This is a genomic window from Kaistella sp. SH40-3 (assembly GCF_030686865.1).
In the GTDB taxonomy this organism is placed as follows: Bacteria; Bacteroidota; Bacteroidia; order Flavobacteriales; family Weeksellaceae; genus Kaistella.
In genome coordinates this window covers 1-57,671 of the sequence record NZ_JAQYUS010000009.1, presented here as the reverse complement: position 1 = coordinate 57,671, position 57,671 = coordinate 1, and the positions used below count along the sequence as shown (strand labels likewise).

The following is a 57,671-nucleotide window of genomic DNA, read 5'->3' as shown; positions in this document are numbered from 1 at the left end:
CAATCCTGTACCGGGAGAACAACTATGAACTACAATAAAACCTCGCGGAACCCAGGTTGCCGTCTGTGAGTTGGAAATAATTGGTCGCGTACCTGTTCGTACAACTTCAGCGTGAACGCGTTCTTTTCCTGCTACTCCTAATTCATGATTCACGTTCCAAAAACCACCTTCTACATCAGGTGCAACACCAGAATAGTAAGGACTCGATTCATAAATCACGGGAAGTTTTAATCCTTCCGTTTCGGTTTGATAAGGTCGGGTTACCGCGACATACATGCGGTCTTTTTTACCATCGCCGTCCGTATCAAAATTAATTTCAACCCAAAGATCAGTTCTGATCCATTTGTCAGCATCTTTGAATTCGGGAACAATTTGCGCTTGTCCATTTTCAAAAACAGGCAGGGCTTTTTTAACGGTTTGCGCATCGACAAAATGGAATGCAGCGAGCATGAATAAAAGGAAACTTGACTGGAGGAATTTTTTCATGGTATTTTTGGTCATTTAAATTTTTTAAATTTGGCAGTGTTCTGCTGATTACTACCGGTGTGCAGTGAGGCAGTTTTTAATTAAGGCTAAAGATATCATTTCTTCCGAAAAGGCAAAATTGATTAGAGGAGAAAATATTTTTCGGTTTAAAGTTACCCTAGTGTAAATAAAATACAAAAGCCTCCAGCATTAAATATTCTGAAGGCTTTTTATTGAAGTTTTAAACTGTTTTAGTTTATTCTGTCGTGCGAATCGGTGCTGATAAACATTTCATTTCTTTCTTCCGATACGATGTCTAAGAAGCGGTCGTAATGTTTTAAGACATCGGAAATTAATTCATTTTTGGTGAAATACTGCACGTCGTAACCTTCCCGCGTATCCCCAAAATAGGACTTGGGATAGAAGGCGCCTTTTTCCTGAACTTCCGGAAAATTTTCTTCCGACACCAAAAAGCCAGATACTTTTTTTGAGGTCGTTTCTACGCCATAAACGAAATTATTAATCAGGTCATATTTGATTTCTATTTCGATCTTTTTAGGATTAGAATGGTGATTGATGTTTGCCGAAATCCCATTTTCTGCAAATTCCGCTTGAAGTTCGGTAAAGGCTTCTTTTACAACCGTATCGATAAAATGATTAATGGATTGGCGGTCTTTGGTCGCCACAATTTGTTTTAATCGGTCTTTCCATAATTTACCGGACCACGGAACGGTTGCTTTTGAAAAGGTACGGTCATAATAGGCTTGGTCAATGGTGAGTGCTTTAATTAAACTCACAATAAATAAAATTAAAATAATAGAAAACGGCAGGGCGGTAATGAGCGTCATGCTTTGAAGGGCTTTTAAACCACCGGCATTAAGAAGAAGCAAAGATAATCCGGCCAGTAAAATCCCCCACAAAACGGTTTGCCATTTCGGAGATTTTAAAGCGTTTTTGGTGGCGATATTGTTCATTACAAAAATACCTGAATCTGCAGAGGTCACAAAAAAGATGATGACAATGAGGATGGTCATAAAACTGGCGATGGTAGAAAAAGGGAGATATTCTAAAAACCGAAACATCAAAGCATCAGGATTTCCAGCCACGGCACTGAGTGCGCCATGTCCAATATATTCATCAAACCAAATGGCACTGTTTCCAAAAACGGTCATCCAGATAAAATTGAATAAAGAAGGGAGCAGCAATACGGCGACAATAAATTCGCTGATTGTTCTTCCTTTCGATATTTTTGCGATGAATAAACCAACGTAAGGAGACCAGGAAATCCACCACGCCCAATAGAGAATGGTCCAGTCATAAAACCACGGCAATTGTTCTTCATCATAAACGTGGGTGGCAAAAGTGAGATTGAAAAAGTTGCTGATGTAATTTCCCAGCCCTTCGGTAAAACTGCCGATTAAATAAACGGTAGGTCCCATGATGAGAACAAATAACAGCAAGGCAACGACCATGGTTACATTGATGTTGCTTAATATTTTGATTCCTTTATCAACCCCTGTCAGTGCTGAAATTACAGCCAATGAAACCAATACGCCCACGATGAGGATTTGATATACAAAACTGGTATCCGGAACAATATTTAAATGCTGTAATCCCGAATTAATCTGAACGACTCCAAAACCCAAAGTAGTTGTAATTCCAAAAAAGGTACTGCACAATGCAAATAGATCAATGGCATTTCCCCAACTTCCATCAGTCCTGTTTTTTAATAAGGGATAAAAGCAACTTCTTAATGACAGGGGAAGTTTAAGTCGGTACGTGAAATAGGAAAGTGATAATCCTACGAGTCCATAAATGGCCCAGGCATGAATTCCCCAATGAAAAAAACTGTAGAGTTGGGCGTTTTTTGCCTTATCAACATATTCCTGAACGCCGAAAACTTCCGACGTATAATGTTGCATGGGTTCAGCGACACCAAAATACATCAATCCAATTCCCATTCCCGCGGAAAATAACATGGCAACCCAGGAGAAAAAAGAATGTTCAGGACGGCTGTCATTATCACCCAAGCGAATTTTTCCGTATTTGCTGAACAATAAATAAATCAGGAAAATTACAAAACACGTAACAGACCAAACATACACCCAATTCAGGTTGACGAAAATAAAGTTTTTAACCGTATTCAAGATTTGATCAGCCATTGCCGGATAGAGGATCGAAACCACAGAAACCAGCAATATAAATAGAATACTGGGGATAAATATTCCTTTGTTAAGAGTAGATTTAAACATATCAAGTAGTTTGTTTTTATTTGAAGGTACTTCTTTCAAAAAAATAAAATACCTCTTCTAATTTTGTTAAAAGCATTATAGAATCTTATAAGCAGACCATAGAAATGGCAGAAGCATTTTTTTAAAATACGAATGATTCCTAAAAAATGTTTAACTAATGTACTAAAAATTATTTTTGCAGCATTAAATATTGGTCGTTCTGACCCCTATTTTCTGTCAGTTAAATGCTTTTTGAGCGTAATAGAGTAGAACCACAAATAAGGTTTATCCTCATTTAATTCCATTTAATTAAGCGAAATTTTATCAAAAAGAAAAATAAGTAGTGGGTCAAAATACTGTGTTTAATTTTAAGTTGATGATTAACAGATTGTTAATCTCTAGTGTTTCGTAAAAAAGATGATTATTTCAGTTTTACGGGCAAAAGTTTCCTAAAGTCGCTAAAAGGGCAAGGTCTGTGCTATTGTGGAAAACTTTTACTGCTAAAGTATTGTCTTTTAACAGTTTGTCACAAAAACTCTCTTCTTTTATCAGTATCTTTATATTTAAATGTATTGCAAAAAGTTTAAAAATAGCAATCAAACTAGTTTTAAAGTTCTTAAAATAAGAGACTTATAAAATTAGTAAGGATTTTAGGTTCAAAAGCCATGCGTACAACATGTAGAATTAGTGCATTCAACTATGAACGAACGGAATAAAAAAGAAAACCGACCCTCCTTTAGAAAAAAACCGGAGCAAAAGTCCACTGGCAGACAAGCCGTCGAAAAAAAGTTTTATGACAATGCCGATATGATGCAGTTGTTTAATGTGACTTCCAGAACGTTGCAGCGTTGGCGTGCCGAGGGCATTGTTCCTTACAAAAAGTTGGGTGGCAAAATTTACTATCTCGCTCATAAAGTAGATGATTTAATGGAAGATGATGAGCAGAGTAGCGATTAAAGCAGAGTTTTAAAAAAAATAAAGACCGCAGGAACAGTTGATTCCAGCGATCTTTTTCAGTGGTGACTGTTTGTTATTTCCTACTGTACCACCACCATACCCAGATAAAGCGAGTTGCACGCCGCATCCTGTTCCATCGTCTGTAAAAAGGCGTACACATGCACCGTTTTACCCGCCCACAATTCCGGCAGTACCACCGAAGCGGTTCCTGCCATCCGTGTTTAGGGGCCTTCCTGGATTTCAAAGTCACCCGATTCCTCCTCATAAACCGCTGTACAGAAAATGTCTGTGGCTTTGGCGAGCATCTGGTTGCTGTTGTCGGTCCAGGTGAAGTTGAGGGTTTGTGCTGCAGCCTCTGTTACGGCAAGGTTCTGAAAGCCGGTGAGCAAACCTTTCGTTATGATGACTTTTTCCATCCGCAGGACCGCCTGATCATTCACGTAATCCACTACCTCACGCAGCAGGTAACTTGCGGCGAGATTCACCCTCGATTTCACACCCGCATTTTCGCCATACAGGCGGCTTTGCATGGAGCGCAAAGAGTTTTGAAATTTAATCGCCAGGGCAAACTTTGCCCGCTGCATGAGTTGCAGGGGAGTCGGTTTACCTCCTGACGATTTTGGACGGCTTCTGATGACATCCATTCCGCGCCAATTGGCGCCTACTACCGTTCCTACGGTTCCGCTGAATCCTCCCAGGATTCCTTTTTTAATTGTTCCCATTTTTAAAGAAATTAAATTATTAAAGACAAATATAGATCAACAAACAATACGATGCAAGTATTTGATAATCAATAACTTGTATTTGCTTTCAATTGCTTTTATTCTCTTTGAATCTCCTTCTATTTCACCTTATTTCCGTCAGAAACATTTGCTTTCCCTCGTTGTGTTTGGCTTGCTTTTCTTTGCTTCAGATTACTGCGATTGCCCGCCACTTTCCGACTGCTTCCTGACAAGTCGGTCCTTGACTTTGAATATCTTATGATAGCCGTGAATTACTCTAAAAGGAATTTATTGTTGCTCCATGTCACTCTTTGTCCGGTAATGTCTTTTTAAAAAACGCTTTGGTTCGGAATCCTTGCCGAGCGGTTGCTGAACGTTCCCGAAAAAGGGTGTTTTTGGAAAGGACTCCCGAAGGAAACTGCAGGGAGGACATATAGAAAATAGAAAGATGAATAATGGCAGAAGTCCCACAATTGGAGTTTTTTGTTTCCATCAGTGATGTAAAGTATTTAAAGAGAACTCCTTAATCAAAACATGAGAAATGAAGAAGTGTCTATTAAATCATGGTTGCTCCCAAAAAACGCTCAGCAGTGCAGAAGTTCTTTCTTTCTGAATTTTAAAAAAAGTATTTTTACAAACTTTAAAATCATAAAACGAAATATGAAAATGATCTTTTCGGATTACAAACTCTACCGTGTCTTATTTATAGTGCTCTTAAGTATTTCCTTATCTTCCTGTTCCGCCAACAGAGGAAACGCTATCTCTTACTATCAATCGACGACGGTTTCTAATTACGCCAACAAGTTTAATGGTAAAAAAACAGCCAGCGGAGAAGTTTACAAACATTCTAAAATGACGGCTGCCCACAAAACCTTGTCTTTCGGCACCGAAGTGGAAATAATCAATCCCGAAAATTCAAAAAAAGTAATTGTAACCGTGAATGACAGAGGTCCATTAAAAGCGGGGAGGGCGTTTGATCTTAGTCAGGGGGCTTTTAAAAAATTAGGGAGTATGAAAGATGGAGTTCTAAAGGTGAAGTATAAAATACTCAGGTAATGGTCAGATTTTAACGAGAATGCAACAGCTCTTTTCTCGAGTTAATCGCCCTTTTTGAAAGTTAAACTCTGCTTTTGAAGTGGAGTTTTTTTATAGGAAAGTATCAGGATTTTAAAGGGATCTACTCTGACCAATAGTAACCAAATAATAGTAAATGTTTAAAAAATTCTAGAAAAGAATTCAATATTTAGAATTATTCATATTTTCAATTTATTTACCTATTTTTGATAGCCGCTGAAAAAACTAAGTGAAACGAAAATTATTGCATACTAAATGACCGAAAATATCAATCAAAATCCGGAACAGATAGCACGTGACAAAATTGATCAAATGCTGCGAGAAGCGGATTGGATAGTACAGTCTAAAACCGAAGTGGATTTATCTGCCGGAAGAGGAGTTGCACTTCGTGAAACCAATACGGTAAGCGGTTCTGCCGATTATAAGTTATTCGTTGATAGGGTTCCGGTTGGTGTGATTGAAGCCAAGAAAGAAGACGAAGGTCACCGGCTGACGGTTGTTGAAGAACAATCAAAAAGATATGCAACCGAACCAATTAAAATCGGTGCGTTTACTCTGGAAAATGACAAGCCTTTTGTGTATGAAAGCACCGGAACCATTACCAGATTTACCGATTACAGAGATCCAAAACCAAGAAGCAGAACTGTTTTCAGCTTTCATAAACCTGAAACCATTGCCGAATGGTTGAAAAAAGGGAAAAGCGTACGGGAACGATTATTAGCGCTTCCACCATTGGATCCAACCGGACTTAGACCTGCGCAGATTATCGCAATTAATAATCTGGAGCATTCTTTCAAAAAAAATAAACCCAAAGCCTTAATCCAAATGGCGACAGGAGCGGGGAAAACCTTTACTGCTGCCACCTTTGTTTATCGTCTGTTGAAGCATGCTGATGCCAAACGAATTTTGTTTTTGGTAGATACCAAGAATTTGGGTGAACAGGCAGAACAGGAGTTCATGACCTTTAAACCTAATGATGACAATAGAAAATTTACGGAATTGTACAATGTCCAAAGGTTATCATCAAGTTATATTGCTTCCGATAGTCAGGTTTGTATTTCTACCATTCAAAGATTGTATGCAATTTTGAAAGGTGAGGAATTAGATGAAGGAGCAGAAGAAGATAATCCAAATGAAAACTCATGGCTTCAAAAAAAAATTGCCGAGAAAAAAGCAGTTCCGGTAGAATATACTCCAAGAGTTCCTATTGAACAATTTGATTTCATTGTAATTGATGAAGCCCACCGTTCCATTTATAATTTATGGAAACAGGTGCTTGATTATTTCGATGCGTTCCTGATTGGTTTAACAGCAACACCAGACAAAAGAACTTTCGGTTTCTTTAACGAAAACGTGGTAAGCCAATATACGTATGAAGAATCAGTAACCGATGGGGTGAACGTTCCTTACGATGTTTATACCATCGAAACAGAAATTTCTAAAAATGGGGAAACCATCAAAGCAGGTTGGTTTGTGGACAGACGTGATAAACTGACGCGTAAAAAGCGCTGGCTGCAGGAAGATGAAGATACGGAGTACAAAAGCAATGATTTAGATAAAAAGGTGGTCAATCCAAGTCAAATCAGGAACATTATTAAAGAATATAAAAAGGCTTTACAAGCGACCATTTTTCCAAACCGGATTGATGAAAATGGCGACTATGAAGTTCCTAAAACTTTGGTCTTTGCAAAAACCGATAGCCATGCCGATGATATTATTCAAATAATTCGCGAAGAGTTTGATGAAGGAAATGACTTCTGCAAAAAGGTAACTTATAAAGCCGAAGAAGATCCCAAATCAGTTTTAAACCGTTTTCGGAATTCCTATTATCCACGAATTGCCGTGACCGTAGATATGATTGCTACCGGAACAGATGTAAAACCTTTAGAAGTTTTACTTTTTATGCGGGATGTAAGAAGCGTGAATTATTTTGAGCAGATGAAAGGTCGTGGAACCAGAACCATTAACAGTGACACTTTACAATTGGTTTCAAAAACGGCAAAAACCAAGACCCACTTTGTGATTGTTGATGCAGTTGGCGTTACCAAATCTAAAAAGACAGACAGCCGACCTTTGGAACGGAAACCCACTGTTCCCATGACGGATTTACTCGGAGCCATAACAATGGGTGTTGCCGAGGAAGATTTGTTTTTGTCCTTAGCCAACCGTTTGATCCGTTTAGAAAAGCAGATTACCGATAAAGAAAAAGACAGATTAGTGGAGTTATCTGGTGGTAAAAACCTGAAACAGATCACCAAGGAATTATTGGTCGCTTATGATTTTGATGAAATTGAAACCAAAGCCCAGATTGAAATCGATAAAATACCTGTTGCTGATAGAACACCCGCTTTAATTGAAGAAGCGAAAAAGAATGCCCAACAAAAATTGATCCTCGAGGCCAGTAAAACATTTACCGGACAACTGAACACTTATCTGGAAAATGTAAGGAAAGAGCATGAGCAGATTATTGACAGTCATAATATCGATACCGTTACTAAAAGTGAATGGGAAACCACTTCAGTAGATAAAGCAATAGAAATAGTAAAAGACTTCACCGCTTATTTAGAAGCCAACAAAGATGAAATAAAAGCCTTGAGTATTTTCTATAACCAACCTTACAACCGCAGAGAAATCACCTTTAAAATGATTAAGGAAGTGATGATGAAACTTCGTATGGAAAAACCTCTTTTAGCACCGGATTATGTTTGGGAGGCCTATGCAACATTAGATGCATCGACAGGCTCGGCATCCGTAAACAAACAGCCAAAAGATGAACTCACCGCTTTGGTTTCTTTGATTAGAAAAGCGTGCGGAAAAGACCAAAAACTCACTCCTTATGATAAAACCATTGATGATAATTTTAATAAATGGATTTTTAAACAACATACCGGACAACACAACCGTTTCTCCGCTGAACAATTAGATTGGTTGCGCATGATCAAAGAACATGTGGTTAGCAGTTACCATATTGAAATTGATGATTTGGATTATACGCCGTTTGATGCGAAAGGAGGAAAAGGAAAAATGCACCAGTTATTTGGCAATGAGATGAATGAAATTATTGAAGAATTAAATGAAGTATTAGCAGCGTAATGAAAGATTGGGTAGAGTGTAGTTTAGGTGAAATTTTCAAAACAGTTACAGGAAATACACCATCAAAAAGTGAAAAGGATAATTATGGTTCCGAAATTCCATTTGTCAAACCGCCACAAATTGACAACAATTATCTTAGAGATTCATTGGAATTTTTGAGTCCAAAAGGAAAGGCAAAGGCAAGAATATTACCTATTAACTCTGTTCTTGTTACCTGCATTGGAAATTTAGGAAGAATTGGTCTGAATAAAAAGGAAGTAGCATTTAACCAACAAATAAATGCAATTGAACCATTAAATGGGATTGAACCTAAATTTACTTTCTATCAAGCGCAATCCACTAATTTTAGAAATCAATTAGAAAGATTAAGTACATCAACTACCGTTGCATTAGTAAATAAATCGAGTTTCAATTCGGTAAAGTTTAAAGTTGCACCAACGCCCATTCAAAAAGCCATTGTTAAAAAAATAGAAGAACTCTTCAGCAGTTTAGACAGCGGTATTGCCGACCTGAAAAAAGCACAGGAACAATTGGTGATTTACAAACAGGCGGTTTTAAAGAAAGCGTTTGAAGGGGAATTAACGAAAGATTGGAGAGCACAACAAATCGATTTACCTTCTGCTGCGAAATTATTGGATCAAATAAAAGAGGAACGTGGAAAATGGATAGAATCTGAAATTGAAAATGGTAATAGCGAAGCGAAAAGAATTAAAATCAAGTTAAAAAAATTGGTCTTTTCAAGCTCTGATGAAAAGTTGCCAAAGTCGTGGAGATGGACAAATTTCATCTCAGCTTGTGTATTTGTAATCGACTGTCATAATAAAACAGCACCGTATAAAGAAGAAGGAATTTATTTAATTAGAACCACTAACATCAGAAATGGTAAATTAAATTTAATCGATAAAATTAAATACGTTTCAGAAGAAACATATAACTTTTGGTCTAAGAGGGTTTATCCCAAATCAGGAGATATAGTCTTTACAAGAGAAGCACCAATGGGTGAAGCTGCAATCATACCCAAAAATATAAAAGTTTGCTTGGGGCAGAGAACAATGATACTACGAACTTCGCAAGATTTGCTTGAAAATAAATATTTACTTTATAACATTTTAAGTGAAGTTTTTCAGCAGAAATTGCGAGAAAATGCTATAGGTACTGGTGTGAAGCATTTAAGAGTTGGCGATGTTGAAACATTATCCTTTCCATTATGTTGCAAACAAGAACAACATCAGATTGTCAACGAGATAGAATCCCGCTTATCCGTTTGCGATAAAGTAGAAGAAAGCCTGAAAGAAAGTTTAGAAAAAGCAAAAGCCCTGCGCCAAAGTATTCTAAAAAAAGCCTTTGAAGGGAAATTGTTAAGTGCAGAAGAACTCGCTAAGTGCAAAGCAGATCAAGATTATGAGCCAGCGAGTGTGTTGCTGGAGAAGATAAAAAAAGAGAAGAAATAATTCTTTACAATGACTTACAGTAATCATAAAAAAAAATTTCCAAATGATGTTTTAGTATACATTGAGGAATTTGATAAAATAAATAGAACAGTTTTGTTTGATTTTTATGATTCAAATGAATATACCATGTTTTCTGAATATTCAAGTTCTTCTTCAAGCATTGATAAACCAACAATGATTTTACTTCTAAATTATAATGGTAAAAATCTTCAGGAAAATACATATTATGGGATTAAAAGTGAAACAATCAGCAGTTGGTCAAAAAACGGTTTAATGGCTGAAAATGGGAATTCGCTACTAATATCATATTCAATTAATTTAGTAAATTTTTATTTTACAGAAGAAATTTTCACTCAATCAGTATCTGTTCATAAGGATTTTGGATCAAGCAATTTAATTTATGGTAAAAGAAATATTGAGGATTTAATATTTGATCTAAAAGGTCATATTAAAGTTAATGTTCGCAATGTTGGACAAGGAAATTGGAATGAAATTATTAAAGATGAGACTTACATTTTTATTTATGATTGCGGAACTGACTTCCGTGCAGATCGTTCTGAAGTTCGAAATTTAATTGATGAAAGAATTACCAATTATGAAGATGATAAGCCGGTTTTTGTATTGTCACATTGGGATAAGGATCATTATCACTGTCTATTAGGAATGACTGACGATGAATTATCATATTTTTCTAAATATATTTTTAGAAATGAAGTACCAAATTTAACTTGTAAAAAATTATACAGTAGAATACGATCTGTTAAAGATTCGGAAGACATTTATGCTATTATTGCTGAAGAAAGAATTCCAAAACTTCGGCTAATAAGTCTACGACCAATTACTGCAACTACTGACCAAATAGTTTTCTATAATTCTCAATATCATAAAGATAGAAACATTTCAGGTTTGGTTTTATCATTGAAAACTGAGAAGTCCAGTGTTATATTTTCTGGTGATTGTCAGTATATTCAGTTATCCGAATGTGTACTACCACACCTAAATTATGATCATGAACATTACTTAATCGTTCCGCATCATGGTGGTAAATGCGGTAAATTTATTTACAGTAACCCAGGGCATATTAAATTTAAAGAAGCAATAATTTCTGTAGGCAAGAATACTTACAAACATCCAAATAAGGATTATCTTGCTCATTTGGCTTCAAATTTTAAAAACACTACAATAACACTGAAAACTAAAAATGATATCTTAATAAATTTAAAATGACAGATTCAACCATAATATCAAAAATCTGGAATCTTGCCAACGTCCTTCGTGATGATGGAGTAGGTTACGGAGATTACTTAGAACAAATTACTTATTTGCTATTCTTAAAGATGGCAGATGAACTTAATAAACCTCCTTACAGCAAAGGTTTGGTTTTTCCAAAACTGAAAGATGTAGAAGGTAAAGAAATTCCGGACAGCGAAACTTGCAATTGGGAAACCTTATCTGGAAAACGTGGAGCAGAATTAGAATCTTTTTACAGCCAATTGTTGCGAACGCTATCCACTGAAAAAGGAACACTTGGACAAATTTTCACCAAGAGCCAAAACAAAATCCAGGATCCTGCAAAACTATCAAAAGTCATCAACTTGATTGACAAAGAAAATTGGGCAATGATGGGTGCTGACATAAAAGGGAAAATCTACGAAGGTCTTTTGGAGAAAAATGCAGAAGATACCAAAAGTGGTGCTGGGCAATACTTTACGCCGAGAGCATTGATAAAAACCATTGTCGCTTGTGTTCAGCCGAAACCCATGAAAACGATTTCAGATCCGGCTTGTGGAACTGGTGGTTTCTTTTTAGCGGCTTATGATTGGATTGTAGAAAATAACAAACTGGATCGGGACGAAAAAGAGTTTCTGAAAAACAAAACCTTCCATGGTAATGAAATTGTTGCCAATACCCGCAGAATGTGTCTGATGAATATGTATCTGCACAATATTGGTGAAATAGATGGTGAATCTTTTATAAATCCTAATGATGCCTTAATCGCTGATGACGGAAGCAGATATGATTATGTTTTAGCCAATCCGCCTTTCGGTAAGAAAAGCAGCATGACTTCTACCAATGAACAGGGAGAAATAGAGAAAGAGGATTTAAGTTATAACCGTCAGGATTTCTGGGAAACAAGTTCTAATAAACAATTGAACTTTTTACAGCACATCAAAACACAGTTGAAAATTAGTGGTGAAGCGGCCGTGGTTCTTCCTGATAATGTTTTGTTTGAAGGTGGTGCCGGCGAAGAAGTGAGAAAGCAGTTATTAAAAACGACAGAATTACACACCATCTTAAGATTGCCAACAGGGATTTTTTATGCACAGGGAGTGAAAGCGAATGTATTATTCTTCAATAATAAACCTGCGAGCAAAGATCCCTGGACGAAAGAAATTTGGTTTTATGATTACAGAACCAATGTTCATCATACGCCAAAGAAGAATCCAATGCGTCAGGAGAATCTTGCGGAATTTATTGAACTGTATAAAGGAAACAATATCAACAAGCGCGAAGAAACTTGGAGCGCAGAAAATGAAGACGGAAGATGGAGAAAATATACTTATGACGACGTGATCGCCAGAGACAAAACCAGTTTGGATATTTTTTGGTTGAAGGATAAAAGTCTAACTGATTTGGACAATCTTCCGGATCCTGATATTTTAGCCGGTGAGATTATAGAAAATATAGAATCCGGTCTAAACAGTTTTAGAGAAATCATGGAGACGATTAATGGCGAGATAGCGGAATAAATTTAATTTAATAATTGGTTAAAACGAAATCTTATTGTCTCTTGCGAATTTAACCAATCCTTCTAGCAACCAAAAGTATTATAAAAAAAATTAAGATATCATTATGGATACACATTTAGCCGACAAATTAGTTAATGAAATTTCAGAGAAACTTAAGACTGTTTCCTCAGGTAAAACTAGTATGAAAGCCAGTTCAATATTTAAGAAATTGGGATTTTACGCTAGGAGAAAAAGTGACCTAATCGATTATTTAGAACAAAATCTATATGCAGCCCAAATTGCAGTTAACAATATAGAAAACCTAAAAAGCATCACTAGAAATGGGGATCAAATTATAACTTTCTATAATCAGGTTGATAATGTTTTTGCAGGACAAATTGAAATATCGAAAGAGCATAACACAGGTTTTGGGCCAGAAGAACATCAGGTTGCAGCCATTAATAATTTAAATCAATATAAAGATGTCGACGATTTTGCAACAATCCTTGTGTTGCCAACAGGAGGTGGAAAAACTTTTACAGCATCGTATTGGCTAGGTAAAAACGTTTTGGATAAAGGAGGTAAAGTTCTGTGGATCGCGCATCGCCATTCCTTGATTGATCAGGCGATGGAAGGCTTTAAAAAAGTAGCCAACAAATCTGTTTATTCACATATTGATAAGGTGAAATTTAGACAAATTTCCGGGCTACATGATAAATCTGTTAAAATACAGCAAGATGATCAATTGGTTATTGCAGGAATTCAATCGCTCAATTACGCATTGCCAAGCATTGAAAAATGGATTGAGAAAAACGATGTAACTCTGGTAATTGATGAAGCGCACCATTCTATTGCATCAAGTTATTTGAAAATAATTCAGGCCATTAAAAAACATAATAATGGAAAAATAAAATTAATTGGTTTGACTGCGACCCCTACTCGGATTAACGACGAAGAGGAAGCGAAATTGTGGACTCTATATAAGAACAAAAAAGCATACGAAATTGGTCTTGACGAATTAATAAATAAAGGTTTTTTGGCAAAACCTAATTTCATTCCTATTAAAACAAAAATTGATTTTATATCCGAATTGGAATTATCTGATGAGCAAGTGCAGTCTATTATTGAAAAAGATGATATTGCTAAAGGTTTAGGAAAAGATATCGTAAAAAAGATTTCTGAGAACTCTAAAAGAAATGATTTTATTGTCAATCATTATCTGCAACATAAAGAAGAGTATGGAAAGACTTTGGTTTTTGCGATTGACGTGTTGAATGCAATTGCGCTGGCAAAACTTTTTAATGCCAAAGGTGTTTCTTCCGATTTCGTGATTTCATCAACTGCAGATTTTCAAGGTAATAATCAATCTTCTTCCGAGAATAAAGCCAAGATTGAAAAATTTGAAAAAGGGGAGATTGAGGTTTTAGTTAACGTGCAGATTATGACAGAAGGAACTGATATCCCTTCTATTCAAACCATCTTCTTAACCAGACCAACCAATTCAAAAACATTGATGACGCAAATGATTGGTCGAGGTTTACGAGGTACAAAAGCGGGCGGAACCAAAGAAGCAAATATTGTAAGTTTTATTGATGACTGGCAAGATAAAATATATTGGGGAAATGCAGAAGAAATTCTGATTTCTGCCAATTTGGATTTGGATGTGAAAAGTCCAGCGTACAAAAAAATGGTAAAACAATTAGTTTCAGTCGATTTGTTGGAACAGTTTATTTTAAGTCAGTCACAGGAGTTGGAAGATTTTTTTGATCATACTGATTTTAGTTATTTTTTACCTTTAGGTTTCTATCATTTTGATGTGATGTATGAAGGAGAAAATGAGGCGAATATAACTAAGAATGTCTCTATTTTGGTTTATGACAGTATGCAAATGAGTTATGAAAGATTAATGGCTGATTTGGAAAAGGTTGTTAAATATACGAAGGGTAAACCTTCACAGGAAGTTTTTGACTATGTCATAAGCAACTACTTCAATAATATACCGCAACTACCGACGGTAAAAAAGGAGAATATTATCGATTTGCTTCATTATTTTTCGGAAACAAGTAAAAAACCAAGTTTTATCACCTTTGAAGATCGTGAGAAATATGATTTAGATGTAATTGCGGAACCATTAGCAAATATCGACAGCGATAAAGAACGTAGAGCAGCGATTAACAAACTCTTCGATGAAAATGAAACGATTCGAGAATTTTACAAAGACCGTGGAGTTTTCAAAAAATTAATTGATAAAGTTGTATTGAAACTTAATGATCCAGAAACTTATTCTTATACGCCTGAAGTTAATGTTGATTATGAAAAAGTAGATTTAGGAGATAAAAGTTTGCAGGAGATAAAATCAGAGAATTATCAATACTATACTTACCTGCGTGAAACAACATTTCTAAAAAGTTTAAAAGATTTCGATGGTGACAAATTATTTACCTGCCAAGGAAAAAATTGTAAGGTTCATAGTAAAAGAAAGGGGATGTTTCAGATCGATCACATTGTTTCAAGACATAAAAATGGAAAAACAACGCTCGAAAACTTACAGGTTTTATGCGTGAATTGCAATAGAAAAAAATCTGCTTAAATATTTTTTCATCTAGATATATCCAATATTTACATGCACCAAAACTACCGCCTCGCCCTCTTGGAAGACAATACCAAACAACTGGAGAAATTAGAATCTTACCTCAGTAAAATTCCGAATGTTGAAATTGTTTTAAAAAGCAAAACTTCGGATCATTTTTTTGAGGAGGTTCAGCATGCACATCCCGACCTATTAGTTGCAGATCTGGATTTAGGCAACGACAGCATGACGGGAATGGAAGCGGCGCAGGAACTAAAAATTCCTGTCTTTTTTGCCAGCGTCAATACGGCGGATTATGTTGAAAATATGGAAGTTTTAAAACGGGAGGCTGAGATTTGCGTTGATCATATTACCAAACCTTTTACTGAATTAGAATTTATAAAAAGTTTTAAAAGGTTTCTTCAGGAAGTTGCGTTTTTTAATTCTCTGCAATATGTGTATCTCGACTTTAACAAAACCAAAAAAAATGCAATCCCTATTCAGGATATTGTCTATCTCTGCGCGGACAAAAAGGCGGGCTCAGAATCCAACAACAAACAGATTCATTTTATCAACCGTCCGCCTGAAAACCTGATCGATTTTTCCTTTTCAAAAATGGAAGAAAAGGGGTTTTCGAAAAGTCAGTTCTTAACCATTCATAAATCGTTTCGGGTGAACAGGAAATATATTAAATGCTACCACAAAAAAACGGAAACTATCGAAATTACCATTTATGATGGGAGTGGAAAAACAAAAAGTCACCATTTACCGGTGTCCGAAAATTACCAATCTGGCATTAAAAAAGAATTGAGTTAGCCGTTCTTATTCCTCTTAAAAAACCTTTCATTCCTGCGCCTCCGATGTTATTCCCGGAAGCGCATTTTTTTTGTTCTCTGGATTTTGTTTTGCTGAAGGTAGGTTGTAACAAAAATACTTTAAACAAACTATGAAAGCACTCTTTGAAGGAATAATTCCTTCTGTTAATTATCATCTTTGGGAACCTTGTAATATGCGATGCAAATTTTGTTTTGCGCCATTCTATGACGCTAAAAAATTGCTTCCTAAAGGGCATTTACCTAAAGAAAAATCTTTAGAACTGATACAGAGAATCGCAGATTTTGGGTTTCAGAAAATCACTTTTGCTGGCGGAGAGCCCACTTTATGTCCTTGGATTTCTGAACTGATCGCTTTCGCTAAAGAAAAAGGATTAACAACGATGCTTGTAACCAACGGTACAAGGTTGACGGAGGAGTTTTTAAACAGCAACAAAAATCATTTAGATTGGATTATTCTAAGTATTGACAGCGCAGATGATGAAACCAATATCAATTCGGGAAGAGCGGTAACTGGAAAAACACCTGTCAGTTTACAATCGTATAAAATATTTATTGATGCTATTAAAAAGCATCGGTATCGACTTAAAATTAATACCGTAGTTCACCGTCTTAATTATAAAGAGTTATTGTTGGAACTCATTAATTATGCGCAACCAGAACGCTGGAAAGTATTTCAGGTTTTACCCATAAAAGGGGAAAATGATTTACACATCACCGATTTTATCATTAATGATTTTGAATTTAACCACTTCATATCCAATCATCGACAACTTAAAGAAGAGGGAATATTAATTAGTGAAGATAATTCTGAAATGAAAAACAGTTATGTGATGATTGATCCAGCCGGAAGATTTTATACCAATAAAAAAGGAATGCAGGAATACAGCAGTCCAATATTAGAAACAGGAATAAAAGCGGCGTATGATCAAATGGAATATAGTTTTATGAATTTCAAAAAGAGAGGAGGTTTATATGCATGGAAAAAAGCAATTTAAATGAAAACTTGCTGGTGGTTGCGCCAGTCGCGGTGCCTTCGACAGGCTCAGGCACTATTAAAGGCTCAGGCACCAGGAAATATTGCTATTTGTGTGATATAACATCCTCTTAGGTGGTTGAGCCTGTCGAAACCACTTACGACAGGATAATAACTACCTATTCTTCAAAAAAATTATCTTTCGTATCCTCATTTCGTCGTACTTTGGAATAATACATATCGCGCGATTTTCTTTCTTTTTCAAACATATCTTTGATGCCTGATTCATTCTTTTCGAAGATCAAAGTATTGGAAATGGAAAGGTTTAAGGCGATTTTATCCACATCATGATCAGTTCCAATATAGGTAAACGTCCATTTCTCATCTTTCAGTTTTTCTATCAGTTCTTTAATTTGTTTTCCGGAATATTCGCGGGAGGCATTTTCTTCACCATCTGTCATAATGGTCACCAGCACATTGCTGTTTGGTTGATTTTTTACGACTTGGTGTAATTTGGTGACCGCAAATCCAATGGCATCAAAAAGTGGAGTAGCAGCATTTGGTTGGTATTTTTCTGCATCAATCTCGTTGAGTTTTTCTACGGGATCTATGAAATGCAGAAGTTTGTTATCAAGATCATTAAAACTCACCACTGAAATAAAATGTTCCTGCTCCGGGAACTTTTTTTGTGAACCTTTAATGGATTGTACGGTTTCATTAAACCCTGAAATAATCTGAGCTTTAATACTTTCCATTGAACCACTTTCGTCTAAAATAATGAGGTTGTGAACGATTTGCTTTTCCATAATGTGCGTCTGTTTTTTAATTTAATTTGATGTTTTGTTTTTCGGACCTTTAAAAATAGTAATTTTTTGAGATTTAAAAAAGTAAAGCGTGAATATGATAGAGGTATTATACTTCCGTCTTAAAAGATAAAAAGAGGAAACACTCTTCAAATAAATGCATTGGCAAAATATTCATTAAATTTACTTTATGCAAATCTACTCAGACACCTTCGGCCGCGTCATCTACCTGACCATCAGTCCACAATCCATTCGACTCGATCTTCAGGATTTAAGTCCAGACTACGAATACGAGCGTTGTGCTACTGTTACGGATGTCGCTGCGGTGTGTAAAGCATTGAACTGTAATTATAGTGATATCGAAGCACGATTTTTGCTAATGTTAGAAAATCAGATGACGGCATTCGATCTGTTCACCGAGTTTTTAGACAATCATCAAATTTACTTTGATTATTACTCTGGTTGAGGTGTAAAAGATTGCTACGAACATTTATAATAAACAATGGAACACCATAAAGCCCTCCTCGCTGTAATCACCAATCTTCAAATTGACGATCATAACCAAGAGAAATCAGGCACGGAACAATTTGAACTTTTAGCCGACTTCATTGATGATTTAATTCGAAATGATTTCAACCGCTTGTTGAGCATTCTTTATCGCATTGATATTTCGGAAGAGAAACTAAAGAGAAAGTTGGTGGAGAATAAAGATACTAAGGTGCGTTCCGCAGAAATAATTGCACGACTTTTAATTGATAGAGAAGAGGAAAAGATAATATCGCGCGCAAAATATAGGCAAGGGTAGTAGAAAATAAATTGTCAATGCCTCAATTTGAAATTCTAATCTATTAAATTTTCTGAATCATGAAAACTCTTCTTCTTATAACCGTCGTTATTATCGTTTTATTCTTGATCTCTCAAATTTATTTTATCATGGCAAAAACTGAAACACAACCTTATCAGGTTCTTAAAAAAGAAAAAGATTTTGAGATTCGAAAATATCCACCCGCCACGATGGCCACTATTTCAATGGATGCAAAATCATATAAAGAATTATCTTCAACTGGTTTTCGAACTTTAGCCTCTTTTATCTTTGGCGGAAACCAGTCTAAAAAGAATATCGCCATGACCTCGCCAGTTCATATGGATATCAATAGTTCGCAATCGTCCATGAGTTTTGTAATGCCGTCGGAATATACCAAAGATAATCTGCCAAAACCGGATAATTCTGAAATCAAAATTGAGACGACGCCAGAGGAATACGTGGCCGCAGTTCAGTTTGGTGGCTATGCGAATGATGAGGAAATTAAAAAGTACGCAGCACAATTAGAAACCGCCTTAAAGTCGAAGGGAATTGAGTATTTCGGCAACTTTCGATTTTTAGGGTACAATGTGCCTTACCAAGTCCTGGATCGGAGGAATGAAATTATCGTGAGCATTCGCTGGAAAGAATAAGATTAGATAGAGGCCTCCTGGTTTTGGATTATGGATGAGGCACTTTGTATAAAATAAAAAAAGCTTCGAGAAGAAGCTTTTTTTATTGTAATGATTTACTTAACCACTTTGATGTCAATCGCAGATAGACCTTTTGGAGATCTTTCTATTTCAAAGGAAACACGGTTTCCTTTTTTAATTTGTTCGGTACAATTATTTTCGTGGAAGAAAATATTTTCTTTGCTTTTTTCTTCGGTAATAAAGCCATAGCCTTTTTCACTTAAAAAAGTTACGGTACCTGTTTTCACAACTTCTTCTGCTTCGATTGGTGCCGCGCCGAGTTGAATATGACTTAAGTCCATATCCTCATCATCATTGTCTGTATTTCTCTTTTCGGGAGGTGTAGTGGTAAACTGACCGTTTGCATCTACGTACATGATCATGTCGTCTAAACTTTTACCTTTGTCATTACTCTCTTTACGCTCCTCACGTCGCAACGCTTTTTCTTTTTGCTTTTGAAGTTTTTTCTTAAAGTTTTCTTTTTTGGAGAAAGAATCCGCCATATAATTTTTGTTGTTTTTTGATTATGTGATAAGGTACAAAATTAATATATATAAACCAAATAAATGCCTTAAATTTTGTGAATTTTCAAATCAATATCTTTTTGAAATTAGTGCTCCACTTTCTAAGGACCTCTATTTTAACCTTAAAAAAGTTCCTTAGAAAGTTTGAAATCGTTCTACTTCATTTTTTCAAAGAGATACAGTTTTCCGCCAGAGAATGCATAAGTCTGGAGAAGGTTTCCTTCTAACACCATGGTTTTACTCGTTACATCAATAATTGATATATAGTTGCTGGAATTGTATTTCAAGTAATTTTCTTTGTTTTTGGTTTGTGGATTTTTACCAAACTCGAATTTGTATTTCACCCAATCTTCTTTTTCTGATTGACAGTGAATAGGTTGGAATTTACCCTTCTTAGATTTGAATTCAATAACCTCAACACCCTCCGCACATTCGCTTTTGAAATTGTTGGCCGGATCACTGTCTTGGGTGAACTGCTCATAAGTTCCGTTGTAGATTCCAACTACTTTCCAGGTTCCATTAAGACGGTCTTCATCAATTTTCCCCTCCGCTTTTTTCACTGCCCAGCCAACGCCTTTTACGGTTCCTTTCACGGCAGAAATTCCAATTTTTGCAGTGGTGGTTACTATTTTTGCTGCAGTAGAAACTACACAGGAACTTAATGTAAAACTGATAAGGAGCAGTAAGATCATTTTATTAATCTTCATGGTCTAGTTATTTAATGGACAATTTACGGTAAAATATAATGATACTATAATATCTCTTTTTACCGCAAAAGGTAAACAAAAGGTTTGATACGGTAAGTGATTCAAAGGTTCGCAAAAGGTAAATGTAATTTGCGCAATATATTATGCACCCTACTGAAAATTTCTATTTTTCATGGGTCTTTTGCGGTTAAAAGATTAATATTATTAGGGGCGAAAGTTTAATCCTTAAGAGTGGAGAAGGAGCTTAGGAGAGCAATTGGACAGGCACTTATATTCTTAACAGAAAGACCTACCATTGCGGTTCTTTTAAAATCTTTCTTTTAACTAAAGAAAAAAATGCGGTACCTCAATTTTTAGGTGCCGCATTTTAAATGGTATTAAGCGATAAAACGCCAAATCTGAGCAACAGTAAAACAAACGACCAAGCCGTAAACAATCGGAAGTACGGTGGCCACGAAAGTCCATTTTCTACTGTTGGTTTCTTTGTAGATGGTATAAATCGTCGTGCTGCATGGATTATGGAGCAAACTGAAAAGCATCAGGTTTACGGCAGTGAGCGTTGTCCAACCTCCGGCTTTTAAAAGGAGGGCAATTTCAGAAGTACTTCCTTCAAACATGACTCCGGCACCTGAACCTAAAGCGGTGTTGCCTATGGTTAAAGTGGTTAACATTAAAATTGTAGGAATTACAATCTCGTTGGCTGGAATGGCTACGATGTAGGCCAATAAAATCACGCCATTTAAACCGAGAAAGATTCCAAACGGATCTAAGCCATTAATCACCCACAAAGCAATACTTTGGTTCCCGATCATGATATTGGAGATGAGCCAAATGATTGCTCCGGCCGGTGCTGCAAATACAATTGCGCGCCATAATACAATTAAGGTTCTATCAATTAATGAGGTGTAAACCGTTTGTAAAACATTGGGTGGTCGGTAAGGCGGAAGTTCTAAAGTAAAGAAAGAAGATTCCCCTTTTAATAATGTTTTGGATAATAACCAAGACGTGAAAAAGGTAAAGGCAATTCCTAAAATGGCAATGAAAATAACGGCTAACATAGAAACCGTTCCAGACCATCGGCTCGGCACCAGAACACCGAGGAAAATGGTTGCAATAATAATTTGAGTGGGCCATCTTCCATTACATAAAGAGAAATTATTGGTAATAATTGCAATCAGTTTCTCTCTCGGACTATTGATGATTCTGGTCGCTACAACTCCGGCTGCATTACACCCAAAACCCATACTCATGGTTAAAGCCTGTTTGCCATGCGCTCCTGATTTTTTAAAAATACGGTCCAGATTAAAGGCAACTCGGGGCAAATAACCAAAGTCTTCTAACAAAGTAAATAATGGAAAGAAAATCGCCATTGGTGGCAACATTACGGCGACAACCCAAGCGGTACCAAGATAAACTCCATCTACCAAAAAGCCACTAAGCCACCACGGAAAGTTTAAACTCACGGCGCCATTATTCAAAAGTGGATGAATGGTATCTAAAAGTAAAGAGGCCAGCATTTGAGAAGGGTAGTTAGAGCCAACAATGGTAATCCAAAGGACAGCGCCTAAAAGCAAAAACATAATGGGAAATCCCCAAATTCTGTGCGTCACAATATTGTCGATGGCCCTGTCCAGACGAAATGATCTTTGCGTTTTATCAGAAGAAACTGAATCCTTTACCAGCTTAGCAGATTTTGCATAAATGCTTTCTACCAAATCATTGCGGTACTCATCTCCTAAGTTTTCACGATATTTCTTTGCCTGTTTCAGAATTTCCAGAAGATTGGTCTGATTTATTTCTGAGGAAAGTCGCCCTTCCTGTAAAGCCGTAATAATGCTTTCATCTTCTTCAATCAAGCGAATGGCGAGCCAGTTTGTATTTGATAGATTAGGATCAAGATTCTTTAATAATGTTTCGATTTCAGCAATTGCTTTTCCACTTTTATCGGACAATTGAAAAGAATTACGCTGCGTCGTTTGAAAAGTTCCCTCGCCAACTTGTTTAATGGCTGCCAGTAATTCAGGGATTCCTTCTTTTGAACGGGCACTCGTTTCGATGACTGGAATTCCCAAGTCCCGCGATAAAGTTCTTACATCGATCGATATATGATGACGCCGTGCTTCATCCATTAAATTAAGACAAAGAACCACCTTATTGGTAATCTCTAAAATCTGTAAAACCAGACTTAAATTTCTTTGCAAACGGCTGGCATCAACCACCGCGACAGTAACATCAGGTTTACCGAAAAGTACAAAATCCCGCGCAACTTCTTCATCTTCAGAAGTTGATAAGAGGGAATACGTGCCGGGAAGATCGACGATTTTATATTTTTGATTTTGATAAGAAAAACTTCCTTCTGCACGAACTACGGTTTTTCCTGGCCAATTACCAGTATGTTGTTTTAGACCTGTTAATGCATTAAAAACGGTGCTTTTTCCTGTATTTGGATTTCCGGCTAAAGCAATGGTAAAATCTGAATCGCCAGAGGAGATTCCCATTTTCTTCAGTTCTGCCGAAGGATTTAATTCGCAGGTATCACATGCTGTTTTCATATTTTATTCTTTTACTTTAATTAAAACTTTTGCAGCATCTTCATTTCGGAGAGAAATTAAAGTATCATGAATGTTATATGCAATCGGATTTTTGAGCGGACTGATATTTTGCACGCTAATTTCTGAGCCGCGAACAAATCCCAAATCCAGTAACCGTTGGCGAACTTCGCGATTACACTCGGGTGAAAGTCCTTTGATAATCGCAGTTTGACCTTTTTGTAATTGTGCTAAATTGTAATTTAATTCCATAAAACTCATTTAAAACCATTCATTTGTGAGCTGTAAAAGTAATGAATTAGATTAACCTAACAATAGGTATACCATAATCTAACAATTTATGAATAGTTCTAAAAAGAAATCAATTTTACCATCAAAGAGAAATCGAAAAAAGCAAAGAAGGCTGATAATCATTAAGAAAGAAACATAGTAGAATGCTACTTTTCCAGCATTACCTTATAAGTAGGATCTTCTTGGATGTTAACATCGATGACGGCTTCGGCATTTTTTAAAATTTTGCGACAATCTTCGCTCAAATGACGAAGATGCAACGTTTTGCCAACTTTTAAATATCTCTTTGACAATTTATCTAAAGCATCAATGGCACTCATATCCACCACACGACTTTCTTTAAAATCAACAACCACTTCCTGAGGATCCTCAGAAGGATCGAACTTTTCCAGAAAAGCAGTTGCCGAACCAAAAAACAAAGGTCCGAAGATTTCATAATGTTTTACACCATGTTCATCAATATGTTTTCTGGCTCTAATTCTAATTGCACTGTCCCAGGCAAAAACCAGAGCCGAAATTACAACTCCGACTAAAACCGCAAGAGCCAGATTATGAAGGATTATGGTGATTAATGCAACTGCAACTCCCACAAAAATATCGGACTTTGGCATTTTATTCACAATCCTAACAGAAACCCATTGAAAGGTAGAAATGGCAACAACCATCATTACGCCAACCAAAGCGGCCATTGGGATTTTCTCAATAAAAGGGGCACCAAAAAGAATGATTATTAAAATAGTGATTGCTGCAACAATTCCAGAAAGTCGGGCTCTGGAACCTGCATTAATGTTCACCAATGTTTGGGCAACCATTGCACAACCACCCATTCCACCAAAAAAACCATTGGTCATATTGGCGATTCCCTGTGCGACAGATTCTTTATTGGCGCTGCCTTTAGACTCGGTAATTTCATCGACCATTGATAATGTCAGGAGCGATTCGATTAATCCCACACCAGCCATAACGAGCGCATAGGGAAAAATAATCTGAAGAGTTTCCAGGGAAAAAGGAATATTTGGGAGTTGAAAAGTAGGCAAACTTCCGCTGATGTGTGCAATATCGCCTACGGTTTTTGTATTGATATTGAATCCTAACACCATTCCAAAAACAGCAACAATTGCTACTAAGGAAGCAGGAATTACTTTGGTGATCTTCGGGAAGAAATAGACAATTGCTATTGTTAAAGCCGTTAATCCGATCATCATATACAACGCTGAACCTTGCAGCCAAGAGGAAATTCCGCTTTCGTTTAAAAACTTAAACTGCTCGATTTGAGCCATGAATATGATAACGGCTAAACCATTAAGAAAACCATACATCACAGGTTGAGGAATCAATCTTACAAATTTGCCTAATTTGAAAACACCGACGAGCAATTGAAAAACGCCAGCCAAAACCACGGCAGCAAACAGATAATCTAAACCATGAAAATGAATCAGTGCAATCATCACTACAATTGTTGCACCCGCGCCACCAGAAACCATTCCGGGACGGCCGCCTAAAACAGCCGTCACCAAACCCATCATAAAAGCAGCATACAAGCCAATCAGGGGAGAAAGTCCCGCCAGAATTGCAAAAGCCAATGATTCTGGAATCATGGTCATTGCCACAGTAAGACCGGCTAAAATCTCTGTTTTGTAATTAATGTTTTTGGGTATGGTAAGAAATCCTGAAATAGTTTGCATTAATTGAATTGGAAGTTTAAGTGTTTTTTCTATTTAAAAAAGAGCGCAAAATTAGTGAAATTAAATTTTTACATCATTGGAGTAGGATCAGGTTAGAATATAGGTCTAATTAAAAGAAGGGATACTTCCTTTTTTTTCCTCTTCCCAAAAACTGCAAACGATTAATTTTTTGCACATGTGTCAATTTTTAAGTGTAAAAAAAATCAGATCAATATTTTTAAACGTTAGTTTTTGTAAATAGTGAAAAATATCATAGGGTGTTTTAACGGTATTTGTTTTTAAATAATTAATTTAGCTGCCCCCTAATGATCAGGGCTTTTAAAGAAATGATTATTTAAGAGGTTTTAAAACTAATTTTTAATGGCCAATCAAGGACAAATTGTAGAAATACCCGGTAATTCTCCGCTTTATGCGAGAGAGGCTCCACCATTTTTATCCAAAAAAGAAATGCTTTCCTGGGAATCCGAGAAAATGCCTTATTCTTTGTTTGATGGTTTTTTAGTCGGAGGTCATTCTGGAGTTGAACATTTTAAAATTGGTCAAAGAAGAGGAATTAACGTAGGTGGAAAAAAAGAACCTCTTTATGTCATTCATATTGATCAAAAAGAGAATCGTCTTTTTGTGGGAGCAGGAGAAAGACATCCTGGTCTTTGGACCAAAGTTATTTCGTTTGATGCTAAGAAACTTCACTGGAAAGAAGGAGAATATTTTTCGTCAGAGGAATTGGAAAAAGGAATTCCGATTGGGTTGGCGACCTCAGTTTTGGAGAAAGATATTCGAACCTTGTTTTATATTTTTAACGAAGAAGGCTATTTCGAATTTGAAAGACCAGTTTCAGTAAGCATTAAAGAACACCCAATACAACTTTTATATAAAGACAAAATAATAGCAAATATTAATTAAATAATTATACTATGAAACTAAAGCTTTCTTTTTTAGCAAGTATTTTTTCGTTTTTCTTGTATGCGCAATCCGCTCCGGCGTATTATTCAAGCGTAGATTTTAATAAATCCAAAAACGAACTTAAGCAGGACTTAGCAACTTTAATTACGAGTACTCACACTAAAGTAATTTCCTACAGTGAGTTGCAAACCCTTATGAAAACTAGTGATGTAGATCCTGAAAATCCAGCAAACCTGCTTTTAATCTATGGTTCGCAATCCTCGGGAACTCATCAAAGAAGCCGCAGCATTGGCGGAAGTTGGAACCGTGAACACGTTTATGCAAAATCTAAAGGAACTCCAAACTTAGGAACTTCCGGTCCAGGAGCTGATGGTCACCATCTTCGTCCGGCAGATATTACTTTAAACAGCACCCGCGGAAGTTTATTATTTGACGACGGAACAGGTGCAGCGGCTTACAAAACCTCTCGTGGTGGTTGGTACCCAGGTGATGAGTGGAAAGGCGATGTCGCCAGAATTTTAATGTATATGTATGTGAGATACAATACCAGATGTTTGCCTTTGAACATCACCATGAATCCAAATACCTATTCACAGGACTTTCCGGATATTTTATTGAAATGGAATGTAGAGGATCCTGTTTCAACTTTTGAATTGCAAAGACAAAATGTAGTTGCAAATATGCAGAAAAACAGAAATCCATTTATTGATAATCCTTATTTAGCAACCGTAATGTGGGGTGGTCCAGCGGCACAAAATACGTGGCCAGATACCTTCAGCGGTGGTGGAACAGTAGATACTCAAGCACCAACCATCCCGACAAACCTTGCAGTTTCAGCAACAACATCATCAAGTATTTCTTTAACATGGACGTCTTCTACAGATAACCTTGCAGTAAGCGGATATGAAATTTATATTAATGGTGTTTATCATTCAACCGTAACTACTACTAATGCTGTGATCACCGGATTAAATCCAGAAACCACCTATTCTTTCTCTATCATTGCAAAAGATACGGCCGGAAATAAATCAGAAAGCAGTTCAGCAGTTCAGGGAACCACCGATAGTGGAACTTCGCCTGGGACAGGAGCAACTTGTGGTACAGAAGATTTTGAAAACATTCCGTCTACGGGAAGTACGCCACCGGCTTCATCTTATACCGACAGAACATGGTCGAGCAACGGTATTGTTTGGACTGCAACCAATGCGAGAACAGACACCCAAAGTTATATTGATGGTCCTAACAATAAATCAATCTGTATTAAAGAAGGCTATTTAAAATCGTCTGTAATTTCAGGTGGTGTAGGAACTTTAAAAGTGAAAACTTATCTTCCTTTTTCGGATTCTGCCGGGAACTATACTTTGAAAATTAATGGGGTTGTAAAAGGGTTGATTCCTTATTCTAAAACTGCAAAAACACAAACCATTGAAAACATCAATGTGGAAGGAGATGTGATTATAGAATTGATCGATGAAGCAACCAGTAACAGAGTTTCTTTTGATAATCTTTCCTGGACTTGCTATTCTTCTATGGCGACTGATGCAACAGAAATCAAAAATCAGAAAATCACTATTTATCCTAACCCTGTTAAAAATAACGAGTTTTTCATCAACGGAATTGATAAAAATGAAACTGTAAAAGTTTATAGTTTAAACGGTCAGTTATTGCAAACGATCAATAATGTGAATGACAAAGAAAAAGTGAACCTTAACAAATTACCAAAAGGAGTTTATTTTGTAACCACTAAAACACAGTCTGCGAAGATTATTGTGGAATAATACAAGATTTCCCTCATTAGGAAACATTAATATTAAGGCCGGAAGAATTTTCTTCCGGCCTTTTTTATTGCTGATTTTATAATATTCTTGGTTTTAATAAAGGCTTATTTAATAGTATTAAAATATCTTAAAATAGAAAATTTAGTATGTATTTGGACCAAAAGTTGATATTCATTCGAAAGTGTTTTTAAAATGGCAACTATTTGTTCCTGTTAAAAACAATATTCAAAAGATTCAAAACATTAAAATTTACAAATTATGGGACAAGCACAATCACCACAGAAAGATTTAGGCGGACAGGAAGCTATTGAAAAAATTAAAAAATTAACAGAGAAGGCAGGAATCTGTTTTTTCACTACAAAAGTTGGACCCGATGCGCACAGCGTTCCAATGTCTTTGCAGGAAGTTGATGAAAACGGAACACTTTGGTTCATTAGCCCTATCGATAGTACGCATAATCAAAATATTTTAGAAGATTCAGCTGTTCAGTTGCACTTTCAAAACGATTCTTCTTATGAATTTGTATTCATTAAAGGACAAGCAAAAATTTCTCAGGATCAAACTTTAATTGAGAAGTATTACAGCCATTTTGCTGATGCCTGGTTCGATGGGAAAGATGATCCGCGCGTAACAGTAATAGGCGTAACTCCTGTGGATGGCTATTACTACGAAACAAAAGATAATAAAGTATTTGCTATGGCAAAAATGATCTTTGCGGCCGTAACGGGCAGTAAGAATGAAGATGGTGGAATAGAAGGAGGCCTAAAAGTGTAATCCAAAAAGAAAATCAAAATTCCATTTGTATTGGATATAAAAGTCGGAAGAATTACTTCCGGCTTTTTTCATTGATCATTAAGTAGAAATTTAAACTCTCAGAACACCATGAAATCCTCTTGAAGCATAATAAGATTAACCGCCATCATATTAAATGAAAATAGTGTCGTACCGAAAATCAGTGAAAATAGCACCCCTTAATTTTAAAATAGCGTCTATAATCTATCATTAAAATAAGTAATTCGTACCATACTTGGGTTTATTACTAACACTCTTTTCATCTTTGAGTTTGTAATTTTGCACCAAGAATAATTATGAACTAGAAAATAAATGAAGATGAAAACAGAAATAAAAACCATATTAATACCGATCGATTTTACCGAGAAATCAAAGAATGCTTTGAAAGTTGCGGCGAAAATGGCGCAACGTCATCAGGCAAAATTAATCATTACGCATACCGTTCATATCTATTATATGATCAGTCGTGGTGGGAAACAGGTAATCGGTTCAGAAACAGTGCAGGAGAATACAGATCGCGCCAATGAAAAATTAAACCAGTTAAGAATTTCGTTTCTTGAGAAATATAATATTGAGGTTGAAACAAGATTGTGCAGTCAAAATATTATTGATAGCATTAACGATTTTGTAGAAACTGATCAAATCGATTTAGTGGTGATGGGAACTTCAGGACAGCAGAAGATAAAGCAATTGATCTTAGGTTCTAATTCTTACAATGTCCTTTTACACGCCAATTGTTCGGTGCTTTTAATTCCGGAAAAATTTAAAAGAACGTCTTTTAAAAAGATTCTTTTCCCAGTTCGTGTGAAAAATGAACTTGATCAGAAAGCAGATCTTTCTATTTTATTGGCAAATAAAAATGGAGGAAATATTAACCTTCTCGGAGTTGGAGATCCGGATCGAATGATTGAAGTAAGAAAAGCCTATTTAGAGATGAAGAAGAATTTAGTATTAAAATCAACAGATTATGAATCTGAATTTATTCTTTCTCATGACAACGCAGAGATTATTGCGCAGGTGGCAAAAGATAAAAAATGTGATATTATCGTATTAGCTGATGAAGATGAAAATGCATGGAAATCGTTTATGGCTGATAATTTCTTCAAAAAAATGATTAACGGAACTGCTATTCCTTTATTCATCGTAAAATCAAAATTAAAGAAAATTAAAAATAAAACAGAAACAGTTTCAGGTTATGATTTAACCTTGCCTGTTCTGGGATAAAATTAAGAAATGATAAAAATAAATACTTATTCAGAAAAAAGCAAAGCATCAAAAGAAATCCAGCAAGAAGTAATTAATTTCCTGTTTGATAGCCTTGAACAATATGGTGATCCGAAAGAAGATATTCAAAAATGTATCGATTACGCTTTCGGTGAAAACCACAAACCTGGTGGAATGGTCATCACCGCCATCAATTCTGAAAGTCAAAAAATAGTCGGTGCAGTGATTATAAATAAAACCGGAATGAACGGATATATTCCCGAAAATATTTTGGTTTACATCGCAACCGATAAAAATATGCGTGGAAAAGGAGTCGGAAAACAATTGATGCAAACTGCAATTAATTTATCCGATGGCGATATGGCTTTGCATTGCGAACCAGAAAATCCTGCCAAATTCTTATACGAAAAACTGGGCTTTACCAGTAAATATCTCGAGATGAGATTAATAAAATAACATGTCATATATTACTTTACATTCTGCAAAACTCCTCCATAACTATAAAGTCCTCAATCAGATTTTTGCCCAAAATAACATTGAATGGGCTATCGTTGCTAAACTTTTATGTGGCAACGAAAAATTCTTGCAAGTATTATTAAACCTGTCTGACAAAGAAATTTGTGATTCCAGATTGAGCAATTTGAAGACGATCAAAAAATTGTCTCCGAAAACGGAAACTATTTATATTAAACCGCCAGCAAAACGTTTAGCAAAAAGTATTGTGAAATTTGCTGACGTTAGTTTCAATACAGAAATCGCGACTTTGGAAGTCCTTTCTGAAGAGGCGGTGAAACAAAATAAAATCCATAGAGTAGTGCTGATGGTAGAAATGGGCGAGTTGAGGGAAGGAATTATGGCGCTTAATCTGATGCAATTTTATGATGAGGTTCTCGCTTTACCGAATATTGAAGTCGTAGGATTAGGAACGAATTTAAATTGCCTTAATGGTATTTTACCCGATGAAAAGAAACTCTATAAACTCAATCGTTTTAAAGAGATTATCGAGGAGAATTCCGGTGAGAAGATTCCTTATATTTCTGGCGGTTCATCCGTAACAATTCCTTTAATTTTTAAAAATGAAATCCCGTTTGGGATCAATCATTTCCGAGTTGGAGAAACTTTATTTTTTGGAACTAATGTTTACGAAGATTCTTTAATTACAGGAATGTATCAGGACGTTTTCACTTTGACTGCAGAAATTATCGAAATGCAACAAAAACCTAATATTCCTTCTGGAATTGCCGGTACTAATCTTACTGGTGAAACGCCCACCTTTTCTGAAGAAGAAAGAGGAAAATCATCACTTCGAGCCATCGTAGATGTTGGATTATTAGATATCGATCACAAAGATATTTCAGCCCTGATTCCTGGAATTGAAATTATTGGAGCGAGTTCTGATATGCTGATTTTGGATTTGGGAGAAAATGCTGAAAACCTTGAAGTTGGCGATACGATTGATTTCAGCATGAATTATATGGCGGTTCTTCGCGCAATGAATTCTGATTACGTGGATAAAAAGTAGATTCTGAAATTGGAGTTTCCAACAAGTTGATTGCTCAAAATGTTTGTTTGAATTAGCACCATTAAAATGGTTTGTTTTATCTTAGCATTAACATTAAAACAGACTATTTATGGCAAACTCATTTATTAATTCAATGACGATAAACTCTTTGAAACGTCCGTTTTCTTTTGATGGGGAGTTTGTGTTTTTAACACTTTCAGATTTAGCGCAAGTCTTCAATGCACAGAATTCCTATAAAACAAAATTCTATACTTTATTCGTTGTAGAAAGTGGTTCAGGGAATTTAATGATTGATCACGAAGTTTTCGATTTACAAAAAGGAAGAGTTTTATTTGTCAATTATAATCAGGTCTTCCGGTTTGCAGAAGTTGAAAACTTTACTGGAGAAGCAATTCTTTTTACGCGTTCATTCTACAATCTGATTTATACCGGAAACAGGAAGATAAAAAATGATACCGCTTTCTCCAACTTGCCTTCTTTCCTGGATTTTTCTAAAAGTGATTTGGTTCATTTTCGAACGGGAATTATCGATATTAAAAAAGAATTTAATCAACCCACGATATTAAGTAAAGAGATTATTTGTTTGTTGTTAAAGGCGTCGATGCTAAAATACATTCGGAAAACCGACAATGCAGATTATATCGATTTTAAAACCAATAAAAAAAGCACTTATATCGAACAGTTTAAAAACCTGGTTGAAATTCATTTTAAAGAATTGAAGCGAACTTCTGATTACGCTGATAAATTAAGTATTTCTGCTAATTACCTGAATGCTTTAGTTAAAGAAAAATTAGATATTTCTGCGGAGAATTATATTCAAAATCGGGTAGTGCTGGAAGGCGAACGTTTGTTACTAAATACCGATTTATCGGTAACGCAAATTTCATTCGAACTTGGTTTTTCAGATAAATCCCATTTCGGGAAATACTTTAAAAAAATCACTCAGGAAAGTCCTAATAATTTTAGAAAGAAATTTCAACAATCAAACAATCTTTGAAAACCTTTAAAAATAAATAAAATGAAATTTACAAAACCAACATTAAAGAAAATTAAATTTCACACCGGTATAAAATCCATCATTGACCGTAAAATCGGAAGCATTAACGTTTTGGATAATGACCAAATTTTACATGAAAAAACCAAATTAAAAAATATGAGGAATGGAAAATTCCGTTTTTAAAATCCTTTTCAAAAGACATACACTTCCTTTTTTCATTCAATTCAATTTCCTTTTTCTACAGAAGGAAATTTTTAATAATAGTACCTTCATCGAGTTGAAACCTTCAGCAGTTATCATCTAAACAGATTTTCGCTAAAATAGAGAAGAGAAAAAGTGCTAAAAACCGAATTAATATAAAAGTAGTAATTTCATTGTTTACAAATCTGAAAATATTGGAATAAATTATATTCTAATAGCAGAATACAATGATTGTTTAAATAAAATTAAAAATATATGTGATGCTTATGACTTAAAAATAAAAAAACTAACCCAAAAAAAACACTAACCATGAACAGAAAAACATTTATTCAACAGACTTCTTTGGCTGCCGGCGCCTTATTGACTCCTTCGTTTTTATCGTCATTCAGCAGTAATTCCGCAAGTGTAAAAGTGGTGATTATTGGTGGAGGGTTTTCCGGTCTGGCTGCTGCCTATCAATTAAAACAAAAAGGAATTTCTTTCATCATTTTAGAAAGTCGCAACCGAATCGGCGGTAGAGTATTTTCCCACCAAATGAACAATGACCTCGTCATAGAACTGGGCGGCGAATGGGTCGGGAATTCCCACACCCGAATTCAGGAGTTGTGTGGCGAATTTAATATACCGCTGCAGAACAATCAATTTGAGACCCATCTCATTTACAAAAATCAATATTCACCAGCAGGCAAATGGGATTACAGTCCGGAATGGAATTCGAAATTTGAAAGTCTGTTAAAGAAATATCCTGAAATGTCGGAGGCTGAAAAACTGAAACTCGATCAGTACGACTGGTGGCGATATTTGGTTGATAATGGCTGCAAGGATAGAGATTTGGATATCCGCGAATTATTGGACAGTACCGATTTCGGCGAAAGTATTCGTCACGTTTCTGCTTTTGCAGCGCTGGCTGAATATGCGGAAAGCAGCCCGAAAAATGAGATGGATTTAAAAATGAAAGGTGGAAATGCACAGTTAGCAAAAGCGTTTGCCAACCGACTTGGCGCCGAAAACATCCGCTTAAAACATCACGTTGCTCAAATCGATCAAACCGGTAAAAAAGTGAAAGTTCGTTGCAGCAACGGAACTGTGATTGAATGTGATAAAGTGATTTGTACGGCGCCTACTTTTGCTTTGAGCCGAATTAATTGGTTACCTGCCTTGCCAGAAGTTTACGCAGACGCAGTTCGACAGTTGCAATATGCTCGGATTCAAAAACACGCCCTGCATTTTACAGAACGCTTGTGGGGAGACGAAAGTTTTGATTTAATAACCGATCAGGCACCGCTTTATTTTTATCATGCGACTAAAAATCAAGCATCGAAGGAAGGCGTTTTGATTGCATATTCAATCGGAGACAAAGCAATGATGAATGCCAATCAAACCAATGAATTTCAGGCGCAGGACGTTTTCAGATGTCTGGAACCACATTTTGGAAACATCAAACCGCTGCTTAAAAATCAGGTCAGTTATTATTGGGGCAACGATGAATATTCACGTGGCGCTTATGCATTTTATGGAATTGATCAGTGGTTCAAACTTCGACCAATATTGGCTCAACCTTTTATGAATACTCATTTTGCCGGAGAGCATTTGGCAGACTGGCAAGGTTTTATGGAAGGCGCAGTAGAAACCGGAGAAGCAGCAGCACAGAATATTTATAAAAGTTAAAAGTGTCCTAAATCTTTTCTTTAATTTTTAAAATAGTACATTATGACTGCGTATTTTCAAGTTCTATTAAAATATTCAATGTTAATGAGATCATTATATAAAAACTAAAAAAACAAACCATGAAACATTATTTATTTGCCACCCTAATTTTCACGGCACTTGCAGGAATGTTTGTGCAGTGTCAGAAAGCAGTGGCTGCGGAAGAAAATCAACAATCTGAAATTACAAAAACAGCAGGAAAATCGGAATCCACAATCGGCACTAATTCTCCATCGGATCTGTCAATTTTAATTCCTACATCATATCGAAAGACAAGTAAAGGCTATCCTAAAAATGTAGAAAATAAAAATTGGTTTGAACTTTACAAAGAGGAAAAAACAGGAAAGTGGCTTATAGGTAAAGCAGATTTACAGATTTCTTACGACCGGGATGAATGTTCAGGAGACGATGTTATGATCCTAAAATCTAAAAATGAAAATGCTGTTTTATTTTTTACAAATTTCAAAGGTTTAAATGAAAATCCAGAAACGATTTTAGAAAACAAACCACTATTTCCGGAGTACAATATTTCCTTCAAGTTTAAAGGAAACGAATATATGCTTTCGCCCATGGGACGCGTTGTTGATGATCAACAATATGTCATTCCTTCTTCAATGGTTCGGGAAAAAACAGATCAGGAACTTACCGATTCGCAAATCACCAACTACGTGCTTTCTTTTTCCGTTGATGATGACTCGTATAATTTGGCAACCATCAATAAAATAGAATTTTCTACTCCAAAAATTATTTGGATAGGCGATTTAAATGGCGATAATTTACCCGATATGATTTTGGATTTATCTGATTCTTATGAAGTTCAACATTTGTTCTTCTATCTATCAGATTCTACAGATAAAGAAAAACCATTAAAAAAAGTTGGTGATATTTTAGTCGTAAGCGACTGTTGATTTTCGAGCAAAAAAAAACTTTGTCAAAGTGTAGAACTTTGACAAAGTTAATTCTGTAATTCTTAATTAGGTTTTTTCAAACCGTAGAATTTTTTATTTCGCTGGAATATTCGCTAAGATTTCTTTTAAGAATCCCCAGAATTTCTGAACAGAAGGAATATTGGCTCTCTCATCTGGTGAATGCGCTCCACGAATAGTTGGACCGAAACTTACCATTTCCATGTCTGGATAATTGGCTCCGATAATTCCACATTCCAAACCTGCGTGACAAGCCACAACCTGTGGTTTATCACCAAAACTTTTTTCGTAGATTTTTTCCATGATCTGTACGATTTCAGAACCTTGTTTTGGTTTCCATCCCGGATAAGATCCATTAAATTCTACGGTCATTCCGGCTAATTCATAGACTGATTTTAACTGTTCAGCAACCGCGTATTTTCCAGATTCAATTGAGGAACGGGAAAGGTTTAATATCTGTAAAGCGCCATTTTTCAATTCAACTCTGGCAATATTATTTGATGTTTCCACCAAATCAGCAACATCTGGCGACATTCTGTAAACTCCGTTGTGTGCAGATTTTAAGGCCAAAATTATTTTCTTTGAATCTGCTTCAGAAATCGCTTGATCTGGAGTAGAGTAGGTTTCAATATTAATGTGCAAATCTTTTTCAACAGTTGCAAATTCTTCCAAAATCGCTGCTTTCAAACTGTTCGCTCCATCCATAAATTCTACAGAATTTCTAACCGATAAGACCACATTTCCTTCTCTTGGAATTGCGTTGCGCAAACCGCCACTATCCATAGAAATCAATTGAATGTTTTGGTTGTAAAGTCCGGTATATAAAAGTCGTCCCAAAATCACGTTTGCATTTCCAAAACCTTTGTGAATATCCATTCCAGAATGTCCTCCCTGTAAACCTTTCACGGTGATTTTTACAATTTGACCTTTGGAATCTTCCAATTCATAATTTTGTGAAGCAGTAACATCAACTCCACCAGCACAACCGATATCTATTTCGTCATCTTCTTCCGTATCTAAATTCAATAAGATTTGACCTTCCAACTGTCCAGGTTTTAAACCAATTGCTCCCGTCATTCCGGTTTCTTCATCAATAGTAAAAAGGGCTTCCAAAGCAGGATGAGCAAGATCGTTACTTTCTAAAATACTCATAATTGAAGCCACGCCCAATCCGTTGTCAGCACCCAAAGTAGTTCCTTTTGCTTTTACCCAATCGCCATCAACTTCCATCTGAATTCCTTGTGTCTCAAAATCAAATTCAATATCATTGTTTTTCTGGCAAACCATATCGAGGTGAGATTGCAAAACAATTGACTTTCTGTTTTCCATTCCTGGAGTTGCAGGTTTTTTAATGATTACATTTCCAACTTCATCAACCGTAGTTTCTAAGTTTAGATTTTCACCAAAGTTTTTAATAAATGCGATTACTTGTTCTTCTTTTTTTGAGGGACGGGGAACCGAATTCAAGGCTGAAAAATTCTTCCAGATAATTTGCGGTTCGAGTTGTGATAATTCCATTATAAAATTTTATTTACCTCAAAAATACAAATAAAAAAACGCTCCCGAAATTTTCAAAAGCGCTATGTTTTAATTTTAAGATTATTTTAACAGCCGCATTCTCCGTAAATCGGCGTGATTGTTTTTTCACCTTTTTTATTTTCAACCGTCATGGTTCCCTGAAACAACATCACTTCATCTAATTCGTTTACTTTTTTCCCTTCGATGGTTACTGAAAACTCATCATTTTTAATGATTTTGCTAAAGTTATCCGGATCAAAATCTCCTTCTTCCATTTTAATTTTCGCTTGTTTTCCATCAATTTTTAGAAAAGCACTGTTTCCATAATCATCGATATAAACGTATTTCTCATTATGAAAATCTTCTTTTGTTTTAGAAAAATAACAGGAGCAACCATTCACTTCCGCTGGAAAACCAAATGATTCAAGGTTGATTTGGTTTAAAGTTGCTGCGGTATTCGCAGAATCAATTGCTACATTTAAAGAGTCAGTCGTTATTTTGGTTTCCGAAACCTGCTCTTCTTTCTTACAAGAAAATAGCATCATTAAAGACGCGATAATCATTACTTTCTTCATCTGATATTTATATTTAAAATTGATATTGAATTAACCGCGCAATCTTTCCAGCAAAACCATCATTAAAAAAGATAAAACTACCAACGATTCATCGTGATTGTCAATATCTTTTAATCGGTCTAACTGAAATCTTCTTCCTATTAAAGAAGGCATTTTTTTTAATTTGAAATATTCGGTTCCGTTGGCATCTTTTACGGTGTAGGAAGGATTTAGAAAATATCCTGTAAACATTCCTACGATAGGAATTTCGCTTACCATTCCATCCATAATTTTCACCCAGGCATTATCTTCACTGATGTTAAATTTCAGTTGGTCATTTTCGTCTAAGACTTCGTAATGAGATTTCCAGAAAGAGCGCATTCCTTTCCTGGCAAGGCGGCCATAGTTTTTATTATTAATAAGATCGTTCATTGAATAACTGGCGTTGAAATCTAACCAGCGATCGGCTTTAATTCTGAACAGTTCCTGCGATTTTGATTCATCATTGAAAACGATAACATCTTCTTTCAGTTTAAACATTTTCTGACGGACGTACGCTACATAATTTCCGTTTTTATCGGTAATATTAAAATCACTTGAAAGTGTGGTGATTTTGAATTTAAAATCAAGTGGGTAATTCAGATTTTTTAGAACCATTTATTATTTTTTTTTAAAGATAATAAAATCTCCGAAACTCGCATCTTGAAACTCTAAAGATTTTGTAACAGAAATTGGGTGAAATCATCGTCTTACTTTCGAATTTTCTATATTTGTAATCGTTTAAAATTCCCCTCATTAATTAAGAGGAAAAGAGAATCTCTACATTTAAAAATTTTGTAAATATTATTTCTAATGAAAATAAAAAGTACCCTGGTCGCTCTTGTAGCGCCTTTTCTTATGAATGCGCAGAATGTGATGACTCCCGAAATATTATGGACTCTGAATAAAATAGGAGTTTCTGCAGTTTCGCCAGATCAGAATTCACTCATCTACAGTATTGGAAAAACCGATCTGAAGACGGAAAAAAACAACAAAAAAAATTATTTCTTTAATATTAAAAGTGCTGAAGCAACCGCTTTGGATTTGGGTAAAAAATCTTTGATTCAGTGGGATGCAAACGGAATTTATGCGCAGGAAGATGACAAAATTTATCTTTCTAAAGATGCCGGAAAAACCTGGACAGAATTTTATACCGTTGGGAAAGTTGACAATATTGTAATTTCTCCCGATGGTAAAAAGGTAGCCTTTAGCAAAGAAGTTTTGGTTGAAAAATTATTAGGAAAAGATAAATATGCTGATACTCCGAAATCGACAGCGCATATTTATACTGACTTAAATCTTCGTCACTGGGATTACTATAATGAAGGAAAATACAACCACGTTTTTGTAGTTAATGTTTCTGAAAATGCCGATAAAGCAAAAGATTTATTAGAAGGAAAACCTTGGGATTCTCCGCAAAGACCTTTTGGTGGTGCCGAAGATTTTATTTGGTCTCCAGATTCCAGCCAACTTTTATACGTTACAAAACCGTTGAGTGGTAAGGAATATGCCTTTTCAACCAACACCGATGTTTTCGCTTATGACCTGGCTACAGGAACAGTGAAAAATCTTACAGAAAGCAACAAAGGTTATGATGTTGCGCCTAAATTTTCTCCAGACGGAAAATATTTATACTGGATGTCGATGGCCAGAGATGGTTATGAAGCCGATAAAAATGATTTAAAAATCATGGACTGGAAATCAGGAAAAGTAACGAACCTTACCAAGGATTGGGACGAAAGTATTACTGGTTCTGTTTTTTGGTCACCAGATGCAAAAAACATTTATTTTACAACAGCTTGGAAGGGAACCAAACAACTTTTCTCTTTGAATCCGAAAAACGCTAAAATCCAGCAAATTACCAAAGGAGATTTTGATGTAAATGATATTCATGCTCAAAACAAAAACGGTTTATTGGTTTCCAGAAATGACATGAACCACAATCCAGATTTGTTTTCTGTGGATTTGAAAAATGGTTCAATGAAACAAGTAACTGAAGTAAATAAGAAGAACTACGAAAAAATTAAGCCTTCCAGAACTGAACTTAAAATGGTAAAAACTACAGATGGAAAGGAAATGGGAGTTTGGTTTATTTATCCGCCAAACTTTGATGCGAATAAAAAATATCCAACTTTATTATATTGTCAAGGTGGACCACAGTCTGCTTTAACACAATCTTTCAGTGTTCGTTGGAACTTCGCATTAATGGCAGCAAACGATTATATTGTAGTAGCGCCAAACAGAAGAGGAATGCCAGGTTGGGGAACAAAATGGAACGAAGATATTTCTAAAGACTGGGGCGGACAAGTAATGCAGGATTATTTAGCAGCCGCAGATTTTGCAAAAACGCTATCGTATGTTGATGGCGACAGAATGGGAGTTGTTGGTGCAAGTTACGGCGGGTACAGCGCAATGATGTTGGCTGGAATTCATGAAAACCGTTTCAAAACTTTCATCGCACATGATGGACTTTTCGATATGAAATCTTGGTATTTAACGACTGAGGAATTGTTTTTTGCGAAATGGGATCTAGGTGGTTCTCCTTATGATGAACCAACTCCGAAATCGTACACCGAATTTAATCCTTCCAATTATGTAAGCAAATGGAATAAGCCGATGATGATTATTCAAGGTGGAATAGATTACAGAGTTCCTTATGAGCAAGGTCAGGAAGCATTTCAGGCAGCAAAACTAAAAGGTTTGAAAGCGAAGTTCCTATATTTTCCGAATGAAAATCACTGGGTATTACATCCACAAAATGGTTTGGTTTGGCAGAGAGAATTTTTTGGTTGGTTGAAAGAAACTTTATAAATCGAAAGAAGTTCAGAGAAATCTGAACTTCTTTTTTTTTACTACTTTTAAGCGATGAACCGTATTTCTTCTTTTCCACCCCTAATTTCTGAAGATTCTAAAGTTTTGATTCTAGGCTCCGTTCCTGGAATTAAATCATTAGAAATGCAGGAATATTATGCTCATCCGCAAAATAAATTCTGGCGGATTTTATTTGAACTTTTTGAGGAAGAGTTTACCACAGATTATTCCGTGAAAATTAAATTGTTAAAAAAATATAAAATTGGGGTTTGGGATGTCATTGATTCGTGCGATAGAAAAGGAAGTTTAGATACCCAAATTAAAAACGAAAATTATCACAATATTTTGAAATTACTGGAAGATTTTCCGTCCATAAAAGTCCTCTTCTGTAATGGGCAGAAATCGTTTAAAACTTTAAATAAAATTATACCAAATGATTTAGAAATTCCAATATTTGTTCTGCCTTCAACTTCGCCTGCCTATACCATTCCGTATGACAAGAAATTGCAGGAATGGTCGGTTATAAAATCTTATCTCTGAAATTAAGGAATCGATTTAGAAAAAAAATTTAAATTCTCTTGATTGAATTAAAAAGACCGAAAATTGATTCGGTCTTTTCTCTAATTTAAAGTTGTACTTTTATTTTAAAGCCTGCATTCATCTTCATTTTAATTTGGTCGGCGGTAACTCTGCTTCCCATAATTTCAATGACTAACGAGTTTTGAGTGGTTCGGAAGTATTCCAGAATTTCCGCATCTTCCAAAGTAAACGTAATGGTGTTAGGATTCGTATTGTCATACGCTGTTGCAATTAATCGGTCGGCTTGATTGGGCGCATTAATATAAATTCTCGCATTTTTAATAACATCTAATTTATTCCCCAAAGTTGAATTTACATAATCCAAACTCAACGTATTTAACTTGGCCGATTTCAAGTTATTGACCGAAAAATTTGAGTTGTTTTCTTTAATCTTTGCATTCAGATCAATATTCATCGGCAGATCTGGAGTCTTGGTATAAGTTGTCGTACTGACGCTTGCCAACGGAACATCAATATTTGTGCTGAACGGAACATCGAATGGGGGCAGAACATCTAAAACAGAATTCACAATATCTCTACAACTTGTCATAAAGAACAACACCAATATCCCTGTAAGCAATGATAACTTTTTCACAATAAAAATTTTGATTTTTTAAAGCCTTACATTTATCGTTCCATTGCAATTTTTATTGTTAAAATTTCTATATTTGTTTGGATGTTCAACCTTCATTTAAAAAAAATTGGAGGAGTGTTTAATTATAAAATTGCTTCTTGATGAGAAAAATTTCTATTTTATTTTTGGTGCTGTTTTTCAGTTTGGGTTTTGCTCAAACCTACGAATTCGATTTTTTAACAAAATATTCGAGTGAAAATTCTAAAAATAAATTCACCCGTGATTTGGTGAGTTATCACAATTCTGACGACTTTTCTTATTATTTAAAATTAATAAAGAATGACGCAGATTTCACAGCCACCCTTTATGATCATCAAAGAAATTTAGCCCATCACTTTTCAGTAATTGAATCTAAAGTTGGGCACGAAATTGAATTCCAATTTTTATACGTTAATACCTCTAAGTTGCAAAACATCATTAAACATGAAAATTACCGATACGAATTTTCTGAAATTTCAGCGAACAATCCGAAGATTGTTTCTTTAAAAATTTACCCTTCAAAACGAGCAAAAAAGCCAAAAGTAGAGAATCTAATTACCCTAAAAATGGCCAATAAAAATTTGATTCAATTATATCGGTCAGATTGTCTTCATTGGTCAGACGGCACTTACAAGTTTTCCGAAATTGGAAATTACATAGTAACACAAAGTATTGAGAAATTTAATAATAATATTTGTCAAACTAATTTAAAGGAATACAAAAATGTCGATTTAAAAATAACGATTCCAAAAGAATTAAAATAATCGTCTTACCATTCCAAAATTTTCCCATAGTTTTCATCTGTTGAATTTTAATTTTCAACTTCTCTTAAAAAAGTCTTCAATAAGTCACGATATTATTAAAGCACGCATTTACTTGACTTTGCCTTTTCAATGTCGTATATTTGCACTCCGAAAATTTTTCCTTTTTCGGATCTAATTTTTAAACCGTAATTTAAAAAGATGAAAACATCCCATTTTAATTTTGACTTGCCGGAAGAACTTTTGGCAGAGCATCCAGCAGAACATAGAGACGATGCGAAACTCATGGTTCTTAATCGTGCAACGCAAACCATTGAACATAAACATTTTAAAGATGTTGTTGATTATTTTGATGAGCACGATCTTTTTATCTTTAACAATACTAAAGTTTTCCCAGCAAGATTGTATGGTAACAAAGAAAAAACGGGTGCCAAGATTGAAGTTTTCTTGTTAAGAGAATTAGATAAAGAAACTCGTGTTTGGGATGTATTGGTAGATCCAGCGCGTAAAATCAGAATCGGTAATAAATTATTCTTTACTGAAGATGAAGGTTTGGTGGCTGAAGTTATTGACAATACCACTTCAAGAGGAAGAACTTTAAGATTTTTATACGATGGTTCTTACGAAGAATTCCGTACTAAATTGAAAGAACTGGGTGAAACTCCACTTCCAAAATATATTAAAAGAGAGGTAGAACCAGAAGATGCAGAACGTTACCAAACGATTTATGCAAAACATGAAGGTGCTGTTGCAGCGCCCACTGCAGGTTTACACTTCTCCAGACATTTGATGAAAAGATTAGAAATCAAAGGAATTGATTTTGCAGAAATAACCCTTCACGTTGGTTTAGGAACATTCAACCCAATCGAAGTTGAAGATTTATCGAAACACAAAATGGAATCTGAGGAAGCGATTATTACGCAAGAAAATGCTGATATCATTAACAAAGCGGTAGAAGAAGGCAGAAGAGTTTGCGCTGTTGGAACAACGACAATGAGAACGATTGAAACTTCAGTTTCTTCAAATAGAAAAATTGGACCTTACCACGGTTGGACCAATAAATTTATTTTTCCTCCACATGATTTCGGTGTTGCAAACTGTATGATCACTAACTTTCATACGCCAAAATCTACCTTGATGATGATGGTGGCAGCATTTGCAGGAAAAGATTTTTTAATGCACGCTTATGAAGAAGCGGTGAAACACAAATATAAATTCTATTCTTACGGTGATGCCATGTTGATCATCTAAGAAATAAAGAAGAAGAGCCAAGTAAAAAGTAAAAAGAACCAAGTAAGATACTTGATATTTTATATAAATTATAAAGGTTAACTTTAGTAAATCAAAATTTTTTTATGAAAAAGAATGATTTACTAGAGAGGACCTTTTGGTTTGGAATTCATTGTCTAAAGTTTTTAAGGAAACTTCCAAATGATCCAGAATATCGGTTAATACGATTTCAATTGGGAAAATCTTCAACTTCACTTGGTGCTAATTATGAAGAATCTCAAGCGGGCTCTTCAAAAGCAGACTTTAAAAATAAAGTCAAAATTTCGTTACGAGAAACAAGAGAATCCAATTATTGGTTGAGAGTGATTAAAGCACTCGAAGAAGGACAGAATGAAGAATTGGATCAACTACTTGCTGAAAGTACAGAACTTAAAAACATATTTGGAGCAATTGTAAACAATACCAAGTTGTAAACATATGGCTCTTTTCACTTTCATCTGGCTCTTTAAAAAACACATTTGTAAAACTTGGCTCTTTTTACTTTTTACTTGGCTCTTACTACACAATGAAGGACATCCGAACTTTATCACTCGATCAATTACAGGAATATTTCGTCTCTTTGGGCGAGAAACCTTTCCGTGCAAAACAAGTCTATGACTGGCTTTGGAGTAAAAACATGCATTCGATCGAGGAGATGACGAATCTTTCTAAAGATTTGCGTGATCGTATTTCAAAAGAATACATGATCAATCCAATTTCGGTCGATCAACTTCAAAAATCGAAAGATGGAACCATTAAAAACGGCGTAAAATTACACGACGGACTTTTAGTAGAATCCGTTTTAATCCCGACCGAAACCCGAACTACAGCTTGTGTTTCCTCTCAAGTCGGCTGTTCCCTGAATTGTGAATTTTGTGCAACGGCAAGATTGAAAAGAATGCGAAATTTAGAAGTCGCAGAAATTGTAGATCAAGTTGCCTTAATCGACAGACAAAGTAGATTGTATTTCGACCGACCACTTTCAAACATTGTGTTTATGGGAATGGGCGAGCCGATGATGAATTACAAAAACGTTGTCGAGTCGATTAAAAAAATCACTGAACCTTCAGGTTTAGGAATGTCGCCAAGAAGGATTACCGTTTCTACTTCTGGAATTCCGAAGATGATAAAAATGCTTGCTGATGAAGACATTAAAGTTAAATTAGCATTGTCTTTACATTCTGCTATCGAGAAAAAGAGAAATGAAATAATGCCTTTCTCCGATAAGTTCCCGTTAACCGATATTATGGATTCTCTAAAATATTGGTATGAAAAAACAGGAAACATCATCACTTTCGAATATTGCGTTTGGAAAGGAATAAATGACCAGGATGAAGATATCAAAGCATTAATTAGATATTGCAAGCAGATTCCGAGCAAAGTGAATCTCATTCAGTATAATCCAATCGGCGACGGAAAATACGACCAATGTAATAAAGCAGCGGAAGACAACTACGTTCGACAATTAGAAAAAGCCGGCATTACCGTTCTGATTCGACGAAGTCGTGGTGGCGATATCGATGCGGCTTGTGGACAACTCGCAAATAAAAGCAGTGAGTAATGTTTTCCCACATCGGCAAAACCAGAACACCCAGACATAACCTTGGCATCGCCTCGCTGCTTTCCTTTGTGGCAGGTCTAGTGAATGTTGTAGGCTTTTTTTCGGTTCAGCGGTTGACCACCAATGTTACTGGACATTTTGCCTTTTTCGTCGATGAAGTTTTCAAACTCAATTTTACAAATGCTTTTCATCTGGCGCTATTTGTTTTCTACTTTTTCTTTGGCGCATTCTTCGCGAATTTTATAGTAGAAACCTACTCTAGAATCAGGGAAAATGAAACCTATGTTTTCCCCATCATTACTGAAGCCTTGATCCTTACCGTCATCGCGTTTACAGGAAACTATCTCATAAAAGTAAATCCTGACGTTATCGCTTACAGTTTGCTTTTTGCCATGGGAATGCAAAACTCACTGGTTACGAGTATTTCGAAATCGATTGTTCGAACAACGCATTTAACCGGACTTTTCACGGATATGGGTATTGAATTTTCACAATTGTTTTTTTATAAAGATCAGTTTCACAAACGCAGGTTACTGAAATCCATAAAATTACGCCTCACGATTATTATCATGTTTTTTGTGGGCGGAGTCTCAGGCGGCGTCTTATTTGAGCATTTCGGCATCAAAACCTTAATTCTCGGCTCAATTATTTTGTTAGGAGGATTATTATACGATTTCTTAAAAATCAAATATCTCTTATTAAGACGCAACAGAGGATGATTACAAACAGAATTATTTAGGCAGACATTTGACAAGACCGAATGTATTGCAACAATTAAAAGAAGGTTAAAAATTTAAAATAATCAATGCAGAAGTTCATTCTCCTATTTTCGATCTTGATATCGTTGTGTTTTTCTGCTCAGCAAAATTATGAGTGGTTCAAAATCAACAAATACAGAACCGCAGTTTTAAGTGATTCCATCAATGAGAATTCTAGTTTAGATTTTTTTAATAAACGACTTTTCACCATTAATGATAGCGGGAATTCTTCTGAAATATTTGAAATAAATAAAGAAACTGGAAAGATTGAAAATGTTTTAAAAACCAATCTCATCAATAGAGATTGGGAAGCCATTACGTCAGATTCAACCAATTTATATGTAGGTGATTTCGGTAATAATGTTGGATCAAGAAAGGATTTAGTAATTTATAAAATTCCTATGCGAGATTCAATAGATTTAGCAGGAATTGAACAGTTTCCTTTTTATTACCCGGAACAAAAAGATTTTACTCCAAAAAACCTAAATAATAATTTCGATGCCGAAGCCATGATTTTTCTAAACGGAAAAATTCATATTTTCACTAAAGAATGGGCTTCAAAATTGACCACTCATTATATTATTGATCCAGCGATTTCAGAAAATCAAGCCGCACAAAAAATAGAAAATTTCCCAACAGGCTACGTTGTAACGGATGCGGCCTATTTTAATCAGAAATTATATTTAGTAGGATATACCAAAAAAGCAGAAGTTTTTCTGACCATTTTCAATGAAACCAAACCTGGAATTTTCTTTGAAGACAAACCAAAAAAGTATTACCTCGGAAGTTCTTTAACAATCGGACAAATAGAAGGAATTGCAGTAGATGAACAAGGAATTTATATTTCCGGCGAAGAATTTAATTTGCCAATTATTAAAGTAAAACCATATTTGTATTTTATTCCTTTTGAAAAACTGAAATAAATTAATTTGAAAGGCCGATAAATTCTAAGATATTCTTTATTTATAATTATCTTTGTAACTATTCATAAATTTTAATCCTTTATCACTCATTCGTGGCGAACATCGTAGAAGAAATTAAGAAACCGATTAATGCAGAGATGAAACTTTTTGAACAGAAGTTTTATGAATCCATGCAGAGCAATGTGGCACTTTTGGACAAGGTTACAAGATTCATCGTAACTACAAAAGGAAAACAAATGCGTCCGATGTTTGTATTTCTTTGCGCAAAACTGGTTGGTGATGTGAACGAAAAAACCTTTCGCGGCGCTTCTATGATCGAATTGATTCACACTGCAACTTTGGTTCATGATGATGTAGTTGATGAAAGTTTCAAACGCCGTAATTTCTTTTCCATCAATGCGTTATGGAAAAATAAAATTGCAGTTTTAGTTGGAGATTATCTATTATCAAAAGCCGTTTTATTGTCCACCGATCATAAAGATTTCGATCTGCTTGCGGTGATTTCTAGAACGATTCGGGAAATGGCAGAAGGTGAATTGCTTCAATTGGAGAAAGCCCGAAAATTAGATATTACCGAAGAAGTTTATTACGAAATTATCCGTCAGAAAACGGCGACCTTAATTGCGGCTTGCTGTGAAATCGGCGTACTTTCTACCAGCAATGATGAAACATTATCTAAGAAAATGATGGAGTTCGGTACGCTGACCGGAATGGCGTTTCAAATCAAAGATGATTTGTTCGATTATTTAACCACAACCATTATTGGCAAACCGGTTGGAATTGACATTAAAGAACAGAAAATGACTTTGCCTTTAATTCACGCTTTAAAAACTGCGAACGAAAAGGACCGTAAATATTATTTCACTACGATTAAGCGTTACAACAACGATCAGAAAAGAGTTAAAGAACTTATAGAGTTTGTGAAAAAATCTGGCGGTTTAGATTATGCGGTCGATAAGATGAACGATTACCAACAAAAAGCCAAAACTATTCTCAGCGAATTTCCAGATTCTGAAGCCAAGCAATCATTACAATTAATGCTTGATTACGTAATTGAAAGAAAGTTTTAATTTCCCCTCAAAACATTTTCTTTTTTAAACCACAAAGTCACAAAGGTTTGAAACATTAATTGAAATTTAACCATTAAGTTTTCAATTAAGAATTTTAGGTCATTAGATTTTCTACGAAAATTGCCGTACACAATACTATTGTGAACTTGAGTTTAACTAAAAAACTAATGTGACTTATGTGTTAAATACAATTAGTACCAAAAAAAATTTGTGTCTTTGTGGTTACACAAATTACTTAATTTTTAAATCAACTCCATTTAATCGCAAAGAATTTAGAATTACCGAAACAGAACTAAAACTCATCGCTGCCGCCGCAATCATCGGACTCATCAGAATACCGAAAATAGGGTAGAGCAAACCTGCAGCAACAGGGATTCCCAAAGTATTATAGAGGAAGGCGAAGAAGAGATTTTCTTTAATATTCTTTAATAATTTTTCGCTCAAAATTTTCGCTTTTGCAACGCCCAAAATATCTCCTTTCAACAACGTGATTTCTGCGCTTTCGATGGCGACATCAGTTCCGGTTCCCATGGCAATTCCCACATTGGATTGTGCTAAGGCGGGAGCATCATTAATTCCATCACCAGTCATAGCAACTATTTTTCCTTCGGCTTGAAGTCTTTTAATTTCAGCCAGTTTATCCTGTGGCAAACAATTCGCAAAGTATTTTGTAATTCCTAATTCTTGAGCAACCGCTTTTGCGGTATGTTCGTTGTCGCCCGTCATCATAATCACTTCTACGTTATTCTCCTTTAAATATTGAATTGCTTTTTTGGAACTCTCCTTAATATTATCTGAAAAACTTAGAATTCCTAAAACCTGATTTCCTTTGGCTAAGAAAGAAATCGTCTTTGCTTGATCTTGATTTTCGGTTATTTTTTGTTTTAAAGAATCTGGAATTTCAATTTTAAATTGTTTTAAAAGAGAATCATTCCCAAGTAAAACTGCTTCACCATTAATCATTCCTTTTACTCCTTTTCCGGAAATATTTTCAAAGTTTTCTACTTTTTCAAAATCCTGATTTTCCTTTTTAAATTCGGTTAGAACTGCATTAGAAAGTGGATGTTCAGAACTCTGATTTAAAGAAGCGGCCAATTGTAACACCACAGACTTTAAAATATTTTCAGAAGGAACTACTTCATCCAAAGTTGGTTTTCCTTCCGTCAAAGTGCCTGTCTTATCGGTAATTAAAACGTTTACTTTATGCATTTTTTCAAGTGCTTCCGCATTCTTAATGAGGATTCCATTTTTGGCTCCTTTTGCAATTCCGACCGTTAAAGACATCGGTGTCGCCAATCCTAAAGCACACGGACAAGCCACAATTAAAACTGCAACGGCATTCACCAAAGCATAAATCAACGCGTTTTCGCCACCGAAAATTCTCCATAGAACAAAAGTCAAAACTGAAATTCCTATAACAGTTGGCACAAAAATTTTCGATATTTTATCTGCTAATTTCTGAATTGGTGCTTTGCTTCTGGTTGCATCGTTCACCATTTTAATAATTTGAGAAAGCAGGGTTTCATCACCTACTTTTTCGGCTTTCATTAAAAAGGTTCCGTTCCCATTAATCGTTCCGGAAGTCACCATCATTCCAATGCTTTTCTCCATCGGAATGGGTTCACCTGTAATCATGCTTTCATCAACCGTAGAATTTCCTTCCGTAATTTCACCGTCAACTGGGATTTTTTCGCCCGGTTTTACTCTTAACAGATTACCGATTTTAACTTCAGAAAGCGGAACTTTCTTTTCAACATTATTAATGATCAGATTGGCTTCATCGGGTGAAAGATTCATCAATTCCTCAATCGCTTTTCCCGTTTTTTGATGGGCTCTGGCTTCAAGCATTTGCCCCATAATCACCAAGGTGAGAATCACACAAACCGACTCAAAATAAAGTGGTGTGTTGCCTCCGTGTGAAATCTCATGCGGTAAAATATGTGGAAAGAAAAGCGCGACTAAACTAAAAATAAAGGCCGCTGCAGAACCTAAAGCAATAAGCGAGAACATATTGAGATTCCAGGTTTTAAAGGAGACAAATCCTCTTTTCAATAAAAACCAACCTGCATAAAAGATAACAGGAATCGATAATATTAATTCTAAAAATCCTTGAGTTTTATTAGAGAAGGGAAAATCAAACCACATTCCGCCCATCGATAAAATGAAAACAGGAACGGTGAAAACTAAAGCAATAAGAAATTTAGTTCTTAATAATTTATAGGTATCGTCTCCGTTAGATTTTTCTCCTTTCTCTGGAATTTTAACCAAGTCCATTCCACAAACGGGACAACCAACATTGGAATCATAAACTTTGTCGCCTTCACAAAACATCGGGCAGTAATATTTACCAGCATTACTTTCCCGGTCGATAACCGGTGCTGTTTTTTCTTCCTTGTGATGATGGTGAGTTGAAGCATTAACCAATTCCTGTGTAATTTCTTCGAGATGCATGTGACAAACCGGACAACCAACATCAGATGGATAGGTTTTATCGCTTTCGCAAAACATGGGACAAAAATAGTCTCCAATTTTGTCTTCGAAACTTTCGGGTAAATTGGTCTTTGAAAAAGTTTGTGGTTTGTTGCGATAATCTGCTCTCTCTTCGATCGGAACTAAAAACATATTACAAACTGGACAACGTTTCCCCTGAGTGAAATAAACTTTTTCACCTTCACATTCCATTGGACAGTAGTAAACGGAACTCGGGGAGATTCTCTCCGAAGGAGGAATAATATTTTGGGACATTTTTTGTTGTTTTAATAGGATTTTATCCTATTTTTTGTTAAACCGTCACTTTGTGACTTTATTTTTCCTGATCTTCTAAACGGTCAGAAATAAATTCAATTTTTGTTTTCCCATGACGGGTTGGTTTACCTTCAAGATTCACGCCGACAAATATAATTTTATCAATGGTAATAATGGTTTGACGCGTCATCATATTTCGAACTTCACATCTTAAAGTAATAGATGTATTTCCGAAATCTGTGGCTTCAATTCCGATCTCAATGATATCACCTTGTTTTGCAGAACTGACAAAATTGATTTCCGAAATATATTTGGTTACACAACGAGGTGTTTCTAATTGGACAATGGCATAAAGCGCCGCTTCTTCGTCGATCCATTGCAGTAATCTTCCACCAAATAAGGTATGATTGGGATTAAGATCTTCCGGTTTGATCCATTTTCTGGTATGATAATTCATTTCTTTTACTTTTATTTAATGAGTCTTAATGTGACATTTATAATTTTTAACGCAAAGGTGCAAAGTTTTATACAGGATTCTTTTAATTACGATAGCAAAGGCTCTTCGCTAAGCAAAAAGCAAATAACTTATTTAAAATTAAATTACCGTGTGAAAACTAGTTTTGTTTCAGTAGATAGTTTTTCGTCGATGCGATAGTTTTCCAAATTAAAACCTTTTACTTCATCTAAAGTTTTCACTTCATTCTGAGCGCAATATCGGGCGACTAATCCACGAGCATGCTTGGTATAAACCACGATCGTTTTTAGTTTACCTTCTTTGTAATCGTAGAAATAGAAATCAATAATTGGCGCTTTTACTTTCTTTCTATCGATGACTTTAAAATATTCTTTACTCGCCAAATTCAAAACAATATCTTTTGATTTCAGTTCACTGTTGAGTTGTTCTGTAACTTTATCTGTCCAGAATTCATACAGGTTTTTATGTCCTTCGAATTTAAACTTTCGTCCCATTTCTAAACGGTAAAGCATTACACGATCTGACGGTTTCAGCAATCCATACAACCCAGAAAGCATTCGGAAATTTTTCTGGAGATATTTAATCGCGTTTTCATCCAATGATTTTACATCAAGACCACGATATACTTCACCACTAAAAGCCATCAATGCTGGCGTTGATTCTTTTGAAGTCGGTTTTGCAGTCCATTTTTGATTTCTCTCCCAATTCTCATCGGCGAGTTTTGTAGAAATCTCCATGAGTTCTGATAAATATTTTGGTGATTTCTTTTTTAAAGTGTTTTGAATTAAATCGGCTTCTTCAATGAAATGCGGTTGAGTTGGTTTTAAAAATTCACTTGAATTTTCGATATTCATGAGTTTGGCCGGAGAGGATATGATTTTCATTTCTATATTTCTTGAAACTTTTTAATTAAACTGGATAAGGTGGGAATTCTGGCGTCCCAACCTGACTAAGTGTATTCTATTATTTTATTTGAATAGTGGAAGAACTTTGTGATTTGAGTCGAACTATTTTTAATTGGTGGCTGAGCCTTTAGAAGTCAGCAAATTAAAACGCGGGAACGATTCGACAAACTCAGGCAGATTTTGATGCCCAAATATTAAATCTCGCCTTTTCCCTGACGTAGAATTTCTGGTTCGCCACTGGTCAAATCCACGATTGTCGATGCAACATTGTCACCATAGCCAGCATCAATCACGATATCTACAAGATGATCATATTTCTCCGCTATCAATTCGGGATCGGTAGAGTATTCTATGACTTCATCGTCGTCTTTAATTGAAGTAGAAGCGATCGGATGCCCCAGTTTCTGTACAATCATTTGTGGAATGATATGATCAGGAACGCGAATTCCGACAGTTTTATTTCCTTTGTAAGCAAGAGGTAAATTTTTATTAGCCTCTAAAATAAAAGTAAAGGGACCAGGAATATTATTCTTCAAAAAACGGAAAGTACTGGTTTCGATCGGTCGGGAAAATTCTGATAGATGGCTTAAATCGTTACAGATAATCGAGAAATGGGCTTTATCTAGCTTTATTTTTTTTATAAGTGCGAGTTTTTCCATCGCTCGGATATCAAAAATATTGCAGCCTAATGCATAGACTGTGTCAGAAGGATAAATAATAAGTCCACCATTTTTCAAGGTTCGAACCACCTCGTCGAGGAGGTTTTCCTGAGGATTGTCGGGATAGATTTTTAGAATTTTTGCCATATACAAATTTACTAAAAATAGATGAATAAAGATTTTTAGATAAAATTTTGGTAGATTACATAATATTTGTATATTTGCACCACAATAACGCGGGGTAGAGCAGTAGGTAGCTCGTCGGGCTCATAACCCGGAGGTCGCACGTTCGAGTCGTGTCTCCGCTACTTAGTAACGAGAATCATTTTAATGGTTCTCTTTTTTTGTGCGCAAATTTCTTGTGTAGGTAAGGGTTTTAGGGATTTTCTAGAATAAGCAGACTTTTTAGATTTATCTCCAGTTTGATCATTAAAAGGTATACAATGAGGTACACCCTAAATTGAATTAGGTACACCCTTTTTGAAAAAAGGTTTTTCTTTTCACAAATAAAATCTAATATTCACCAAGAAGGTACACCCTTTTTTAAACAAGGTACACCCTTTTAAAACCCACTAACACTATGAAAACTGAAATTATCAAAATCCTTTTTTTAATAGACAAGGTACGCATAAATAAGGCTGGAAATTCCCCCTTAAGATGCAGATTAACTTTTAATGGAGACAGAAAGATCTTTTCCACAGGTTTATTTATTGATCCTGAGAAATGGAATGCTTCAAAACAGAAAGCTTTTCCACCAAATGTAGAGCACAATCAAATTAATACACAAGTGAGCCTGATTAAACAACAAATTAATCAGGCTTTTTTAATGCTTCAAGTTAGAGGGGAGACCTTTGATGTGGAAGATATTTATTTGAAGTACAAAGGAGCTGATATTAAGACAGAAAAAACACTACTTGAAGTTTATACACTACACAATGAAAGGATGAAGAAACTAATTGGTATTGAATATTCAAAAGCTACCCATCAGAAATTTGAGGAATCTAAGAATCATGTAAAATCCTTTATCAGACATAATAGTCAAAAATCAAATATACTTCTAGAGAAATTGAATATGAAGTTTCTCAATGACTTTGATTATTTCCTTAAAGTTGAAAAGAACCTAAAGCAAGTCACTATTAATAAACATATTGAAAGGTTACGGAAGATTATTAAATTAGCATTAGCAGAAGGATTTCTAGAAAGAGATCCTTTTTTGTTATTTAAGCAAAAGCAGGTGATTCTTCAAGTTGTATATCTTGATACTAAAGAATTAAAGGTATTGGAAGAGCATCAGTTTAAGCAAGTAAGATTACAGAAGGTTGCAGATATGTTTATATTCTGTTGTTATACAGGATTACCTTATCAGGAAATGGCAACCTTGAAAAAAGAAAATCTAATAGATGGTTTTGACGGAAGAAAATGGATTAACATCTACAGACAGAAAACCAAAAAACACTTGACAGTTCCTTTACTGAGTAAAGCTGAACAGATCCTTTCAAAATATGAGTGTGAGAAAACCCTGCTGCCTGTAATAAGTAATCAGCAGTTTAATTCATTTCTTAAGGAAATAACTGCCATACTGGATATTAACAAAAGAATTACCCATCACACTGCTAGAAAGACCTTTGCTTCTACTGTTTTACTATACAATGATATCCCTATGGAGACAGTGTCAGAGCTTCTGGGGCACTCTAATATTAAAGTTACGCAAGCACATTATGCTAAGGTGGTTCAAAATAAAATAAGTGAACAGATGAAAATTTTGGAAACTAAGATAAAGCAGAGGTAATCATATATGGCAATATTATTTAAATGGTCTTGTAGTAATTTACAAGACTATTTAAATTATTTTTATGAATGTAAATGACCACTTTAATGAGTTTCCTATCGATTTTTTTAATCTTGAGGTTACAGACTTTATTCAAACTTTAGGATTTCAAAATGTTGAACTTGCTAATTTATATTTAGAACGAGAAACAAGTTTAAAAACTAAAACTATTTTAACTCTTAGTGAGGATGGTTATGTGGGAGATTCTTTACAAGAACATCTAAACCTAGATATAGCGAATACTTCTGTAGTGAACTGTGCTGTTGGGCAGGGCAAAACTTCATCTTTACTTCGTATTATAACGAGATATTCAGAAAATAATAGTAATGTTCATTTTGTGTTTGCTGTACCTTTTGTGAGTCTTATTTCGCAGTATCAGAAAGATCTAATAGATTTAGGAATTACAGAAAGTCAAATTTTCAACTACGATAAGTTAGGTAAAGGTTCTGCTGAGGGAGGACTTGATTATTTAGATTTAAACAGGAAATTTCATTTGGTTACTATTAATACCTTACTTGGAAATCCAGGTGAAAATTCCCCTTTGCAATCTGAGGCAAAATATCAATATATCAAAAATTATTCTCAACTTCTAGAAACTAATGATAAAAGTGTAGTTTTTATCTATGATGAAATACACGACGGAATTAAAAATTTTAGTCATATTGGAGAAGCTCATCTTTGGTATTTTTCAAGATCTTTAAAAAAGAATATCGTATTAAGCGCAACTTATAATGTTCAGTCAATAGAAGTTATTAAGATGCTTATTCAATTAACATCAAATAGACTTCAAATTTTGGAATCTGAAAGGCGAGTTTGTAGACCTCAAAGTCAATTGTATTTACATTTTGATAATAGATACAGTTCCAAAGACCTTTCTTCTATCCCACGTATCGTAATTGATCTTATCAATAATGGCAAGGAGCTAGATATTTTGTCTTATTCCAGAAAATTATGTGAGAAAATTTTAGAAAGTAACAATCCTCTTGGAAATGCATTAAGAACTCGATTTGGAGAAGTAAGAAAGTGTACGTCAAATCTTGGAAGTAATCAGGTGACAACTGATGAAGATATTAATGTAAATAGATATAATGGTGACTTTTGCAATGTTGGAACTAATTTTAAATCAGGAATAAGTATTGAAAAAGATAACCATGCATTTATAATAATTCTGCCACCCGATGCAGGAGGTCCTTATGCAGCTACAAATGGAATCTTTACAGATGGTGTAAATGCTGTAATACAAGCATTGGCAAGACAAAGACATTCTGGTCAAATACACCTTTTCTTAAGAAGTCCTCTGTGGATGAATGGTGATTCCTTTGTTGGAATGAATGAAGAGCAAGCAATGATATTAAATAGTGAGATTGAAAGAGTAGGAAGAGATCCTTCCACAATTAGAGTTAGAAATAACATAACTATCCCAAGGGTAAGGTACATTCCATTTTCTGAACATAAACATTTAGTTAAAGAGAAATGGACAGCCCAAATAATGCGACTACTAACTCCTTACAGCAATAATTCCAATCTAACTTTACCTAATTTAGAAAATTATATACTAACTGAGGCTGAAAAAATTCTGACATTAAAACAATTTTTAGGAAAAAATATTGCAAGTTTTGTTACTTACTGTGCATTTACAAATCAATTCTATAATGCTAGATTAGCTGGCTATAGCATACCATATAGTATTTCGGATGATGGTATTAATGATGATGAACTTGAAGAACTCTTTGATGATAAATTAAACTTACTTGCTGTCGAAGGAAGTTGGGGACATCTTAATATCAAAGAAAAATATACTATAATGCGAAACTTAGTAATGCAAAGTTTGTCCAATAATATTACGCAGTATCAACAATCAGTCATAAAATTTAAGATTATAAATTTTCTTGTGATGAAATACGGTGATGACATAAGTATTACAGTTCCATCAATGAAATATCTTAGCCTACTAAATACATCAGAAAATCAGTCGCAACTGTTCCAAAAACTTAGATTCTTCATTAATAAAGTAAATGATTCTAAGTATTTATCAGATAACCAAGAATTTTACTATTTCAAGAACTATGAAAGTATCAATCTCTTTGAAAATGATAAAGAAGAGTTGTGGGAAACAATAAGAGAACTCAAAAGACAAAACCCTGCGTTGAATTTGAACTTAATGAATTTTTTAAGAGCATCAACTCAAGAGAATATAGGCAAAAAATTTTATGATTATATTATTAATGCTGGTTATCAAACTATAAGTTACAGAATAACAACAACTGAAGGACGTAAAAATTATAAAAAAATAATTCATGCTTTCATTGGCAGAAATTTGTAATGCACTTTATATAGAGCATTACAAAATTTTACCGGCACTCTATACAGAGTGCTTTTTTTATGCCCAAATATTAACCCAAAATAATTTAATTATGAATTTAAGAAAATCAGAAAGAAAACAAGCCAAGATCAAATTGGCTTTGCAAGGAAGTGCAGGAAGTGGAAAAACTTATTCAAGTTTGGTCCTAGCAAAAGGATTATGTGATGGAGAACTCTCAAAAGTTGCCATCATTGACACAGAAAATGGTAGTGCAGATTTATATGCTCATTTAGGTAACTACAATGTACTTTCCTTACAACCCCCATTTTCACCACAAAAGTATGCAGAAGCAATACAAGTTTGTGAAGATGCAGGAATGGAGGTAATCATTATTGATAGTATTTCTCATTGTTGGGATTTCTTATTGGATTATCATAGTTCTTTGGCGGGAAACTCATTTACTAACTGGGCTAAAATAAAACCCTTGGAAAAACTATTTATTGAAAAGATACTACAAGCAAAAGCTCATGTAATAGCTACAATGAGAACAAAACAGGATTATGTACTGAATCAAAAGGATGGGAAGTTTGTTCCCGAGAAAGTTGGCTTAAAAGCTGTTCAAAGAGATGGAGTAGACTATGAATTTACCTTGGTCTTTGAAGTTGATATAAAGCACTATGCCATTGCGAGCAAAGATAGAACAGGACTTTTTGCTGGAAAACCAGACTTTATTATTTCTGAAAAAACGGGAAGAGAAATTGCAGAATGGTGTAAAGGTGTTAATGTACCCTCTTCTATGGCTGAAAGGAAACAATCATTGCCTAAAATCAGTTTGCAAAATACATTTAACACACAACCCTTTATTCCATTAAAGGATGTGAAAGCTACTGAAAAACAAGTATATGAAGCTATACAACAGTGTAAAAACATTGCGGAGCTTCTTGCACTTTATAAATCTTACCCAGACTACAAAGAATCATTGCGCGTAGATTACGAAGCAAAAAAGTCTATTATTATGAATTCATCTAACAATGGTAACCTTAACAGCAATGGCTCACATAAAATACAGTAATTAAAATTTTGTAAACTGTGATATTC

The 57,671-nt window shown here is 35.2% G+C and carries 53 protein-coding genes and 1 tRNA gene (1 of these 54 running past the window's edge); 35 read left to right on the top strand and 19 right to left on the bottom strand.

Translation table 11 applies throughout. The annotated features are described in order from the left end of the window. Positions 1 to 486 carry the start of a Xaa-Pro dipeptidyl-peptidase gene (locus tag PUH65_RS13285; RefSeq protein ID WP_305520592.1) on the bottom strand. Its footprint begins 1,359 nt before the window's first position, so 486 of the gene's 1,845 nt are visible here — the first part of the coding sequence; it begins with the start codon at positions 484 to 486; its stop codon lies off the left edge, out of view. Between the two features lie 230 nt (positions 487 to 716). Next, positions 717 to 2,717 (bottom strand): BCCT family transporter, encoded by a 2,001-nt coding sequence (locus PUH65_RS13280; RefSeq protein WP_305520593.1) that lies wholly within the window; start codon positions 2,715 to 2,717, stop codon positions 717 to 719. 678 nt (positions 2,718 to 3,395) lie between these two features. Between PUH65_RS13280 and PUH65_RS13275 the strand changes: the two genes are divergently transcribed. Continuing rightward, on the top strand, positions 3,396 to 3,653 hold the full coding sequence (locus PUH65_RS13275) for a helix-turn-helix domain-containing protein (RefSeq protein ID WP_305520594.1): 258 nt from the start codon (positions 3,396 to 3,398) through the stop codon (positions 3,651 to 3,653). An 80-nt stretch (positions 3,654 to 3,733) separates the two neighbouring features. Here the strand turns inward: PUH65_RS13275 and PUH65_RS13270 are convergent, their stop codons facing one another. The 3 genes from PUH65_RS13270 to PUH65_RS13260 all read right to left on the bottom strand — a co-directional run bounded on the left by PUH65_RS13270 (position 3,734) and on the right by PUH65_RS13260 (position 4,868). After that, positions 3,734 to 3,868 (bottom strand): hypothetical protein, encoded by a 135-nt coding sequence (locus tag PUH65_RS13270; protein ID WP_305520595.1) that lies wholly within the window; start codon positions 3,866 to 3,868, stop codon positions 3,734 to 3,736. Positions 3,869 to 3,874: 6 nt separating this feature from the next. Then, positions 3,875 to 4,375, bottom strand: a complete 501-nt coding sequence (locus PUH65_RS13265) for a DUF6266 family protein (RefSeq protein ID WP_305520596.1) — start codon at positions 4,373 to 4,375, stop codon at positions 3,875 to 3,877. Positions 4,376 to 4,679: 304 nt separating this feature from the next. After that, on the bottom strand, positions 4,680 to 4,868 hold the full coding sequence (locus PUH65_RS13260) for a hypothetical protein (RefSeq protein ID WP_305520597.1): 189 nt from the start codon (positions 4,866 to 4,868) through the stop codon (positions 4,680 to 4,682). Between the two features lie 167 nt (positions 4,869 to 5,035). Here PUH65_RS13260 and PUH65_RS13255 point away from each other — a divergent pair, with 167 nt between their 5' ends. The 8 genes from PUH65_RS13255 (at position 5,036) to PUH65_RS13220 (ending at position 17,122) form a co-directional block, all read left to right on the top strand. After that, entirely contained in the window at positions 5,036 to 5,431 is a 396-nt protein-coding gene (locus PUH65_RS13255) for a septal ring lytic transglycosylase RlpA family protein (RefSeq protein ID WP_305520598.1), read from the top strand. 273 nt (positions 5,432 to 5,704) lie between these two features. Continuing rightward, on the top strand, positions 5,705 to 8,542 hold the full coding sequence (locus tag PUH65_RS13250) for a DEAD/DEAH box helicase family protein (RefSeq protein ID WP_305520599.1): 2,838 nt from the start codon (positions 5,705 to 5,707) through the stop codon (positions 8,540 to 8,542). Next, positions 8,542 to 9,993, top strand: a complete 1,452-nt coding sequence (locus PUH65_RS13245; RefSeq protein WP_305520600.1) for a restriction endonuclease subunit S — start codon at positions 8,542 to 8,544, stop codon at positions 9,991 to 9,993. The genes PUH65_RS13250 and PUH65_RS13245 overlap by 1 nt, the downstream gene beginning before the upstream one ends. 9 nt (positions 9,994 to 10,002) lie before the next feature. After that, positions 10,003 to 11,220: a hypothetical protein gene (locus tag PUH65_RS13240; protein WP_305520601.1), complete on the top strand. Its 1,218-nt coding sequence runs from the start codon at positions 10,003 to 10,005 to the stop codon at positions 11,218 to 11,220. Beyond that, positions 11,217 to 12,743 carry a class I SAM-dependent DNA methyltransferase gene (locus tag PUH65_RS13235; protein WP_305520602.1) on the top strand — a complete coding sequence of 509 codons (1,527 nt, stop codon included), beginning with the start codon at positions 11,217 to 11,219 and terminating at the stop codon, positions 12,741 to 12,743. The genes PUH65_RS13240 and PUH65_RS13235 overlap by 4 nt, the downstream gene beginning before the upstream one ends. Before the next feature lie 103 nt (positions 12,744 to 12,846). Further along, positions 12,847 to 15,312: a DEAD/DEAH box helicase family protein gene (locus PUH65_RS13230; protein ID WP_305520603.1), complete on the top strand. Its 2,466-nt coding sequence runs from the start codon at positions 12,847 to 12,849 to the stop codon at positions 15,310 to 15,312. A gap of 33 nt (positions 15,313 to 15,345) precedes the next feature. Beyond that, a complete protein-coding gene (locus tag PUH65_RS13225; protein WP_305520604.1) occupies positions 15,346 to 16,107 on the top strand; it encodes a LytTR family DNA-binding domain-containing protein in 762 nt (253 codons plus the stop codon). 130 nt (positions 16,108 to 16,237) lie between these two features. Beyond that, entirely contained in the window at positions 16,238 to 17,122 is an 885-nt protein-coding gene (locus PUH65_RS13220; RefSeq protein ID WP_305520605.1) for a viperin family antiviral radical SAM protein, read from the top strand. Between the two features lie 157 nt (positions 17,123 to 17,279). Here PUH65_RS13220 and PUH65_RS13215 read toward each other — a convergent pair whose 3' ends face one another. Continuing rightward, complete coding sequence (locus tag PUH65_RS13215; protein WP_305520606.1) at positions 17,280 to 17,906, bottom strand: vWA domain-containing protein; 627 nt, start codon at positions 17,904 to 17,906, stop codon at positions 17,280 to 17,282. A 187-nt stretch (positions 17,907 to 18,093) separates the two neighbouring features. Between PUH65_RS13215 and PUH65_RS13210 the strand changes: the two genes are divergently transcribed. From PUH65_RS13210 to PUH65_RS13200, 3 genes are read left to right on the top strand one after another with little or no spacing between them, the layout of a single operon-like run. Next, entirely contained in the window at positions 18,094 to 18,369 is a 276-nt protein-coding gene (locus PUH65_RS13210) for a hypothetical protein (protein ID WP_305520607.1), read from the top strand. Positions 18,370 to 18,405: 36 nt separating this feature from the next. Then, on the top strand, positions 18,406 to 18,708 hold the full coding sequence (locus PUH65_RS13205) for a hypothetical protein (protein WP_305520608.1): 303 nt from the start codon (positions 18,406 to 18,408) through the stop codon (positions 18,706 to 18,708). Positions 18,709 to 18,767: 59 nt separating this feature from the next. Beyond that, positions 18,768 to 19,358 (top strand): heme-binding protein, encoded by a 591-nt coding sequence (locus tag PUH65_RS13200; RefSeq protein ID WP_305520609.1) that lies wholly within the window; start codon positions 18,768 to 18,770, stop codon positions 19,356 to 19,358. A gap of 95 nt (positions 19,359 to 19,453) precedes the next feature. On the opposite strand, the gene PUH65_RS13195 is transcribed toward PUH65_RS13200, so the two are convergent. The 5 genes from PUH65_RS13195 to PUH65_RS13175 all read right to left on the bottom strand — a co-directional run bounded on the left by PUH65_RS13195 (position 19,454) and on the right by PUH65_RS13175 (position 25,153). Continuing rightward, positions 19,454 to 19,900: a cold shock domain-containing protein gene (locus tag PUH65_RS13195; protein WP_305520610.1), complete on the bottom strand. Its 447-nt coding sequence runs from the start codon at positions 19,898 to 19,900 to the stop codon at positions 19,454 to 19,456. A 176-nt stretch (positions 19,901 to 20,076) separates the two neighbouring features. After that, positions 20,077 to 20,628, bottom strand: coding sequence for a hypothetical protein (locus PUH65_RS13190; RefSeq protein WP_305520611.1), 552 nt, complete (start codon positions 20,626 to 20,628; stop codon positions 20,077 to 20,079). A 377-nt stretch (positions 20,629 to 21,005) separates the two neighbouring features. Beyond that, positions 21,006 to 23,180, bottom strand: a complete 2,175-nt coding sequence (gene feoB / locus PUH65_RS13185; RefSeq protein WP_305520612.1) for a ferrous iron transport protein B — start codon at positions 23,178 to 23,180, stop codon at positions 21,006 to 21,008. 3 nt (positions 23,181 to 23,183) lie between these two features. Next, the gene (locus PUH65_RS13180; protein WP_305520613.1) at positions 23,184 to 23,429 is read right to left on the bottom strand and encodes a FeoA family protein; all 246 of its coding nucleotides are present in this window, start codon (positions 23,427 to 23,429) and stop codon (positions 23,184 to 23,186) included. A 185-nt stretch (positions 23,430 to 23,614) separates the two neighbouring features. Further along, positions 23,615 to 25,153, bottom strand: a complete 1,539-nt coding sequence (locus PUH65_RS13175) for a SulP family inorganic anion transporter (protein ID WP_305520614.1) — start codon at positions 25,151 to 25,153, stop codon at positions 23,615 to 23,617. Positions 25,154 to 25,513: 360 nt separating this feature from the next. Here PUH65_RS13175 and PUH65_RS13170 point away from each other — a divergent pair, with 360 nt between their 5' ends. The 10 genes from PUH65_RS13170 (at position 25,514) to PUH65_RS13125 (ending at position 35,185) form a co-directional block, all read left to right on the top strand. Further along, a complete protein-coding gene (locus PUH65_RS13170; protein ID WP_305520615.1) occupies positions 25,514 to 26,056 on the top strand; it encodes a tRNA methyl transferase PRC-barrel domain-containing protein in 543 nt (180 codons plus the stop codon). An 11-nt stretch (positions 26,057 to 26,067) separates the two neighbouring features. Further along, positions 26,068 to 27,834, top strand: a complete 1,767-nt coding sequence (locus tag PUH65_RS13165) for an endonuclease (RefSeq protein ID WP_305520616.1) — start codon at positions 26,068 to 26,070, stop codon at positions 27,832 to 27,834. A gap of 258 nt (positions 27,835 to 28,092) precedes the next feature. Further along, positions 28,093 to 28,608 (top strand): pyridoxamine 5'-phosphate oxidase family protein, encoded by a 516-nt coding sequence (locus PUH65_RS13160; RefSeq protein WP_305520617.1) that lies wholly within the window; start codon positions 28,093 to 28,095, stop codon positions 28,606 to 28,608. 336 nt (positions 28,609 to 28,944) lie between these two features. Then, positions 28,945 to 29,850 (top strand): universal stress protein, encoded by a 906-nt coding sequence (locus PUH65_RS13155; protein WP_305520618.1) that lies wholly within the window; start codon positions 28,945 to 28,947, stop codon positions 29,848 to 29,850. A gap of 9 nt (positions 29,851 to 29,859) precedes the next feature. Next, on the top strand, positions 29,860 to 30,306 hold the full coding sequence (locus PUH65_RS13150) for a GNAT family N-acetyltransferase (RefSeq protein WP_305520619.1): 447 nt from the start codon (positions 29,860 to 29,862) through the stop codon (positions 30,304 to 30,306). 1 nt (position 30,307) lies between these two features. Beyond that, positions 30,308 to 31,372 (top strand): alanine/ornithine racemase family PLP-dependent enzyme, encoded by a 1,065-nt coding sequence (locus tag PUH65_RS13145; RefSeq protein WP_305520620.1) that lies wholly within the window; start codon positions 30,308 to 30,310, stop codon positions 31,370 to 31,372. A gap of 109 nt (positions 31,373 to 31,481) precedes the next feature. Then, entirely contained in the window at positions 31,482 to 32,369 is an 888-nt protein-coding gene (locus tag PUH65_RS13140) for a helix-turn-helix domain-containing protein (RefSeq protein ID WP_305520621.1), read from the top strand. A gap of 21 nt (positions 32,370 to 32,390) precedes the next feature. Next, positions 32,391 to 32,552 carry a hypothetical protein gene (locus PUH65_RS13135; RefSeq protein ID WP_305520622.1) on the top strand — a complete coding sequence of 54 codons (162 nt, stop codon included), beginning with the start codon at positions 32,391 to 32,393 and terminating at the stop codon, positions 32,550 to 32,552. Between the two features lie 327 nt (positions 32,553 to 32,879). Beyond that, positions 32,880 to 34,238: an NAD(P)/FAD-dependent oxidoreductase gene (locus PUH65_RS13130; protein WP_305520623.1), complete on the top strand. Its 1,359-nt coding sequence runs from the start codon at positions 32,880 to 32,882 to the stop codon at positions 34,236 to 34,238. 119 nt (positions 34,239 to 34,357) lie between these two features. After that, the gene (locus PUH65_RS13125) at positions 34,358 to 35,185 is read left to right on the top strand and encodes a hypothetical protein (protein ID WP_305520624.1); all 828 of its coding nucleotides are present in this window, start codon (positions 34,358 to 34,360) and stop codon (positions 35,183 to 35,185) included. Between the two features lie 93 nt (positions 35,186 to 35,278). Here the strand turns inward: PUH65_RS13125 and PUH65_RS13120 are convergent, their stop codons facing one another. From PUH65_RS13120 to PUH65_RS13110, 3 genes are all read right to left on the bottom strand, one after another. Then, a complete protein-coding gene (locus PUH65_RS13120; RefSeq protein WP_305520625.1) occupies positions 35,279 to 36,721 on the bottom strand; it encodes an aminoacyl-histidine dipeptidase in 1,443 nt (480 codons plus the stop codon). Positions 36,722 to 36,807: 86 nt separating this feature from the next. Beyond that, positions 36,808 to 37,296, bottom strand: coding sequence for a hypothetical protein (locus PUH65_RS13115; protein WP_305520626.1), 489 nt, complete (start codon positions 37,294 to 37,296; stop codon positions 36,808 to 36,810). A gap of 30 nt (positions 37,297 to 37,326) precedes the next feature. After that, entirely contained in the window at positions 37,327 to 37,932 is a 606-nt protein-coding gene (locus PUH65_RS13110) for a hypothetical protein (RefSeq protein ID WP_305520627.1), read from the bottom strand. Positions 37,933 to 38,127: 195 nt separating this feature from the next. Here PUH65_RS13110 and PUH65_RS13105 point away from each other — a divergent pair, with 195 nt between their 5' ends. After that, a complete protein-coding gene (locus PUH65_RS13105) occupies positions 38,128 to 40,125 on the top strand; it encodes a S9 family peptidase (protein ID WP_305520628.1) in 1,998 nt (665 codons plus the stop codon). 54 nt (positions 40,126 to 40,179) lie between these two features. After that, complete coding sequence (locus PUH65_RS13100) at positions 40,180 to 40,665, top strand: DNA-deoxyinosine glycosylase (RefSeq protein WP_305520629.1); 486 nt, start codon at positions 40,180 to 40,182, stop codon at positions 40,663 to 40,665. 85 nt (positions 40,666 to 40,750) lie between these two features. On the opposite strand, the gene PUH65_RS13095 is transcribed toward PUH65_RS13100, so the two are convergent. Continuing rightward, positions 40,751 to 41,299 (bottom strand): hypothetical protein, encoded by a 549-nt coding sequence (locus PUH65_RS13095; RefSeq protein ID WP_305520630.1) that lies wholly within the window; start codon positions 41,297 to 41,299, stop codon positions 40,751 to 40,753. 140 nt (positions 41,300 to 41,439) lie between these two features. On the opposite strand from PUH65_RS13095, the gene PUH65_RS13090 reads away from it, so the two are divergent. From PUH65_RS13090 to PUH65_RS13060, 7 genes are all read left to right on the top strand, one after another. After that, positions 41,440 to 42,081 (top strand): hypothetical protein, encoded by a 642-nt coding sequence (locus PUH65_RS13090; RefSeq protein ID WP_305520631.1) that lies wholly within the window; start codon positions 41,440 to 41,442, stop codon positions 42,079 to 42,081. A 198-nt stretch (positions 42,082 to 42,279) separates the two neighbouring features. Further along, positions 42,280 to 43,329: a tRNA preQ1(34) S-adenosylmethionine ribosyltransferase-isomerase QueA gene (gene queA / locus PUH65_RS13085; RefSeq protein ID WP_305520632.1), complete on the top strand. Its 1,050-nt coding sequence runs from the start codon at positions 42,280 to 42,282 to the stop codon at positions 43,327 to 43,329. Positions 43,330 to 43,433: 104 nt separating this feature from the next. Continuing rightward, entirely contained in the window at positions 43,434 to 43,781 is a 348-nt protein-coding gene (locus PUH65_RS13080; protein ID WP_305520633.1) for a four helix bundle protein, read from the top strand. Positions 43,782 to 43,873: 92 nt separating this feature from the next. Next, entirely contained in the window at positions 43,874 to 44,908 is a 1,035-nt protein-coding gene (gene rlmN, locus PUH65_RS13075) for a 23S rRNA (adenine(2503)-C(2))-methyltransferase RlmN (RefSeq protein ID WP_305520634.1), read from the top strand. Further along, positions 44,908 to 45,627 carry a YoaK family protein gene (locus PUH65_RS13070; RefSeq protein ID WP_305520635.1) on the top strand — a complete coding sequence of 240 codons (720 nt, stop codon included), beginning with the start codon at positions 44,908 to 44,910 and terminating at the stop codon, positions 45,625 to 45,627. The genes rlmN and PUH65_RS13070 overlap by 1 nt, the downstream gene beginning before the upstream one ends. A gap of 86 nt (positions 45,628 to 45,713) precedes the next feature. Then, the gene (locus PUH65_RS13065) at positions 45,714 to 46,589 is read left to right on the top strand and encodes a hypothetical protein (RefSeq protein WP_305520636.1); all 876 of its coding nucleotides are present in this window, start codon (positions 45,714 to 45,716) and stop codon (positions 46,587 to 46,589) included. A 92-nt stretch (positions 46,590 to 46,681) separates the two neighbouring features. Then, positions 46,682 to 47,659, top strand: a complete 978-nt coding sequence (locus PUH65_RS13060) for a polyprenyl synthetase family protein (RefSeq protein WP_305520637.1) — start codon at positions 46,682 to 46,684, stop codon at positions 47,657 to 47,659. A gap of 231 nt (positions 47,660 to 47,890) precedes the next feature. On the opposite strand, the gene PUH65_RS13055 is transcribed toward PUH65_RS13060, so the two are convergent. The 4 genes from PUH65_RS13055 to PUH65_RS13040 all read right to left on the bottom strand — a co-directional run bounded on the left by PUH65_RS13055 (position 47,891) and on the right by PUH65_RS13040 (position 52,590). Next, positions 47,891 to 50,404 (bottom strand): copper-translocating P-type ATPase, encoded by a 2,514-nt coding sequence (locus PUH65_RS13055; protein WP_305520638.1) that lies wholly within the window; start codon positions 50,402 to 50,404, stop codon positions 47,891 to 47,893. Positions 50,405 to 50,462: 58 nt separating this feature from the next. Then, positions 50,463 to 50,861 (bottom strand): acyl-CoA thioesterase, encoded by a 399-nt coding sequence (locus tag PUH65_RS13050; RefSeq protein ID WP_305520639.1) that lies wholly within the window; start codon positions 50,859 to 50,861, stop codon positions 50,463 to 50,465. A 143-nt stretch (positions 50,862 to 51,004) separates the two neighbouring features. Next, complete coding sequence (gene yaaA, locus PUH65_RS13045) at positions 51,005 to 51,763, bottom strand: peroxide stress protein YaaA (protein ID WP_305520640.1); 759 nt, start codon at positions 51,761 to 51,763, stop codon at positions 51,005 to 51,007. 215 nt (positions 51,764 to 51,978) lie between these two features. Further along, on the bottom strand, positions 51,979 to 52,590 hold the full coding sequence (locus tag PUH65_RS13040) for an L-threonylcarbamoyladenylate synthase (RefSeq protein WP_305520641.1): 612 nt from the start codon (positions 52,588 to 52,590) through the stop codon (positions 51,979 to 51,981). Positions 52,591 to 52,678: 88 nt separating this feature from the next. Between PUH65_RS13040 and PUH65_RS13035 the strand changes: the two genes are divergently transcribed. The 4 genes from PUH65_RS13035 to PUH65_RS13020 all read left to right on the top strand — a co-directional run bounded on the left by PUH65_RS13035 (position 52,679) and on the right by PUH65_RS13020 (position 57,645). Then, positions 52,679 to 52,751 (top strand) — tRNA-Met (locus PUH65_RS13035). A 272-nt stretch (positions 52,752 to 53,023) separates the two neighbouring features. Beyond that, positions 53,024 to 54,232 carry a site-specific integrase gene (locus PUH65_RS13030; protein ID WP_305520642.1) on the top strand — a complete coding sequence of 403 codons (1,209 nt, stop codon included), beginning with the start codon at positions 53,024 to 53,026 and terminating at the stop codon, positions 54,230 to 54,232. Between the two features lie 64 nt (positions 54,233 to 54,296). After that, a complete protein-coding gene (locus PUH65_RS13025; protein ID WP_305520643.1) occupies positions 54,297 to 56,594 on the top strand; it encodes a DEAD/DEAH box helicase family protein in 2,298 nt (765 codons plus the stop codon). A 91-nt stretch (positions 56,595 to 56,685) separates the two neighbouring features. Next, entirely contained in the window at positions 56,686 to 57,645 is a 960-nt protein-coding gene (locus PUH65_RS13020) for an AAA family ATPase (RefSeq protein ID WP_370692045.1), read from the top strand. Positions 57,646 to 57,671 lie beyond the last annotated feature (26 nt).

Bases quoted from the DNA above. Each gene is read 5' to 3' on its own strand.
- PUH65_RS13155 (WP_305520618.1), top strand. From the start codon at position 28,945: ATGAAAACAGAAATAAAAACCATATTAATACCGATCGATTTTACCGAG.
- PUH65_RS13025 (WP_305520643.1), top strand. From the start codon at position 54,297: ATGAATGTAAATGACCACTTTAATGAGTTTCCTATCGATTTTTTTAAT.
- PUH65_RS13265 (WP_305520596.1), bottom strand. From the start codon at position 4,375: ATGGGAACAATTAAAAAAGGAATCCTGGGAGGATTCAGCGGAACCGTA.
- PUH65_RS13225 (WP_305520604.1), top strand. From the start codon at position 15,346: ATGCACCAAAACTACCGCCTCGCCCTCTTGGAAGACAATACCAAACAA.
- PUH65_RS13105 (WP_305520628.1), top strand. From the start codon at position 38,128: ATGAAAATAAAAAGTACCCTGGTCGCTCTTGTAGCGCCTTTTCTTATG.
- PUH65_RS13215 (WP_305520606.1), bottom strand. From the start codon at position 17,906: ATGGAAAAGCAAATCGTTCACAACCTCATTATTTTAGACGAAAGTGGT.
- PUH65_RS13040 (WP_305520641.1), bottom strand. From the start codon at position 52,590: ATGGCAAAAATTCTAAAAATCTATCCCGACAATCCTCAGGAAAACCTC.
- PUH65_RS13230 (WP_305520603.1), top strand. From the start codon at position 12,847: ATGGATACACATTTAGCCGACAAATTAGTTAATGAAATTTCAGAGAAA.
- PUH65_RS13120 (WP_305520625.1), bottom strand. From the start codon at position 36,721: ATGGAATTATCACAACTCGAACCGCAAATTATCTGGAAGAATTTTTCA.
- PUH65_RS13080 (WP_305520633.1), top strand. From the start codon at position 43,434: ATGAAAAAGAATGATTTACTAGAGAGGACCTTTTGGTTTGGAATTCAT.
- PUH65_RS13055 (WP_305520638.1), bottom strand. From the start codon at position 50,404: ATGTCCCAAAATATTATTCCTCCTTCGGAGAGAATCTCCCCGAGTTCC.
- PUH65_RS13210 (WP_305520607.1), top strand. From the start codon at position 18,094: ATGCAAATCTACTCAGACACCTTCGGCCGCGTCATCTACCTGACCATC.
- PUH65_RS13140 (WP_305520621.1), top strand. From the start codon at position 31,482: ATGGCAAACTCATTTATTAATTCAATGACGATAAACTCTTTGAAACGT.
- PUH65_RS13280 (WP_305520593.1), bottom strand. From the start codon at position 2,717: ATGTTTAAATCTACTCTTAACAAAGGAATATTTATCCCCAGTATTCTA.
- PUH65_RS13070 (WP_305520635.1), top strand. From the start codon at position 44,908: ATGTTTTCCCACATCGGCAAAACCAGAACACCCAGACATAACCTTGGC.
- PUH65_RS13260 (WP_305520597.1), bottom strand. From the start codon at position 4,868: ATGGAAACAAAAAACTCCAATTGTGGGACTTCTGCCATTATTCATCTT.
- PUH65_RS13235 (WP_305520602.1), top strand. From the start codon at position 11,217: ATGACAGATTCAACCATAATATCAAAAATCTGGAATCTTGCCAACGTC.
- rlmN (WP_305520634.1), top strand. From the start codon at position 43,874: ATGAAGGACATCCGAACTTTATCACTCGATCAATTACAGGAATATTTC.
- PUH65_RS13200 (WP_305520609.1), top strand. From the start codon at position 18,768: ATGAAAACTCTTCTTCTTATAACCGTCGTTATTATCGTTTTATTCTTG.
- PUH65_RS13165 (WP_305520616.1), top strand. From the start codon at position 26,068: ATGAAACTAAAGCTTTCTTTTTTAGCAAGTATTTTTTCGTTTTTCTTG.
- PUH65_RS13100 (WP_305520629.1), top strand. From the start codon at position 40,180: ATGAACCGTATTTCTTCTTTTCCACCCCTAATTTCTGAAGATTCTAAA.
- PUH65_RS13170 (WP_305520615.1), top strand. From the start codon at position 25,514: ATGGCCAATCAAGGACAAATTGTAGAAATACCCGGTAATTCTCCGCTT.
- PUH65_RS13090 (WP_305520631.1), top strand. From the start codon at position 41,440: ATGAGAAAAATTTCTATTTTATTTTTGGTGCTGTTTTTCAGTTTGGGT.
- PUH65_RS13065 (WP_305520636.1), top strand. From the start codon at position 45,714: ATGCAGAAGTTCATTCTCCTATTTTCGATCTTGATATCGTTGTGTTTT.
- PUH65_RS13115 (WP_305520626.1), bottom strand. From the start codon at position 37,296: ATGAAGAAAGTAATGATTATCGCGTCTTTAATGATGCTATTTTCTTGT.
- PUH65_RS13190 (WP_305520611.1), bottom strand. From the start codon at position 20,628: ATGAAGATTAATAAAATGATCTTACTGCTCCTTATCAGTTTTACATTA.
- queA (WP_305520632.1), top strand. From the start codon at position 42,280: ATGAAAACATCCCATTTTAATTTTGACTTGCCGGAAGAACTTTTGGCA.
- PUH65_RS13125 (WP_305520624.1), top strand. From the start codon at position 34,358: ATGAAACATTATTTATTTGCCACCCTAATTTTCACGGCACTTGCAGGA.
- yaaA (WP_305520640.1), bottom strand. From the start codon at position 51,763: ATGAAAATCATATCCTCTCCGGCCAAACTCATGAATATCGAAAATTCA.
- PUH65_RS13050 (WP_305520639.1), bottom strand. From the start codon at position 50,861: ATGAATTATCATACCAGAAAATGGATCAAACCGGAAGATCTTAATCCC.
- PUH65_RS13220 (WP_305520605.1), top strand. From the start codon at position 16,238: ATGAAAGCACTCTTTGAAGGAATAATTCCTTCTGTTAATTATCATCTT.
- PUH65_RS13030 (WP_305520642.1), top strand. From the start codon at position 53,024: ATGAAAACTGAAATTATCAAAATCCTTTTTTTAATAGACAAGGTACGC.
- PUH65_RS13245 (WP_305520600.1), top strand. From the start codon at position 8,542: ATGAAAGATTGGGTAGAGTGTAGTTTAGGTGAAATTTTCAAAACAGTT.
- PUH65_RS13150 (WP_305520619.1), top strand. From the start codon at position 29,860: ATGATAAAAATAAATACTTATTCAGAAAAAAGCAAAGCATCAAAAGAA.
- PUH65_RS13250 (WP_305520599.1), top strand. From the start codon at position 5,705: ATGACCGAAAATATCAATCAAAATCCGGAACAGATAGCACGTGACAAA.
- PUH65_RS13195 (WP_305520610.1), bottom strand. From the start codon at position 19,900: ATGGCGGATTCTTTCTCCAAAAAAGAAAACTTTAAGAAAAAACTTCAA.
- PUH65_RS13275 (WP_305520594.1), top strand. From the start codon at position 3,396: ATGAACGAACGGAATAAAAAAGAAAACCGACCCTCCTTTAGAAAAAAA.
- PUH65_RS13175 (WP_305520614.1), bottom strand. From the start codon at position 25,153: ATGCAAACTATTTCAGGATTTCTTACCATACCCAAAAACATTAATTAC.
- PUH65_RS13020 (WP_370692045.1), top strand. From the start codon at position 56,686: ATGAATTTAAGAAAATCAGAAAGAAAACAAGCCAAGATCAAATTGGCT.
- PUH65_RS13180 (WP_305520613.1), bottom strand. From the start codon at position 23,429: ATGGAATTAAATTACAATTTAGCACAATTACAAAAAGGTCAAACTGCG.
- PUH65_RS13240 (WP_305520601.1), top strand. From the start codon at position 10,003: ATGACTTACAGTAATCATAAAAAAAAATTTCCAAATGATGTTTTAGTA.
- PUH65_RS13135 (WP_305520622.1), top strand. From the start codon at position 32,391: ATGAAATTTACAAAACCAACATTAAAGAAAATTAAATTTCACACCGGT.
- PUH65_RS13110 (WP_305520627.1), bottom strand. From the start codon at position 37,932: ATGGTTCTAAAAAATCTGAATTACCCACTTGATTTTAAATTCAAAATC.
- PUH65_RS13255 (WP_305520598.1), top strand. From the start codon at position 5,036: ATGAAAATGATCTTTTCGGATTACAAACTCTACCGTGTCTTATTTATA.
- PUH65_RS13205 (WP_305520608.1), top strand. From the start codon at position 18,406: ATGGAACACCATAAAGCCCTCCTCGCTGTAATCACCAATCTTCAAATT.
- PUH65_RS13270 (WP_305520595.1), bottom strand. From the start codon at position 3,868: ATGGCAGGAACCGCTTCGGTGGTACTGCCGGAATTGTGGGCGGGTAAA.
- feoB (WP_305520612.1), bottom strand. From the start codon at position 23,180: ATGAAAACAGCATGTGATACCTGCGAATTAAATCCTTCGGCAGAACTG.
- PUH65_RS13130 (WP_305520623.1), top strand. From the start codon at position 32,880: ATGAACAGAAAAACATTTATTCAACAGACTTCTTTGGCTGCCGGCGCC.
- PUH65_RS13145 (WP_305520620.1), top strand. From the start codon at position 30,308: ATGTCATATATTACTTTACATTCTGCAAAACTCCTCCATAACTATAAA.
- PUH65_RS13160 (WP_305520617.1), top strand. From the start codon at position 28,093: ATGGGACAAGCACAATCACCACAGAAAGATTTAGGCGGACAGGAAGCT.